A 57,671-nucleotide genomic window follows, 5' to 3' on the forward strand; every position below is an offset into this window, starting at 1 on the left:
TTTGCTACCATTGTTATTTTTCTGATTTTAATAATCACCAAAAAACTATCGGTTATTACTGCGCTGGTAGTAGTACCTATTGTTTTTGGCCTATTGGCAGGTTTTAATCCTAAAGAGTTAGGCGATATGATGCTGGCCGGAATCAAACAGGTAGCACCTACGGGTATTTTGTTGATGTTTGCCGTGCTGTATTTTGCCACCATGCTCGATGCAGGTCTGTTCGACCCCGTTATTGCTTTCATTATTCGTTCAGTAAAAGGCGACCCAATGAAAGTTATCATCGGCACGGCTATCCTGACTATGATTGTACATTTGGATGGCGACGGTACGGCTACATTCATGATTGTATTGTCGGCGTTTTTGCCAATCTATAAGCAACTCAAAATCAATCGCCTCATATTGTCGGGTATTGTGGCGCTTAGTGTTGGTCCTTTGCATCTGGTGCCTTGGTCGGGTACTTCGGCCAGAGCTATTTCAACGCTTAAATCAGATGCTGTGCATATTTTTAATCCTAATATTCCGGCTATTCTGGGCGGTATTGCTTGGGTGCTTTTTGTGGCATATATCTTCGGTAAAAGAGAACGTAAACGCTTGGGCGTGCTAGATTTTCAGTACAATCATCAGGAAAACCTAAGTGAAGCGCAACGAGAGCTAAGAAGACCTAAACTAATTTGGGTGAACGCCATTATGACTGTTACCTTGATTGTAATCTTGATGATGGGTTGGATTCCGGCTCCGGCACTATTTGTCGTTGCCAGTATGATAGCCCTATTGGTGAATTATTTTAAGCTGGCCGACCAGCAAAAGGTGCTTAAAAGTCATGGGACAAATATCTTTATGGTATCAAGTATGATATTTGCTGCCGGAATTTTCTCTGGAATCCTGACAGGCTCAAAAATGATAGAGGCAATGGCTACCACGCTGGTTTCGCTGATTCCTGAGCATCATGCAGGTTGGTTGCCAACGCTTACGGCGCTTACAAGTATGCCTGCCAGTATGTTGTTTACACCCGATGCTTATTACTTTGGCGTTGTGCCCATTCTGAGCCAGACCGCCACCGAATTTGGCATCGACCCGCTCGAAATTGGCCGTGCGGCATTGTTGGGACAAATGACTGTGGGCTTTCCCTTAAGTCCGCTAACAGCCTCAACTTTCTTGTTGATAGGCTTATGTGAGGTTGATTTGGGCGAACATCAGAAATTTGTATTCAAATGGGCATTAGGAACAACCATAGTTATGACAATAGTAGCCTTGCTCACGGGGTCTTTGCATTTATAAAAGAAAACTATGAAACAAAAAATAAGAATAGGTTGCGGTGCAGGGTTTTCGGGCGATAGGCTTGAACCTGCCGTGGTACTAGCCGAAAAAGGTGAATTAGACTATCTGGTTTTAGAATGTCTGGCCGAACGAACCATTGGTTTAGCCCAGAAACGCAAGCTACAAGACCCCACCAAAGGCTACGACCCGCTGCTCGAACGCCGAATCGAAAGCCTTTTGCCATTACTGGTACAGAATAACATACGCCTTATTACAAACATGGGGGCGGCCAATCCGGTGGCAGGAGCGAAGAAGATAGTTGAAATAGCACAAGCGCAAGGTTTAGCCGTAAAAGTAGCCGCCGTTTATGGCGATGATGTTTTTGCACATATTTCGCCTGAAACATTGGCTACTGAAACAAACCAGCCGCTTAGTAATAGTGGTGAGTTAGTATCTGCCAATGCTTACATGGGTGTTGAAGGTATTTTGAATGCATTAGAAGCCGATGCACAGATTATTATTACTGGTAGGGTAGCCGACCCGTCGCTCTTTCTTGCGCCGATGATACATGAATTTGGCTGGCAAACCGATAATTATGATTTAATGGGCAAAGGCACTGTTATCGGCCATTTGCTCGAATGCGCAGGGCATATCACAGGCGGTTACTACGCCGACCCAATCAAAAAGCCAGTAGCCGATATGGATAAACTCGGTCATCCTTTTGCCGATGTAAGTGCCGACGGTTCGGCCATTATCAGCAAGGTAGCAGGCACGGGTGGAGTAGTAAACTTGCAAACCGCCAAAGAGCAATTATTATATGAAGTAATTAACCCTTACGAATATTATACGCCTGATGTAATAGCTGATTTTACAACGGTATATCTGAAAGAAATAGGCGAAAATCAGGTACAAGTAACAGGCGGAACGGGTAAAGCCAAACCACAAACCTACAAAGTAAGTGTAGGCTATAAAGCCTTTTACTTAGGCGAGGGCGAAATAGCCTACGCAGGTGCATCAGCCTTAGAAAGAGCACACCTGGCAGGCGATACGCTAGAGAAACGCCTAAGCCCCAGATTCTCAGATTTACGGATTGATTACCTCGGCAATAACGCCGTTCACAGAACCAATTTCGGGCATACCGAAACGCCTTATGAAATACGCTTGCGAGTAGCCGCAAAAGCCAGTAATCCTGCCGATGCAGCCCTGATTGGCGAAGAAGTAGAAGCCCTCTACACCAACGGCCCAGCCGGAGGCGGAGGCGTAAGAAAATACGTAAACGAAGTAATAGGCATAGTGTCGACCTTGATAGATAGAAAAGATTTAAAACCGCAGGTGAGTATTTTCTAATGTTGAATTGTGAATGGCGAATTAGCGAATATTGTTGTGAAACATTGTGCCTTAGTGTACATAGTGGCAATAAATTCGTTGATATTGGCCACTTGCAGTTCGTTATATACTAATTCACCATTCGCTAATTCGCAATTAAACATGAAGCTCTACGAAATAGCCCATAGCCGTGCCGGAGACAAAGGCAATACTCTCACCCTCTCGCTGATTCCGTATAAAGAATCAGACTACCAAATGCTTTGCACTACTGTAACTGCCGATAGCGTAAAAAAGCACCTATCTGCAGTAGTATCCGGCGAAATCATCAGGTACGAATTACCCAATATTCATTCACTATTATTCGTCTGCCAGAATGCGCTTTTGGGCGGAGTAACCACCTCACTAGCTATCGATACCCATGGCAAGGCTTTGAGCTATGCTTTGTTGGAGATGGAGGTTTAGCCCTCACTCATCCCAAAGATTCTCCACGGTATAATCACTACCCTCAAGGCACCAGAAATCGCCTTTTATGTAGCGGTAATGCTTGTCTAGTTCATTCATTCTATCCATTTGTCCGGCTGATAGCGTAATGTCTGCCGCTGCCAGATTTTCTTTCAGACGCTCAGGATTAACCGATTTCGGAATCACAGATGTGCCTCTGTTTATAGCCCAGGCCAGCATTACCTGTGCTGCTGTGCAGCCCTTTTCTTGTGCAATATTCAATATAGTTTTATTCTCAAATAGCTTAGGTTCATTTGCTGAAACCCGACTTGCAGGGCGGTCAGCCGAACCCAGCGGACAAAAGCCTGTGATAGCAATGTTATTCTGCTTGCCAAAATCTACCAGTGCTTTTTGTTGGTTAAATGGCTGTAATTCTATTTGCAGCGCTTCGGGCAATACGCCTGTTGCATCATGTACCTCGTTTATTTTCTTGATACTGAAATTGGAAACGCCAATGTGTTTTGTTAAACCTTTCTCTTTCAGCACTATCATTGCCCGCCATGTTTCACTAAGCGGCAGCTCGCTCAGGCTTATCATCTCTTCAGCATTTTTCGGATAATCAACATCATAAGCCAGCGCAATAGGCCAATGAATAAGGTATAAGTCGAGATAATCTAATTGCAGATTTTTCAAGGTCTCTTCAATAGCCGGAAGCGCATCTTGCGGCCGGTGTCGGTTATTCCAGAGTTTAGAGGTTATCCAGAGGTCTTCACGTTTCACCTCATTGTTTTTGATAGCGTCAGCAAAAGCCTGTCCGATTTCACTCTCGTTGCCGTAAATGTGGGCACAGTCAAAATGCCTGTAACCAATTTCAATAGCCGTTCTGATGGTCTGATAAATTTCCCCCTTGGTCGACTTCCACGTTCCAAGCCCCAAAGCAGGCATTAAATCGCCGTTACTAAATGTCAGATATTTCATACAATATGATTAGGTAATAGAATACGTGCGAAAATACAGAAATGCCCCAATAAAAAAAATTAAGCACCTAAGTTACTATCGTTATTAAGATTTTATTTAATTTTGACTCATAAAATCTCGCATAGAGCCAATCATGGTAACAGTAGCATAAGTTTGTCGACACAGACAAATCATCACAAATCTTCATTTTTCAAAAGCGCAAAGAGGCACATAGCTTCTTTATGGCTTAATTAATCATTTATTTTAAACAAAAAATCTCCCTAAGTAGCACTAGGCGTAGACTCTTTTTTGCAAAAGCATATCTAAGAGATGAATGTTATGTAAAGAATTAGTTAATCACTAACTCACACAATCACTCATTCACTCAATAAAAACGTAGCAAAAGAGTCCCCCTTCAGGGGCTAGGGGTGTCTTTATCTTATGAGAAAAATAGTGTATTACGTAGCGGTGTCGGTAGATGGCTTTATCTCCGGCCCCAATGATGATATTTCAGGGTTTGTGCAAGAAGGCACAGGTGTAACCCAGTATTTTCAGGATTTACAAACTTTTGATACCGTAATTATGGGCCGAAACACCTACGAATACGGTTATAAATTTGGTGTACAACCCGGCCAGCCGGCGTATCCGAATATGAAACACTACATATTTTCAGACTCAGTGGTTTTCGAAAATCCGCACCCTGATGTTAAAGTACTGAATCGTGATGTAGCGCACATCAAAGCCTTGAAGTCCGAACCAGGCACAGATATTTATCTATGTGGCGGTGGAGAATTTGCAGGCTGGTTGCTCGATAATCAGTTGATTGACGTTCTGAAAATCAAAGCCAATCCATTAATTCAAGGCGAAGGTGTAAGGCTGTTTGGTTCGTCAAGCACCAAAGTAAAACTCAAGCGAATCGATTTACAAGAGCATGACAATAGCTTACAGATTGTTTCGTATGAGATTGGGTATTTGAAGTAATTCTTGTTTTACCACGGAGTATCACCGAGTTATCGCACGGAGTAACACTGAGTTTAAATCCTCTGTGAAACTCCGTGTAAAACTTAGTGAAACTCCGTGGTTATAAATTTTTTAAAATAATTTCACAAACACAATCGTCTTATTATCAATAAATTACATTAATTTCAAAAAAGATTTTATATTTTTTTGAAATTTCTCTGTAACCTTCTTTCAGTATCACGGTTTCCACTTCGAATTTGATAAACAACATACATCCGTAAACGTGTGAAGACACAAGATAATCTACTAATGCTACAAGTAAAAGCAGGCGACCTCGACAAAATGGGGCTTCTGTTTGAGCGATATAATCGCCCATTGTTTGGGTTTCTGTATCACATGACAGGAGACTCTCAGACAAGCGAAGACCTTGTGCAGAATGTATTTTATCGGATGTTGAAATACAGGCATACTTTTACGGCCGAAGGAGAGTTCCATACCTGGATGTATCATCTGGCCCGCAATGTGATTAACGATTCTTATAGACAGAATAAACAGGCATCGCAGCACTATGATGTAGAAAACTACGCCGAACGCATAGGAGGAGGAACCACCGCCGACGAAGAACTGGAAAAAAGCCAGGAAACAGAAATGTTGCAAAAGGCTATGGACAAGCTAAGCCCTGAGCACAAAGAGGTGCTTGTTATGAGCCGCTATCAGGAACTAAAGTACGAAGAGATAGCCAGCATTCTGAACACCACCGAAGGCGCCATAAAAGTAAGAGTACACCGTGCCATGAACGAATTGAAAAAACACTTTTTAAAAATAACAAATGGAAGCAAAGCTCATGAATTGTGAACACGCAGGTGAAATGATGGTAGACTGGCTTAATAACCAGATGCCCGCATCAGAGAGGGCGGCTTTTGAACTCCACCTGAATACCTGTGCCGATTGTCAGAAAGAATTACAGGCTACCCGCCAGCTTTGGGAAGTGATGGGCAACGTAGCTGTGCCTAAACCGAGCGATAATCTGCCGATTCAGTTTTATACAATGCTTGAAACCTTTAAAGGAGCCGAGAATAAAAAAGTAAACAAAACGGCATTCTGGGAAGACCTCAGAAATAAAATTGAAGGGCTTTTTACACCAAGAATGTTGTTGAGGCTCACTTATAGTATGTTTCTGCTTATGATAGGCTTAGGAACAGGCTACTGGCTCAACGACCGCCGTACACCTGATTATCAGGGACAGATTCAGGTCTTATCAGACCAGGTGCAGGACATGAATCAGAAAATGATGCTTACCCTGCTCGAAAACTCTTCGGCCACCGAGCGACTTCGTGCCGTGAGTTACACCAAAGAAATAAACGAGGTAGACGGGCAAGTGGTTGAGGCGCTGCTAAGTACCCTCAATAACGACTCAAACGTAAACGTACGTTTAGTAACGCTGGAAGCACTCGTACAACTGGCCGACAACCCAAAAGTAAGAGAGGGCCTGGTGCAATCTATCTTAAAGCAAGATACCCCGCTTGTGCAAGCAGCGTTGGCCGATGTGATGGTTCAACTTGAAGAAAAACGCTCGATTCGCCCACTGCAACGATTATTGGAACAAGATAATGTTGATGTTATCGTGAAAACCAAAATCAAAGAGACTATTAAGGCACTGTCTTAAACAAGAACAAAAATACAAAATTATGAAATCGTTTTTAATCCTACTTTTAGCAGGTGTGGTACTTTCTTGTGCCCCTGCTACGGCGCAGAAGCCAGAATTTAAAGAGCACATAAGTAAGCAATTTGATTTAAAAAAGCCTGCTAACCAAACCGTGCTGGGTGTTTACAATATCGATGGAAACATCAAGGTTGAAAGCTATTCGGGTAGCAAAGTAATGATAGAAATAGACAAAACTATTTCAGGCAAAACACAAGAGATCGTCAACGAAGGCAAGGCAGAGTTTCAAATGGAATATGCAGAAACAGGCGATAGTATTCTGGTTTACATAAAAGAGCCCTATTATTCAAGGCCTCATTCGGGTTCACGAAACCGTGAATGGCAACGAAGAATAGAGTACCGTGTTAACCTTAATTTTACAATAAAAGTCCCGGCCGACATCAACCTGCATGTATCAACTGTAAACAATGGCGAAATTGATGTGAAAAATGTAACAGGGGCTATTAACGCCAAAAACATTAACGGAGGTATTGCATTGCTTAATGCCAAAGGCGCAACCGATGTGCATACAATCAATGGCGATGTAACGATTAATTACCTGACGAGCCCTCCTGAAAAATCATCGTATTATACGCTGAACGGAAACATCAGAGTAACGTATCCGGCATCGTTTTCGGGCGACTTACAATTCAAAAGTTTTAATGGCCAGTTCTTTACCGATTTCCCGACCGAAGTACTGGCGCCGGAAGTAACTAAAAATACTGAGCATAAAGGCGATAGAACCGTCTATAAGCTCGATAAAAACACCTCAATCCGCATCGGAAACGGGGGCAGAAAATTCAAATTCGAAACGTTCAACGGAAACATTTATATTAAAAAACAATCGTAACAATGAAAAAGAGTAAAATAATTATCGCTGGCTTAGTATTGATGTCGATTATTGGAATCAGACCCTTATTTGCACAAGGAGAAATAAAAGAACAATTGGTTGTGCCACTAAGCGACCCATCAAAACCAGGCTCATTAAGAGTAGAATTAATACACGGTTCTATCAAAATAGCAGGCTATGCAGGTAAAGAGGTAGTGATTGATGCCGAAACTACGCCTGTCAATAATAAAAGAGAAAGAGTAGACGAGTCGGCTAGCGGAATGAAGCGCATCACACCTCGTGGTGGTCTTGATTTAACAGCCGAAGAAAGAAACAATAAAGTAACCGTATCTTCTCACTCTGTTCGTCAACCCGTGAATCTGACAATAAAAGTGCCTCAACAATTTTCGTTAAAAGTCAGCACAGTTAATAACGGCGACATTGTGATTGAAAACGTATCGGGCGAGTTGGAAATCAACAACGTAAACGGAGCAATTACTATGAACAACATTTCGGGGTCGGCCGTAGCCAATACAGTAAACGGTGTGCTGAAAGCCAATTTCAAGAGCGTAACCGATTCGCCGATGGCCTTCACAACCCTAAACGGGAACGTTGATGTTACTTTTCCGGCAAATGCCAAGATGAATATAAAAGTAAAATCAGACCGTGGCGAAGTGTATAGCGACTTCGATATGGATATTGATAAATCGGCCCCTAAGGGTGTGCGTAGCAACCAGAATGGTATGTATAAAGTGAGTGTCGATGAGTGGGTTCAAGGTAAAGTAAATGGCGGTGGCAGCGAGATAATGATGAAAAACATGCACGGCAATATTTACATCCGCAAAGCAAAATAAGAGTATCTTAAACTGCATTTAACAAAATTATGAAAAGCAAGCAATCCGGCCGAGCATCTGCCGGATTGCACAATTAAAAAGATCTTTATTGGTTTATGTCTGCACAACTTGTTTTTTTTATAAAATATTGCTTATCTGAGTAACCATTTTCTTTCTCCATAGAATTAATGAAAAAATTAAAATTGGAGAAAAATGAAGAAAACTTTTCTAATCCTTCTTTTATCAGTTTTACTGACAAACATTCTGACACGCTCATTTGCAAAAGCCTATTTACCTGAAACTGATTCTACGAGCATAAGGTTAAGCATTCTGCAAAATATTAATGCTTATAGAGCTGCAAAAAACCTTAAACCTGTAATTCTTTTATCAGTTCTCAATGAAATAGCACATGAGCACAGTAAAGACATGAGCTTGGGTAAAGTTGCTTTTGGACATGATGGATTCAGAAATCGTATAGATAAAATTAAACATTCGATGGGAAGTTTACGACCATGTGCTGAAAATGTTGCTTACGGACCCTTATCAGAGAGCCAGGTTGTAGAGCAATGGATAAAAAGTGAAAAGCATAGAGAGATTTTAGAAGGCGATTACAAACTGGCTGGTATAGGAATAGCAACAGATAAAATGGGATACCCTTATTTTACCCTTATTTTCGTTAACTGATGCACATTGCTTATAATTGAAATTTTTACAACCTTGCAGGGTAAATACGTATATGGTCGTTTTGTGATGGAAAAGTAGTTTAAAATCTGGCCATACTGATACGAACGATGCTTTAACTTTACCCCTAACCAATGAGAAAATTCCTTTTAAGCCTTAGCGCAGTTCTTTGTGTATGTTTGTCGGTTTATGCCCAAAGAGTAAAAAAGCCTAAACTTCCGCCAAGCAAAAGCAAGCAGATTCATACGTTCATTTCTAATATTCACCAAGACGGACAATTTTCCGGTGCCTTATTAGTGGCCGAACAAGGGCGGCTTATCTACAAAAAAGCTTTTGGCTATGCCAACCGCCAAACCGAAGAGCTTTTTACGAACCAAACCCCGTGTTACATTGGCTCTATCAGCAAGCAGTTTACCGCAATGGGTATTATGGTGCTACAAGAATGCGGCAAACTCAACTACAATCAATCAATCCGCAGTTTTTTTCCTGAGTTACCTCCATGCATGCAGCCTGTTACGGTTTTGCATTTGTTGCGCCACACAGGCGGCCTCGCCTTGTTTGGCGATTATCCAGACATGAACGAGCAAGATGTGTTTAATATGCTCGCAAAACAAGAAAGTCTACGCTTTAGCCCCGGTGATAAATTTGAGTATTGCAATGCCGGATACACGCTGCTGGGCATGATTATAGAAAAAGTATCGGGCGAGAGTCTTAACGATTTTCTTACTACAAATATCTTTGCGCCCATAGGTATGAAAAACACCTATGTAAACAGCATGGCTTTAAGAGACCGCAAAAGAGCAACAGGCTATTATGTGTTTGGCGACGAAAACAACTACGATACTTTTGTAGGTGGCTCGGCCTCGGTGGTATCAACCATTGAAGATATGTATCTGTGGGATAAAGCCTTAGCCAACCCGACTATTGTTTCGAAGAAAACCCTTGCGAAAGCCTTTGAGGCCGATAAACTCACCAATCAGGACGAAATGTATGGAACAAAAGGCTATGGTTTCGGCTGGTTTGTGTCTCAGAAAAACGCAAAAAAAATAGTACAGCACGATGGTGGCTTTGGCGGATTCCGTTCTTACATAGAGCGCCAGCCTGAGCAGCAGAACACCATTATTTTTATTAGCAATGTTCGCCATTCAATCACGGGGCAGATACGTGAGGGTATCAACAATATTCTGGAAGGCAAACCCTATACAATTCCGAAAAGCTCATGGGCTAATAAACTCATTGAGCGTGCCAACAGCATAGGCATGGCCAATGCAATAGCCGAATATAAACGCACAAAAAACACCGACGAAGGCCGCAGCTATTATTTCAACGAAAGCGAATTTAATTCGCTGGGCTATTACCTGATGCGCAACAAACGCATAGAAGATGCCATTAAGTTTTTTGTACTGAATACCGAAGAAAACCCAACATCGGCCAATGCTTTTGATAGCCTCGGCGAAGCCTACCTGAATGCCGGAATGAAAGAACTGTCGGAGCAAAGCTATAAAAAATCACGGGAGTTGAGCGAGGCTCGAAGTAGTACTCAGAAAACCTCTGAGAAAATTACTAAACAATAGGGGAGATAATGGAGCAGGCAAACAATAATTTGGCCGACAAGAAACGTTAATGGAAAGAATTAATAAAACATAACGTGAAACGTATTATTGTAATCAAATTATTGAGCTTTTTGCTGATAGGCTGCCTGACACCCGCTTGTGCACAAACCAATCCTGCTAGTGAAGACTTCACGGCTATGGAGCAATCTATTCTGGACGAAGTAAATGCTTATAGAGCCACCAAACGCCTGAAACCTTTGCAAATGGTGTCGCTTATTTCGGAAGCTGCGCTGAAACATAGTAAAGATATGGGCAGTAAAAAAGTTGCCTTCGGGCACGATGGTTTCGACAGCCGAATGGATAAAGTAATGGGCAAAATAGAAAACGCCAATGCCTGTGCCGAAAATGTAGCCTTCGGGAAATTTACAGCGCAAGAAGTAGTAAAAAGATGGATACAAAGCCCCGGCCACCGAAAAAATATTGAAGGCACTTACAACCTGACGGGCATAGGGGTAGCCCGAGGCAAAGATGGCTACCCGTATTTCACGCAGATATTCATTAATCAGCGAACGAAATAGTAGCTCTGTAAATTATAGACTAATGCATGAATCCCATAAGGTATATCCTTGTGGGGTTTTGTTTTTTAGTAATGTAGTCTTATTAGAATTTAATGAGTAAACATTATTTAGGAAATGCCGTATTGGGTAGAGACAAGGCAGTGCCTTGTCTCTACGTAGACGATTGAGAATACTTATTATTTTATTTATTTAGTCTAATCAACAATGATATTATTTTGAAATTTTTCAGCCAATAAATTGTACTTCTATCAGAATTATTTTACTAATTTTAAGCATGGACAGACGACATTTTATAGGCACAGCCATAACTGGTAGTATTTTAGCAAAAAGTAATATAGTTTTTGCAAAACCAGCCAATGACATGAAAATCAGCGTATTTTCAAAAACACTTCATTGGATTTCTGATTATAACAAACTGGCCGAAACCGTAGCCGAAATCGGTTTCGACGGCATTGATTTAACCGTTCGCCCCGACGGACACGTAACACCTGAGCGTGTTGCCGAAGACCTTCCGAAAGTAGTTGAAGCCTGCAAAAAAGCCAATATCAGCGTGCCCATGATTGTAACCAATATACTTGAGGCTAATCCGCTGACAGAGCACGTTTTGCGCACGGCTTCGTCGTTGGGTATTAAGCATTACCGCATGGGTTGGTATGGTTTCGATGTCAAAAAGGATATTCTTTCGCAGGTGGCCACCTTTGAAGAAAAGATGCGGGGCGTTGCTGCTTTAAACAAGAAATACAACATTTCGGGCGAATACCAGAACCATGCAGGTTTGTTTTTAGGTGCTACTATCTGGGACGTTGAGCCTATCCTTAAACGCATTAATTCGCCATTATTAGGCTGCCAGTATGATGTGCATCATGCTACGCACGAGAGCGAAACCTCATGGGAATTAGGTTTCCGAATCATAGAACCATATATTAAATCAATAGCCATAAAAGATTTCAGAAGAGTACTAAAAGGCGATAAGTTACAGAAAGAGGGCTGTCCGCTAGGGCAGGGTGTGGTTAATTACGCCAAGTATCTGGGCTTATTGAAGCAATACAATATTTCGGTGCCTGTTACTATGCACTTTGAGTACAAACTCGGTGGAGCCGAAAACGGTGCCAAAACCATCAGCATAGCACCATCAGAAGTTACCTCAGCCATGAAGAAAGATTTAGCCGTATTTAAAGACTGGCTGAAAGATACTGGTTTGTAGAGGAAATCACCCCACCCTGACCCTCCCCAACTGTGGGGAGGGAACTAAGGTTTCCTTTTTGGAATGCTGAAAACTTCATGGTTAGGCTTTTGATTTCTCTAATTCTGACAAAAAACTTGAGATAAAATTTTAATATAACCTTCCTTCTAATTCCCTCCCCATTGTTGGGGAGGGTTAGGGTGGGGTTAAAATATTCAACCCCAAAAAACACCTGTTTATGAATAAACTACTTTATTCTGTATTGTTGCTTATTGCCAGTATTAGCCCCTTAGTGGCTCAGAAAGGGAAACAGATTTTTCCTGATAAACCCGGTATGGTATCTTATACCTATCGCAAAAGTCTGGCAAAAGATGCCGCCGCTACGCTCGATACCATCAAAGCGCTTGGTATTACCGATATGGAGTTTTCGAGCCTGTTTGGCAAAACTGCCGAAGAAATGCGTAAACTGCTAGATGACAGGGGCATCAAATGCTCTTCCTTTGGTGTAAGCTACGACGACCTCACCAACAAAATTGAAACCGTAGCACAAAATGCCAAAACCCTCGGCGCTAAGTTTGTGCGGGTAGCATGGATTCCGCATAAAGGCGATTTTACGCTTGAAATGACGCAAAAAACGGTTGAAGATTTCAATAAGTTTGGTAAAACCCTCAAAGACAATCACGGCCTTACCTTCTGCTACCATAATCATGGCTATGAGTTTCAGCCATACGAAGGCGGTACGCTGTTCGACTACATTGTACAGAAAACTGACCCAAAATATGTGAGCTTCGAAATGGATATTCTCTGGACTTTCTTCCCGGGGCAAGACCCAGCCGCTTTGCTCAATAAATATGGTAATCGTTTCAAATTGATGCACCTTAAAGATCTGAAAAAAGGAGTTGAAGGCAACATGTCAGGCGGAACATCGCCCGAAAACGATGTAGCCCTTGGCACAGGCCAGCTAGACATTCCGGCTATTCTGATAGCCGCCCGCAAAGCTGGAGTTGAACATTATTACATAGAAGACGAAAGCTCAAACATTGCCACACAAGTACCCCAGACCATTGCCTATTTAAAAAATCTGAAAAAATAAAATCCATCTCTGATGATTCGTATTAATTACAACCTCAAACCTGCCGACTTATCTGAAAAATTAAAAAGATTCTGGGAGCTTTCTGGCGAGAAAATCACAGCAATCGAACATGAATACGATGTTGCCAAAGGCTCACCCGTTTTTACTGCCGCCGGAAAATATACCACCCGAGGCTGGACAGAATGGACACAGGGTTTTCAGTTTGGTTCGGCAATTTTACAATTCGATGCCACCGGCGATACTAAGTTTCTGGAAATGGGGCGTAATAAAACCGTTGAGGTAATGGCGCCGCATATCAGCCATATTGGCGTGCACGACCACGGCTTCAACAATGTAAGTACTTACGGCAACCTCTTGAGACTAATGCAGGAAGGTAAAATTGAAGTGAATAAATGGGAGAAAAATTTCTACGAATTAGCCCTTAAAATATCTGGTGCGGTGCAAGCCAGCCGCTGGACACCCATCAAAACAGGCGGTTTTATCCACTCGTTCAATGGCGCACACTCGCTTTTTGTTGATACCATTCGTTCGTGCCGTGCCCTGATGCTCAGTTATAAAATGGGTCATGTTTTTCAGGGTGAGGGCGATGTAAAAATCAGCTTGCTCGAAAGAGCCTTGGCACATATAAAAGCCACCGCCGATTATTCGGTGTTTTATGGCGAAGGTCGTGACTCTTACGACATCTGGGGGCGCACCGCACACGAAAGCGTGTTTAATACCAAAGACGGCAATTTCCGTTGCCCGAATTCTCAACAAGGTTATACAGGTTTCACGACCTGGACTCGTGGTTTGGCATGGGCCATGTGTGGTTTTGCCGAAGAGTTGGAGTTCTTGACAACCCTAAGTGATGACGAGTTAACAGCCTTTGGCGGAAGAGCCGTAATAGAAAACTATATGCTGAGAGCCGCCCGTGCTACCTGCGATTTTTATATTGAACATACCCCAATAGATGGCGTTCCTTACTGGGATACAGGCGCACCAAACCTGCATAAATTAGGCGATTACCTGAGTAAACCAGCCAATCCGTTCAACGACTTTGAGCCTGTTGATAGTTCGGCCGCAGCTATTGGCGCACAGGGGCTTTTGCGTTTGGGGCGTTACCTGATAAGCAAAGGCGAAACCGAAGCAGGAGAAAAATACTGGCAAACAGGCTTAACCGTGTTGGATACCATTTTACAAGAGCCATATCTGAGCACCGACCATAACCATCAGGGAATTTTATTGCATTCTATTTATCACCAACCAAATGGCTGGGACTATGTGCCTGAGGGTAGCAACATAGCCTACGGCGAATCGAGTATGTGGGGCGACTACCACGCCCGTGAGCTTGCGCTATATGTGCAAAAAATAATTGACAACGACACCTATTATACTTTTTACAACTGTTTGAACAGATAAATTACGACTTAAAACATGAGTACCAAGTTTAAACCAAAATATACAAGAGTAGCGCAACTAAAAACGGCCGCCGATTTACGGAAATATCTGGAAGATGGGCAGGTTGATTTGAATTTTGATGATGAGTTGGTAGATGCCTCCGAATCGCCATTTGCCGAGGCTATCACGCTTAAATCGGGCAAAGTAATAGGTAACCGTTTCTGTATTCTTCCGATGGAAGGCTGGGACGGAACCGAAGACGGCAAACCTAGTGAATACACTAAACGTCGTTGGGAGAATTTCGCCATTAGCGGTGCTAAATTATTATGGGGCTGCGAAGCCGTAGCGGTGCGCCACGAAGGGCGTGCAAACCCAAACCAATTGTTGATGAACGAAGAAAATTTTCAGGATTTTGTAGACCTCTACCAATTGGTAATGAACAAGCACGCCGAGAAATTTGGCAATACCGACGATTTGGTGGTAGGCTTGCAACTCACCCATTCAGGCCGATTCTGCAAACCTAATAGCCATAAGAAATTCGAGTCGAAAATACTTTATAATCATCCGCTTTTAGATAAAAAATTCCATATCGAAGAAGGGCATCCACTTATGACCGACGACGATATTGATGCATTGGTGGAAGACTTCGTAAAAGCGGCTGTAATGGCCCAGAAAGCAGGTTTTCATTTTGTAGACTTAAAACATTGTCATGGCTATCTGGCGCACGAGTTTCTGAGTTCTTTTAGCCGTGAGGGTAAATACGGCGGTAGTTTCGAAAACCGCACCCGATTCCTGCGAAACATTGTTGAAGGCATAAAAAGAGAAGCACCGGGGCTTGAAATGGGCGTTCGCCTGAGTGCTTTTGATTGGGTTCCATTCAAAAAAGCCGAAGACGGACAAGGCGAGCCTGATTTTTCGGCAGGAGAAAAATACGAATACGCTTTTGGCGGCACAGGCAATGGCACAACCATAGATTTAGAAGAGCCCAAGAAGTTTTTGGCGCTGGCCGAAGAACTAGGCATTCAGTTGATATGTATTACTGTTGGAAGTCCTTACTATAATCCGCATCTGACACGTCCGGCTACATTCCCGCCGTCTGATGGGTATTATCCACCCGAAGAGCCGTTCTTAGGTGTAGCAAGACAAATCAATGTAACAAATGAGTTGAAAAAGGCTTTCCCTGACCTCGTAATTGTGGGTTCGGCCTACTCTTATATGCAAGACTGGCTGCCTAATGTGGGGCAATACGTATTACGCAACAACATGGCCGATTTAGTAGGCTTGGGGCGTATGGTGCTATCTTACCCAACATTGCCTGATGATGTGCTGAACAACCGCCCGATGCAGCGTAAGCTAATTTGCCGTACTTTCTCCGACTGTACAACAGCGCCACGCAATGGCTTAATCTCAGGCTGTTTCCCGCTCGACCCATTGTATAAGAATTTAGACATTGCAGACGAATTAAAAGCATTTAAAGAGAAACAGTGAAAAAAGTAGCATTTATAACAGGCGGTAGCAGGGGTATAGGCTTGGGTATAGCCGAGCATCTGGCAAAGGCAGGGTTCAATCTGGCTATAAATGGTATGCGCCCCGAAGAAGCCGTGCAAGGCGTATTAGCAGAACTAACCGAGCTAGGGGCAGAGGTGATTTATTGCCAAGGCGATATTGCTTCTGCTGACGACCGCAAAGCAATGCTCGCTAAAATAAAGGCGCATTTTGGGAGTTTACACGTATTGGTAAACAATGCCGGCGTAGCGCCCAAACAACGCAACGATATTCTGGAAGCCACAGAAGAGAGTTTCGATTATGTGATTTCAACCAACCTGAAAGGAACGTATTTTCTGACACAGGCCGTAGCCAACTGGCTGATAGAGCAACGAGCAGAAGATTTGTCATTCAGTAGTTGTATCATCAACGTATCGTCCATTTCGGCCACTGTGGCATCTGTCAATAGGGGAGAATATTGCCTCTCAAAAGCAGGGTTAAGTATGGCAACGCAATTGTTTGCCGTCCGTCTGGGCGAATACAACATTCCGGTTTATGAAGTTCGCCCGGGCGTAATAAAAACCGATATGACAGCAGGCGTAACTGCCAAATATGACCAATTAATAGAAAATGGCTTATGTGTTCAAAAACGCTGGGGTTTCCCCGACGACGTAGGCAAAGCCGTAACAGCCCTAGCCAAAGGCGATTTCCCATACTCGACAGGACAGGTAATAATGGTAGACGGCGGCATGACGCTGGCGAGGCTTTAGGTAATCATCTTGAACTTTGCCGCGACGGCGGACCGTTTTACCTGATTTTATGATTTACCTGATTTGCTGACGCTTGGCTATCCATTTACTCTATATGATTTTTCAATAAATCAAAATACATGACCTTTATGATTCGCTATAGATTATCAATATCTGAAAATATATCAATCTCATTATCATATTTTCAGGTAAATCATAAAATCAGGTAAAACGGTCCGCCGTCGCGGCAAAGTTCAAGACCAATAAATTTCAACCTTTTAACTTTTATTATACTATGAAAAAATTCTCCAGACGAGACATACTCAAAACGGCACTTCCCGGGTCGTTGGCGGTTATGTCTATTCCTACCATTATTCCGTCTACGGCTTTTGGGGCAAACGATAGGCTGCGGGTGGCAGTAATCGGGGTGAATGGTCGAGGTAAAGACCATATTTCAGGCTTTATGAAGCACGAAAACGTAGAAGTAGCTACCCTTTGCGATGTCGATAAAGTGGTGTTGCAGGAAAGAGCGACCGATTTTGAAAAAAAATACGGAAAAAAGGTGCAAACCGAGCAAGACCTCAGAAAAGTGTATGAAGATAAAACCATAGATGCTGTAAGCATTGCCACGCCAAACCACTGGCATGCATTGGCCGCAATATGGGCTTGTCAGGCTGGAAAAGACGTGTATGTAGAAAAACCAGCCTGCCATAACCTGTACGAAGGCCGCAAACTGGTTGAAGCAGCTACAAAATACAACCGTATTGTGCAGCACGGCGTGCAGTTGAGAAGCTCGGCGGCTATACAAGAAGCCATCAAACATTTGAGAGATGGGCTTATCGGAAAGGTTTACATGGCTCGTGGGACTGTCTATAAATGGCGACCTGATATTGGTAACTTAGGGCCATCGGCCGTGCCAGAGGGTTTAGACTGGGATTTATGGCAAGGCCCTGCCAAAGCCAGAGAATTCAGCAAAAACTATGTGCATTACAATTGGCATTGGTTCTGGGATTATGGTAATGGCGACATCGGCAACCAAGGTGTACACGAAACTGATCTTTGTATGTGGGGGCTGGATGTGGGCTTACCGGAAGTGATTACGTCAACAGGTGGCAAATACTTGTGGAACGATTGCAAAGAAACGCCGGAAGTACTTACATCGACCTATCAGTATCCGAAAGAAGGAAAAGTGATACAGTTTGAAGTACGACCTTGGATGACCAACAAAGAAGATGGCATTGAAGTAGGCAATATATTTTATGGCGACAAAGGCTATATGGTAATAAACGGGTATAACGACTATAAGACTTTCTTAGGCCGAAACCGTGAGCCAGGCCCTGCCAGAAATGCAGGCGGCGACCACTACAAAAACTTTGTTGATGCAGTAAGAGCTAAAAACAAAGCCTTACTTAACGGGCCAATCGAGACAGGGCATCTGTCGGCAAGTATTGCGCACTTGGGTAACATCTCGTATCGTTTAGGCCGAACATTGAAGTTTGACCCTAAAACCGAAACATTCCCGGGCGACAAAGAAGCGAACGCTATGCTAAGTCGTAAATACCGTGCGCCTTATGTTGTGCCTGAGAAGGTGTAATTGTATGCTTAAAAACGTTTTAAGAAAGTAAAAATATCCAGATTCTATTTGGTATAAGCAAGACCATTCTCTAATATCTCTACATTAGTATCAGCTCTTTAACCATCAGGAACTGATGTATCATAGTGGAGTTTTTACTGAGGCTGTCTCAAAAGTTTTTTATACCAAATAATATTTGGAAAAGACCCCACCCTAACCCTCCCCAACAATGGGGAGGGGACAAAAAAGCCCCTCTCCCCACAGTTGGGGAGAGGGGTTGGGGAGTGGGGTCAGTGTCTTGCCAAATAATATTTTGTGCTATTTTCTTTTGAGACGGCCTCTTGGGGATGGGGTCAAGTCTAATTCAACCCCTATAAAAAACCTATTCATGACCGATTCTACGACTAATCAGCAAAGTACACTTAAACAACTCTTACAATTGCCTGTGCTGGTGGCCGCCCTGGGCTATCTGGTAGATATGTACGACCTTTTCCTTTTTAATGTGGTGCGTGTTCCCAGCCTGAGAGAATTAGGTTTTGAAGGCGAACAATTATTTGAAGAAGGCGCCAAACTACTCAATATCCAAATGGCTGGTATGCTCATTGGGGGCATTGTGTGGGGCGTAATGGGCGACAAACGAGGCCGTTTGTCTGTACTCTTTGGTTCAATTATTATTTATTCATTAGCCAATATTGCCAATGGTTTTGTAAACTCTGTTCCACAATATGCCATTTGCCGATTCATTGCCGGTGTTGGTTTAGCTGGTGAACTAGGGGCAGGGGTAACGCTGGTAGCCGAAATATTGCCAAAGCAAATACGTGGGTATGGTACTACTATTGTGGCAACGTTAGGCTTAGTAGGGGCAATAGCCGCCTATTTTGTAGCCGAGCTATTCGCATGGCGTGTATCTTATTATGTAGGCGGTGGTATGGGCTTGTTGTTATTGATTTTGCGCATAAACATCTTCGAATCGAAAATATTTGTTGATGCCAAAAACAAGCATATTGAGCGAGGTAACCTACTGATGCTTTTCAATAATAGAAAGCGTTTTGTTAAATACCTGATGTCGATACTGGTAGGTTTGCCAATCTGGTTTGTGGTAGGCATTCTTATCACTTTTTCACCCGAATTTGCCAAAGCTGCCGGAATCCTCGAGCCTATCAACGCAGGCAAAGCCGTGATGCTTACCTTTACCGGGCAAGTATTTGGCGATGTAGCCAGCGGATTTTTAAGCCAGTACCTGCAAAGCCGCAAAAAAGTGATTCTACTCTTTATTTTGCTTTCATTGAGCTTTATACTGGTTTACCTGTTAGTGCCTGTAAGCAGCCCATACAGTTTCTATCTGATATGCGCATTTTTAGGTTTTTGTAATGGTTACTGGACACTCTTCATCACCATTGCAGCCGAATTATTTGGCACTAACCTACGTGCAACAGTGGCAACTACGGTTCCAAACTTTGTTCGTGGCGCAACTATTCCATTGTTGGCTGTTTTCAAACTATTAAAACCTGACATGGGCATTATGTATGCCGCCTTGATAATAGGCGTTTTCACGGTAGCTATATCGCTGATAGCCCTCTGGAATATAGAAGAAACCTTCACGAAAGACATGGATTATGTAGAGTAAATCCTGTGGATTCAAACATATTAACTACCGACCGTAGAGACAAGGCTTTTGCCTTGTCTCTGTTGTTGTATTTGTAAAGAAAAATTCAATAACAACTAAAATTGTAACCATAAATCATCATTTCCTGTTTGAGTACGATTAAAAACCGAGAGAGAATCAATAGAAAGATGAAAAGATGTAGCAGGTTTTTAATTGCACGAGTTTAAATGATGCCTGCTTTTTTGCGTTACTTTTTTTCAGGTAAAAAAAGTAACAACCCTCCAAATAAGAATTATTGACAAAACTAAATTTGGGGAAAGGACATTTTTTAGATTAATGGTATTCTAATTTATACTCTAACTAATTCCTTCAAAAAAATCTAACAACCTTTAGCTTTGTGCTATATCTTTGCAGCAAAATGTAAGATTCGTGAGAAAAGCAATTGCCATATTACTCCTGTTTTCAGTAATGGTTCGCCCTTTTACTCAGGCTTACTATCTTATCGATTATCAACTCCGTCAGGGTTTTATTACCAAAACCTTTTGTATTAACAAAGCGAGACCCCAGCTTAATTGTAATGGCAAATGTTATCTGGCACAGCGTTTAAAAGCCGCCGAAGAACGAGAAACCAAAGCACAGCATAATATCTTTGAAAAGTACGAAATCCCGACCATGATTTGTGAAGAACTCACAAATTTGAGTTTCCGGTCATGCAGTTTCGAGACAAGTACTACTTTAGATACCTACACCAATCACTACACTGGCGCATACACCGCACATATTTTCCAACCTCCCTGTTTAGCTTAATTTTTAATTATGTTGATGCCAGAAACTTCTGAATAGCTCAGTAGTTGTTTTGTGCTTGCGTTTTGTATCACCGAGTTTATTCGCTGGCACTCTAAATAAAACCATTATTAATTTTGCAGAAAATCAGTGAAATACATACCTTAATCACTAATTTTCTAAATCGCACATTCACTCAATAATTTTAAATAATAGATGAAAAAAATACTCATTCTTTTATTCTGTGCCATATCAGTAGCGCAGGCACAACAAGGCGGTACAGTAAATATCCGTTTCGACCATTTTGTAGGTAGCGAGGTGCTGAACCTCGACACCCATACATATAAAAATGCCGCAGGCAATGAATTTAAGGTATCCTTGTTTCAATATTTTGTGAGCAACATCAAGTTGTTAAAAAAAGATGGCTCGGCCTATACTGTGCCGCAAGATAAATCATATTTTCTTATCAAAGAGAGCAACGAAGACAGCAAAACCATTACCCTGACTGATATTCCGAAAGGAGTATATACCGGCGTTAGTTTTCTGATAGGGGTCGATAGTGCTAGAAGTGCCTCAGATATTAGCCAACGTAAAGGCAGCCTAGATGTAGCCGGCGAGGCACAAGATATGTATTGGGCCTGGAACTCAGGCTATATTTTTGTAAAGATGGAAGGTGTTTCAGCGCAAGCGTCATCTTCAAACAATGTCTTTATGTATCATATTGGCTTGTTTGGGGGTATCGGTGTTAAGAAAACCCTTAATAATATTAAATATGCAAATGTGTCATTTGGCAAAGAGCCGCTCAAGGTGCAATCGGGCAAGAATGCTCCTGTAATTGTGCTGATAGCTGATGCCATGAAACTATTGAATGGCCCGAATAAAATTGATATGGCCGAGAACCCATCTATAATGGGTGGCCCGTTTTCAACCAAAGTTGCCGAAAACTACCAATCAATGTTCTCGTTTAGTGGATTTTTACCGCCAATTAAAGCCGCAAAATAAGGTATATATATGTTAGTAAGCCTATGCCTGCAAAGAATAAAATCATCATACTATCAGCCTTTGTGCTGATAGTATGTTTGTCATTTAAGAATACACAAGATACTGCGCTGTTTACTGTTCCTGGCAATTTCCCGAAGCCTGCTTATCAGTTTGCACGCAATCCGCTCTCGGCCGATGGAATTGAGCTTGGTAAAACCTTGTTTTACGATGCCATTGTTTCGAGCGATAATACTGTGAGTTGTGGCAGTTGCCACCAGCAATCGGCGGGTTTTACGCAGCATGGGCACGCTTTGAGCCACGGTGTAGACGACAGGCTAACTAAGCGCAACTCAATGCCCTTGTTTAATATGGCTTGGGCTACTAGTTTTGGCTGGGATGGCGGCGTGCACGACCTCGATTTTTTTGCGGTTTCGCCCATTACCAACCCTGCCGAAATGAACGAATCTTTGGGTAATGTGCTTGAAAAACTACGCAAAAGCGAGCAATATCCTGCCATGTTTAAAAGGGCATTCGGTACCGAAGAAATCAACTCCGAGCGTTTTCTGAAAGCCCTTTCGCAATTTATGCTCACAATGGTATCGGCCAATGCCAAATACGATAAGTATATGCGTTATGAGGGAGTTGAGCTAAACGAAACCGAACTGGCCGGAATGGCGCTTTTCAAACAAAAATGTGCTTCGTGCCATTCGGGTGAATTGTTTACCGATTTTTCGTTTCGGAACAATGGGCTCGGTGGCATGACCGACGATGATAAAGGGAGATTTGAGGTAAACCAGAATGAGGGCGACCAATTTAAATTTAAAGTACCGAGCCTCAGAAATCTGTCCTATACAACGCCTTATATGCACGATGGACGTTTTAAAACGCTTGAAGAAGTACTGGCGCATTATGCTTCAACGGTAGAAAAAAATGATTTTCTCGACCCACTATTAAGCCAGAACGGGCAATTGGGGATTGCACTTACGGCCGATGAGCAAAAAAAAATTATTAGTTTTCTGAAAACGCTTGACGACGAAGACTTTATCAATAACCCAAAGTTTGCTGAAACCACATTGGCGCTTTCTATACCTAAGCGAAACGTGGAACTCGATGTGATGCCTTTTAAAACCAAATCGGTTAAGGTAAAAGAGGTACTGAACCAGGGCATAGAGGTTTACCTAAAAATGAAAGAGGCCATTAAAACCCAGAATACGGGTTCTGCCGCAGCTTTATCAGAAAGATTACCCAAAGTGCTCCGTAAAATTGATGTTTCAAAATTAGGCAAAAAAGAAAAAGTGTTTTTTATCAGCTACCTCGAAAAAGTAACTTTCAACGCTGACCATATTATTGAAGGAGAATACTCAGCCGAGCATCAGGCCGACCATTTCAACGAGTTATCAAAGTATTTCTATGTACTGATAGCTTCCTTTAAGCCAAATAGTACAGATTTATATTACCACAGATGCGAAACATCAGACCAGAACTGGCTGAGCAATAAAGCGCAAGAGGTACTTGCACCAGCTAATTGTAGTACCATAAAAACAATAAAATTATGAAACACACCATCATTAGTTTATTTGTATGTATGAGTTTTGCCACTGCACTCTGGCAGGAGCCTAAACAGACCAAAGAGCAAAAAGACCCTGTTTGTGGCATGAAGGTTACCCCAAAAGCACCTTACAGCTCAACACATAAAGAAAAAGAACACAAGTTTTGTAGCAAATCATGCAAGGCAAAATTTGATGCCAACCCCGAAAAATATGTAAAGAAATAAGCAATGAAGCCCATTTACCGACAATTTATGCGTTTTGCCGCTCATACGATTTTTCAAAAAAAACATCATTTATTTTTTTGGATATGCAATCAGCAGGGTTATTTTTGTTATAAATTCAAACACAGTGGGCCTCAGACGTAACACAATTTTCTTTGATATAGAACAAAACCCCACTCCCTGAATCCCTCTCCCCAACAGTGGAGAGAGGGACTTCCAACTCCCTTCCCCACTGTTGGGGAAGGGTCGGGGATGAGGTCTTTTAAAGTTTATATTTGAGATAAGAAAAGAAATACCCTGTTGTTTGTTAAGGAGTAATTATATCTAAGTCCGGAAATTTATAATGAAAAAGCTTACTTTACTGATAATGTTGATGCTGGTTGGCGGGGCATTAAGTGCGCAAGAAAAAAAGAAGAAATTCTTTGTGGCCGAAAAAATAGATTATGACGCCAAAAGCGAAAAAGAGATTAAACAAACAGATGCTGAACTGAAAGACGAAATGACTACTTTTCTGGGTTTTGGTTTACGATTCTCAATTACGAATGTCGACGAGAGTCTGACACCGGGCGATAAAGAAGACAAAAAGAAAACGGGTTTACGCTTTCAGGTAGGTTTTCAGATGCCTAAATTTATTAAAACAAAGCCTCCACAAAAAATCTTCAAGGCCGGAATGGATGTTGGGGTTGTGAGATAGGAGCATTAGAAATTAAAATCCCGTATAATGGAATATCTTAAGCGATACTCCATTCATACGGGATTTTATCATTGTAGACTATTCATATTGCAATTCCCTACGCCCGTTTCTTTAATTTCTTTATCTGCAAATAATCCAGAAAATAGATTACTTTGAGCGAGAAATTGTTGTTTTGTTCGGTTTGAAGGGTATTTTGCAAGTTATCTAAATAATTGTTGTTAGCAATATCAGAATCCATCACACTAGCTTCTTTCCATACCACATTCAAGAAACTGCCCGGGGCAAACTGCCAGGTGTACACCATATCAATATTAAAGAAATTAACATTCCGGTTCAGATTTTCGGTGATACCGCTTTTAGGCATGAGTGTGCCGTTATCAGTAAGTGTAAAAAACGATTTTGGTTTTACAACACTGGCGTAGTGCCGGGCTCTGAATGTAAGCCCCATTTTATTGGTAAAGTTATATTTCAGAAACAAAATGTGGTCGACCGAATTTACGTTTCTAAGCGCAAATAGGGGAGTGCCATCGGTCAGAATAGTGGCAAAACCAAGCCCGGTAGGGCGCAACTGATAATTGACCGAGTGCCTGATTGAAAACTTACTGTTGAAACGGTAGGTTTGTGCAAAAAACAAATCGGTGCCGCTCAGGTCGTAAAAATTCAGAAAAACTCTTTCGGCTACCTCAGCATTTACCGAGTATTTCTTGGCATAATTACTTTCTATCCATGCTCCGGCCATTACACTATTGCCTCGTTTGAAAACTTTTCCTGATATACGAGGCTCATAGAAATCATTCTGTTTGGGCGTAAATTGCGCAAATACACCAAACCAATGCAGTTTTTTGTTTTGGGCATTGATATTTAAAGCAAAATTAGACTGCTGGTATTTGGACTCAATATTGCCAATTGGCGAAAACAAAGAACTAAGCGTAGCATTGAAATTATAAAACAAGCGGTTGTACCATTTCTTTGGCTCGGTGTATCGGTAGCCCAGGTACAAGGCATGGTTAATAAAGTTATTGTTAGTAAAATAGCCTAAATCGTTACTCGTAAATTTGGTATCTGTCAATTGCTGAGAAAGGCTGAAATTGAAGCGTCCGCTGGTTTTGGCAAAGCCAAAAGAATGGCTGTATCCGGTTGAATGCTTTTTGTCAGGTACTTTATAAGTCAGGTTGCTAATGGCTACGCTGCCCGTCCAATTATACGTATTTTTCTTGTCGAAAAAGCTAAACATACCCGAGCTTACATTGGCATTATAATTATTGTTGCCACGCAGCACACTGGTATTAATAAAACTCACACTCGAATTATGTTTCAGGGTTTGGTCAAGCACCAGAATATTGTAATTGGTGGTAGGGTCGGTTTCAACCTTTCTGGTTTCGCCCGTTTCGGTGTTTTCAATAATGGCATATTGCGGTCGGGTAACGGCATTCAGAATCCCGATACCTAGGCCGCCTTTCATACGTCCTGATACTTTAGAGGCATTAATCAACTTCGATTCCGTCGGGTTCGTCAAAACTTGTTCATAAGGTTTTAAACCACTGTAGGCTTCTCCAAAATTGATTGGTGCACCACCAATACGCCTCGAATAAAAGAGATTTCCTTTATTAAATAGTTCTGTACCCTCGGTAAAGAAACTACGGTTTTCGTTAAATTTTACCTCAAATGGTGTAAGGTTTAGCACCCGATTATCGCTTTGCACCTGCCCAAAGTCAGGAATCAACGTGGCATCAAGTGTAAAAGCCTGGCTCAAACCCAATTTTAAATCCAAACCACCCGAAACCTGATTCGTCCAGTTTTTCTGGTCGGCTTGGTTAGTCGGGAAATGATTGGCATATACTGAAAAGTAGGGCGATAATTGTAAGCGAATCGGCGGTTTTATATCAGCAATGCCCGTCCACAAGCCCTCTTGGGTCAGAAAACCATTTACATTAGGGTCGATTGCACTCCAAGTATTCTGCTGCTCGGTTTTACGGCGGCGACGTGTGATATTCAAACCCCAATCCTGCAATTTATCTTTGCTGAACCTGATAGCTGCGTAAGGTAGAAATATTTCAAACGACCAACCTTTATCGTGTATGATTACGGCACTTTCCCAAACAGCATTCCAACTGAAATCTTCACCACCATTATCGTCGTTTGTGTTTGGAGTCATTTTGGCGTCCCATTGCTCGCCTAATGGCGTAACAAAATACTCAAAGCCATTCAGTTTATCGTTGTAAGTGTCAAAGATAATCCCGATGTAATCGTTTGCACCGAAACCGTCTCGGCCTACCAGTTCTTTCGAAATATTCTTGATGTCTTTTTCATAGCAAGTGCCACCAAAATAGATACCGGCATCGGTGTACATCAAAAAAGTTTCAGTACGGTTTTCTAATTCTTCTTTCCTGCCTACTACCGGACGAAACTCTGTGTAATCGTCAAGCAATGAAGCATCTTGCCAGGCAGCTTCGTTTAGTCGGCCGTCAATTACCACGGGTTTGTTAGTACGTCGGGCTTCAATTCGCTTGGGTGTTATCTGGGCATAGAGGGGAGAATAGCCAATAAAGGCTAAGGGTAAAGTTAACAGTAATAGCTTTTTCATAAAGATTAATCATACGTAATTATACGGTGCAAATTTATAGCAATCTGCTAGCTTCCCGCTATTAAAATATGTTAAATAGCGGTTTTTTATAATTATCAAGCGAAGTAATAGCGATGAAAAGACAAGAGAAATTCAGAGATGTTGCATGGTGAGGGGATTTTTTTGAAAATATTTTTTTGATGAATAGGGGAGGAAGATGAAAGTTTGTAGAGAATTGTATTTTAGTAGAGCCGTACGGTCGCCGCGCGATTGCGATACGGCTCAAGGGCTTATTTAAATGTTTGAACTAAATGTAGTCAAAAAACCTTGAAATATTATGTATTTTGCCTCAAATTGTAGCAAAAAGCAGATTCTACGAAAGAGGCCGTCTCAAAAGAAAATAGCACAAAATATTATTTGGCAAGACACTGACCCCACTCCCCAACCCCTCTCCCCAACTGTGGGGAGAGGGGCTTTTTTGTCCCCTCCCCATTGTTGGGGAGGGTTAGGGTGGGGTCTTTTCCAAATATTATTTGGTACAAAAAACTTTTGAGACAGCCTCACCAATTGGTTTCGTTTATGTTATAAAAGTTTATTTTTCATCTTACTTCCCTCTCAACTTATCTTCCAATACTTTCATAAAATACCCACCAACTACGCTACGGGCTTGGAAGCCTACCATTTTGCCGGTAGTAGTTTCGTGCCAATCGCTGATAGGTACACGTGAGCTTGTTTGAGTGGCATATTTGTACATAGGCTCAACAAGTGCATCAAAATCTTGTTTTTTATCAGCCAATACCGCAGTCCAGATTACCCAGTCTGATTTTGTGTAGGTTTTGCGGCTATCAAGAGGCAAGCCGAACGCATTTTGTTTGGTCAGGTAATACGCAATTTCTTTCTCGTAGACCTCTTTCGGGAATAAATTCATTTTCAGCAATTTATCCCAAATCAGGTTATATTTCTGGCTCCAGGTGCCTTTATCGTTGAAAGTCAATGCGTAGTGGTCGCCATCGGCAGCCATTTCCATCCATTTGCTTACCATCTCCTTCGTTAGCTTGCGGTACTTTTCCGCCGTTTGTTTTTCGCCTAGTTGTTCGGCCAATTGCGCATAACCACCCAAAGCTACAATGGCTTTTACCGAGAGGTTTGCATTGCGGGCAAGGTGTCCGGCAAAATCATCAGTACATAGTTGCAAGGCAGGGTCTAACCCTTCTTTGCTTAGGTAATCGGCCCAGATAGAGAGCGTTTTCCAATGTTTTTTGGCATAAAGTGCATTGCCTTCAACTTTGGCAATAGCAGCCACCAGGCTAATCATGTTGCCACATTCTTCAACAGGCATATCTTCGCCGTAGGTCTGGCCATTGGCTATCGGATAAGTGCCTAAATCGTGTGCAGCAAAAGGTTTTCCCCATTTGCCGCTTTCACTATAGTAAAAAATTCCGTTTAGCATACCTTTCAGCAATGCAGGATTATAAGCCAGAAATAACGGTGCAGACGGATAAGTTACATCAACGGTATTGATAGAACCATTGCTGAAATTCTCTTTCGACATAAACAACAAATCACCTGTTGGACTTTTTACAAGTTTATGTGCCGAGATACTCTGGCGATAAGCCAGTTCGCACAAACGGGCGTATTCTTCGCCGCCTGCCTTTACTGCATCTTTATAAATCATGCGGTTTAATGCCTCACATTTCTTTATTATGGCTGCATAGTTTGTGTGTGCCTTTGCTAATTCGCCTTCAATAGTTGCGCCTTTCGTCAATTTCCACCAAGGCAAAAGATTTGTGTTGAAGTATTGTATCGACTGTATGTCGTCATAGCCAAGCATAAACACCTGTTCTTTGCCGCTGCTGCCTACTTTACCTGCATTTAAAAGGGTATTGAGCAATAAATGCTTACCCCCCAGATTGGTGTTAGCTGTTGGGTTAAATGCCTGAGCTACATCGGCACCACTACCGATAGACTGCACTACACCGCTTGTTTTAGGCACAGCTACATACATATACCCCCAGTCGATGCGCACATCGTCGCCTTTTAGTTTCAGTATGTTTTGTGAGGTTGTACCAGCTTTCAGTATCGCCAGACCATTGGCAGTGTATTGGTTTGCCTTTACTTCCTGCGCAGGCGTATTAACCGCAATGTCGGTAGAAGCACCCAGATACAGGCGCACATCGTGCAGAAGATTATCAGTAGCTTTCATTTTAGCACTGATATATGAAACAGGGCGCGACAGAAGTGTCAAATCATTAATCAATAACGGAGACGTGAAGGTTAGCGTTAAATCAACCTTTCCACACGTAAAATCATAAATGGTTTGGGTGGCGTTCAACGTTACTTTGTTTTGCACCGCCGTTTGGAGTTTCGGGTTTGGCTTTTCTACAATTTTCTCAACAATGCCAGCATCAAGAATCGCACCGCCAACGTTGTTTATTACGTGTATTGCCAGCAGGTTTTCTCCGGCTTTTAGTTTGCTTTTGGCTGCTTCGGGTATTGGTACATAAATATATTTGTTTGTCCAGCCCTTAACTTTATATACTACCTCACCGTTTAGGTACACCTCTACGTCGTCGTCATGATTCAGTTTCAGGTAAAGTGCCTCGGCGTTCAGGTCTTTTACTACAAATTTTCTACGCACCCATATATCTTTGGTATTCCATTCGGTTTTCGACATTGTCGGATTATTACCAAAGGGTGCAATGCCTTTTTTCCACTTGCTATCGTCAAGGTCAGGGTTCATCCAGTTTTCGCCCGGATTCGTTTCTGTATAGGCAGCTTCATAATTCACCTCATCACCAGCCGGAACGATAGTTTTGTAGTTATCGCCATTTTTACCCATAAAACGATAAGCAATGCCATCAACTTCAATCATACCAATCAACGAATGCTCGGCGCCTGTCCAATGTTTGGTTGGCGATTCTGTAAGCTCATCAGTATTTGACCAGATACTAAAATAGGTATCGTGCGTAATAAGCGGGTAAGCAGGGGCTTTGCTGCTTTGCCCAAAAAGAAGGGTATAGTTTAAGAAAAGAAGTACTCCAATAAATGTGGCTTTCATGATTTGGGGTTTAAATATCAGATGAATAGGATGAGCCAGCAATTTACTAAAAATTTAGGGCTTGGGCAATTAGAATAGCTTGATAAAATGATTAATAAACCGATTTACTAAAAGGAATATTACCACAAAACGATTATATAGAAAATCAACTCAATTAATTGTAAGCCATCGCAGATTCTGAAACAGATAAGGAGTAGTTTTCTTAAAAAGATACCCTTATTTTTCAAGGGTATAAATACTTGATTTTGATTTTCTGAATTAGTTGATTTGTTTTACCATTGCCTCAATTTATACGAAAACCCTTGCTAACATATAAATTTTTTAACTAATTTTGGTGTAATTATTTTCCGGTTCATTTTTTCCGGCTTTGTTTTCGGTATTTTCTTAATTGCTTTCTTTCTGCACTAGCAAATAGTATCTGTTGAGGGTCAAACTGCAGATACGTACTGTTAAGTGTGCTCACTTTAAGGTCAGGTAAACCCTTTTTAAAACTATAATCATCACCAGAAGTCCATCATATGTCTTCTGCAATGTATGACATTGCCAAACTGCGTTTTTTAACCGATTTTCCTTAATTTTTTATCTGTTATACCTTTACATCGTTAGGTAAAGGGAAACTTATATATGCCATTATTAAACCTAACGTAGCCTGGCTTATGAAAAACATCTATCTACCACCTTATCAAAAAATACTGCTTTTTTGTGTCTTGCTTCTTAGTGGTCATTTAATTTTTGCTCAATCCTTGCCCATCCCCACTAATGTTACACCCAATCAGGTATATTGCACAAGTGTATCGCTTACTTTACAAGCAACTTGTTCGCAAGGTGTGCCTGTTTGGTATGATGAAAATGACATAGAAATTTATGACCTTGATGTGAATGTTAGTTCGCCGACTCTTTATTATGTAATGTGCGAAGAAGTTTGTTCGTGTGTTAGTAGCGACCCGGTTTTTGTGACTTTCGAACATCTGGAACCGCTTGTAGCAACACGAAGCCAAGTTGCCTGTGCCGGAGACCAAGTAAAGCTAATCGCTTTTTGCCCGGCGGGTGTGGTAGAATGGTTTAAAAATGATACTTCAACGCCCGTAGCCCCTGAAGACCTTATTCAAACAATAACTGCTCCTGTTGATTACCTGGTACGTTGTAATAACCCTGATGAACCTTGTATAAGCGATACCAAAACGGTTTCAATTACCTTAGGTACTACGCCTTTAGATGCTCCGACAGCATACACCCCCGACCAGACCATTTGCAGAGGAACACCCGTAACTCTTTCAGCCACTTGCCCGACAGGCGTGGGTCATTTTTTTGAAGATGACGGATTAACAGAAATAAACGCCTCGGCGGTTTTCGCTGAGTCTACAAGTTCATATAAAGTAAGGTGTGAAGATAACTTTGAGTGCCCGAGCCCTTTTGCGTCGTTCACCATCACAGTTACAATTCCGCCACCACCTACAGGTGTTACAAACCCAACTGTATGCAAGGGCGAAATGGTAACACTAACGGCCAATTGTAGCTCAGGCGAAAATGTAGCATGGTATCTTAACAACGAATCTACGCCTTTAGCCGATACAAGCTTTATTGCAAGCACAAATGCTACTTATAAAGTTCGTTGCGAAACTATTGCAGACCCAACTTGTGTGAGCGATTTTGCCAGCAGTGTGCTTACCGTTACAACCAATATTACCTCTGAGCCTGTTTCAACTCAGGTTTGCATGGGCGATGTGGCCACTTTTACAGTAGGCGTTAATAGTGCCTCTACCTACCAATGGCAAAAAAGACAACGCAATGGCGCTTACGCAAATATTCCTTTGGCTACAAGTGCTACACTTACTATTCCGAACACAACATTGGCCAACAAAGGCTTTTATCGGTGTGCTGTTACAAGTACCTGTACTGTTTATACCGAAGAGGTTTTGCTCACTTTTAAAGATGCCATAGTTGATAATGGTAAAATGGTGCCTAACGATGTTAGTTTCCTAGACCAATTTGCTAGTGCTACCGCCATTTCTGATAGCCTTGGCCTAGTGAGTGCCTGGTCTAAAAACAATGGAGAGGGGGCGGTTTATATATATAAACTTAATAATAACGGCAAATGGTCGGGAGTTGGAGAACTTTCTCCTTCCGACCTTTCGTCCGACGATTCGTTTGGTTCTGCGCTAGCCATCTCTGGCGATACCCTTTTTATAAGCGCACCTTACCAGGACGGCGACATGGGTTCTGTATATATTTTTGCAAAGCAAGCCAACAATACCTGGACACAGATAGATAAAATAAGACACCCAGACATAAATCATGGCGATAATTTTGGTGAATCTATTGGTGTTGACAATGGCACAATGGTGATAAGCGCTGTTGGAAGCGAGGCAATTTATATATATGAAAGAAATAATTCGACAGGTGTTTGGGAATTTAAACAAAACATAACAGGCAACTCGGCTACTGACTTTGGTTATGCAGTTGGCGTGTCTGGTAAAACACTCGTGGCTGGTGCACCGGCAGAAGGCGCAGACGGAGCCATTTATATTTTTGAAAGAAATAATTTAGGCGTATGGCAAGAGAGTCTGAGGTCTGCACCTGTTATTAGTCTGCTTAGCGGGTCTCGATTTGGTAGCTCGGTGGCTATTAGTGGCAGCAATATTATTGCTGCGGGTATTGAACCTCTGTCTGTTCACAACAAAAGTACGATACACAGCTACCAGCAGAATAGTGTAGGAACTTGGGCACTGAAAGGTATAATTAACTCGCCTGATATAGCTACCGATGGGCAAAATGCTTCGGTAGTAGCTATTTATGATAACATGGCAATAGTTGGCTATGCTCTCAATCAGATAAATAAAGGTGCTGCCGTAGTTTTTGAACTCAACACAGCAGGCAACTGGGTACAGAAAAGATTGCTGATACCCGCCGATATTAAAACCGGAGATAATTTTGGGGCAGCAGTAGCTATTGGTAAAAACGGTGCTATTGTTGGAGCGCCATTTCTGCCTTTACTGCCAATAGAGCTACGCTCGGGTTCAGCATATTTTTATCGTCTTCATACCTATCCCAAACCTGTGGTAAATACTGTGGCTCAAGCCGCAAGCGTTTGTCCGGCAGAAACTGCCACATTTAACCTTACGGGTTTGCCAAGCACCGATGCTTATACTATTACCTATAAAATTGATGTTGCCGGAACCGAAAAATCTATTGTTGTAACACCCGACAGCACAGGTAAAGCCTCATTTACTGAAACCCTTATATTGGCCAATAATACCAAAAGTATTTTTATTACCAAGATAAAAAACAACGTGAGTACCTGTGAACAACCACTTAGTGTATCGTCGGTATTAACGGTTAAAGCGCCAACGCAAATTATTGAGCATCCTGCACCAATGACAGTGTGCTTTGGTGAGACTGCATATTTTATGAGCGAAGCAACAGGCGAAGGCTTGCTGTCTTTCCAATGGCAAAGGCAGGCACCCACTTTAAGTGGTTTCGACCAAGTGCTGAACAATAGTTTCTCTGATGTTTCGATGCTTACCCTGCCTGACAGAACCCTTGCAGATAATGGGGCAAGATACCGGGTAAAAGTATTTGGCGAATGCGGCGTGGCTACTTCAAACGATGCCATGCTTACCGTGTTGCCTAAAGCAAGTGTTTCGGCAACTACCACAGGGCCAATTTGCCCGGGGTCTACGGCCCAGATAAACTTTACAGGTACACCCAATGCAGAGGTTTTTTATACTGTAAACAATGTGCCAGCATCTGTTACGCTCAATGCTATGGGCACAGCTACTGTAAATACTGCGGTGCTTACGCACGATGTCGACTACCATCTTACGAGTATGCACGTGTTGGGTAATTGTAATCAGCAATTATCTGACATTGTGCGGGTACAGGTACGCACGCTGGGTTCAAATCCGCCACTTGTGCTCACAAGCCCCTTGCACGACGTACTACCTAATGGCACTCAAAGCTATGCTGCCGAAACAATTCAGACTACCAACAAAATCAATACATCGGCTACCGCATCTCATATAGGTAATAAATTTGTGATACTAGAGCCGGGTTTTGAAGCCAAATCGGGTAGTGTTTACACAGCCAGAGTTACCGCTGCTTGCCCGTAAGATAATTTAATTGTGAGGTACAGAAAACAGGCTTTTTCTGTACACATCGTACAAAGTAAATAAGCATTTGTTTTACCAATTTTATTGCCTTGTTTATGAAAAATTTATACCATATATATTTCCAGAGAGTCCTGATTTTTTGTGCATTGCTGTTAAGCAGCCAATTGAGTTTTGCTCAGGTGATAGACGCTCCAACTGACGTTACAAACAACCAGACGTTTTGTTCGAGTCTTTCAGTTACTTTACAAGCCACCTGTGCCGAAGGTAATGCAACATGGCTTGACAAAAACAATATTTATGTAACCGACCTGAACATAAGCCTTACCGACTCGGCCGTGTATCAGGTTTATTGTAAGGCTATTTCTGGTCTTGACTCAAGTGCTTCGGTTTTAGTAACATTTGATGAGCTCTTGCCTGTTGTAACTATCCGTAACCGTATAGCGTGTCCAGGGGAAAAAGTAAGGCTATCAGCAACTTGCAGTGTCGGAGAGGTATTCTGGTATGGAAGTGATACAACACAACCCGCTTTGGGCACAGGAGACATAGACCTAACGCTGACATCAGACAAAACTTTCAATGTTCAATGTTCAACATCTTCAGGTACACCTTGTATAACTGATTTTGTAGAATTTTCGTTTGCCGACCCTACTGCTGCAAACATTCTGTCGGAGCCAGACCCGAGCTCAACTATATTTGTTTGTGAGGGCGAATCATTTTCATTAAGTGCCTCATGCCAACGTGGTATGCCATTTATTTTTAAAAACAATGAGGTAGAAGAACTTTCCAATCCGATAACACCAGCATCAACGGGTACAAGTATCTATAAAGTAAGATGCGAAGATGGCAATAATTGTCCTTCAACATTTACGTCTTATACCGTTCAGGTTATTGCCCGTTCGCCGGCTACTGTTAGCACACCTGTATCTGTTTTTGCGGGCGAGTATGTATCTCTTGGGGCTACATGTACAGGTACTTTTACCCCAAAATGGTATCTGAATGATGAGGTTACCCCATTGGCATCTACAACAATTATTGCCCCTAACCAAACAACTACTTATAAAGTTCGTTGTGAGATGCCTAGTCTTCCGAGTTGCAACGGTGGGTTTAGTAGTTATACAGTTACAATACTTGATTATATTGATTCTCAACCAGTTTCAACTTTGATTTGTCTTGGCGATGCGGCCACCTTTAATGTAAGCATTGTCGACATCGCCAATGTACTAAATTACCAGTGGCAGAAAAGACAACCGAGCGGCGTTTTTGCTGATATTCCGGGTGCTATGGATTCTACATTTACTATTTTGAATACTACCTTAGCCGATAAAGGATATTATCGTTGTAGAATACAATTAAATATGCCCGATACAACGCTTTATTCAAACGAGGCATTCCTGAGCTTTCCGCAAACAATACGAGATAATGGGCAAGTTACGCCAAGCAGCATTACACTTGGTGACGATTTCGGCAATGCTATTGCTATTTCTGACAGCCTGGCAGTGATAGGAGCGGTGTCAAAAGACCTCGGAACAGGTTCGGTGTTTATCTATAAACTTAATCCAAATGGTAAATGGACACAAGTAACAGAACTAATGCCTGCCGATTTGATAAGGTGCGACCAATTTGGCTCTTCTATCGCTATTTCAGGCGATACTATTTTTGTAAGTGCTCCGTGTAAAAATGATGCGGGCGTAGTATATGTATTTGCCAGACAAGCAGGCGATACTTGGGTAGAGATTAACAAAATGCAACCTACTGCGGGTGCAATCAATGACTATTATGGTATCTCAATGGGTATTAGTCAGAACACCTTGGTTATAGGTGCCGATGGTCGGTCGAGCGTATTTGTTTACCAGAAGAATAACTCTGGCGAGTGGGACTTAGAGCAAGAAATAGTTAGCAATGGCGGGCCTAATACACGATTTGGCACCGCTGTAGGAATTTCGGGCCAGACCATTGTAGTGGGTGCGCCAGACGATGGTACGCTGGGCGCAATCTATGCTTACGAAAAAGACGAAACCAATACATGGGTAGAAAAATTATATTCGGTTCCGGATTCTCTCAGCATTAACTCTTTTTATGGCGACGATGTAGCCATTAGTGGCAACACAATTATTGCCTCAAGCTATAATCCGCTATTGAATTCGAATAAAATATATTACTACGAAAGAAGTGTAAACGGAAACTGGCAGCTAATAGGCACGCTTAATACTGATACACTAACGTATCATGCAAATGCTGGCTACTCATTGGCCATTCGTGATAACACCATAGTAGTAGGTGCCCCAAATAATAATGATGACAGAGGTGCCGTAATTGTTTTCGAAAAAGATGCAGCAAATATCTGGCAGCACAAAAAAGTAATTATCCCTGACAACTTAGCCAACGGAGACTATTATGGAGCTTCGGTTGCGCTCGGCAAAAATGCCATAATTGTTGGTGCACCTTTCTACGTTTCAATATCACCTACTGTAATAAAAAATAATTCGGCTTATTTTTACAGTCTCAATACTTCTCCAAAACCAGGTATAAGTACCGTAGCTCAGGTAGCAAGCGTTTGTGCGGGGCAAACGGCCACATTCAGGCTAACGGGCTTACCAAGCACCGATGCGTATACTATCACCTATAAAATTGATATATCAGGGGCACTTAAAACAAGAATTATAAACCCTGATAGCACGGGCAGGGCAACATTTACCGATACCTTGGCATGGGTAAATAACGCACAGAGTATATATATAACGAAGGTGAAAAATAACGTAAGCAATTGTGAACAAGCAATTAGCTTACAGGCGGTAGTGGCAGTTAAAACCCCAACCCAGATAATAACAAACCCTTCACCGCAGACGGTTTGTTTGTACGAAACGGCACTATTCACCGCCGAGGCCACAGGCGAGGGTTTACTTACTTATCAATGGCAGCGCCAAGGTCCGATTGCTGGCAGTGCCAACGCACCATTAAACAATAACTTTGCCGACCTTACTATGTTAAGTTTGCCTTACCGCACTTTTGCCGATAGCGGGGCTACCTACAAGGTGCGTGTAACAGGCGAATGCGGCGTGGTAACCTCAACTGCTGCCATGCTTAGAGTAGTGCCCAAAGCCGTAGTAACCGGTAGTTCTCCGGGCCCAATTTGTCCGGGTACATTCGGAACCATAAATTTTGTAGGCACATCCAATGCAGATGTTTATTATAAAGTAAATACGCCGGGCTCAACAACGCATTCAATAAGGCTGGATGTAAACGGCAGAGGTTTTATTACTACCAGTATTCTGACACAAGACACCGATTACATGATAGTAAGTGTAAGCCTGAACGGCAAATGCCAGCAGCAATTATCAACCATTGTGAAAGTAGAAGTAAAACCTTCAGGCATGAATCCGCCGATTACACTCACAAGCCCAAGTGACGATGTATTGCCTAGTGGTGTACAAAACCGTTTGGCACAGTCTGTTCAGGCACTCAATAAAATTGATAATACAGGCCGGGCCACGCATACGGGCAACAAATATGTATTATTATCGCCCGGCTTCGAAGCCAAATCTGGTAGTACATATATCGCAAGTATCTCCGCTGCGTGTCCGTGATACGAGTGGCTTAGTGCTTGAGTGATTAGAATTGAATATGACTACTCGGTTAGTTGTTGAAGGAATGAATGTTTTAAACATTTATTCCTTCAAATCAATGTTTTTGAAGAATCCCATCTCTAGTTCTTACCGGATGCTTATCTGCTTTAGAAGAAGGAAAGGGCTGGGATTCTTTATTTTTTCCTAACTCCTTTCATCTCCATCAATTCTCCCACAATCACTTGCTATTTAGGTTGTTTTCTCTAATCTTTGTTAAACAGGGCATTTCAGCCTAATTCACTTCTCAAAAACCTTAAAACGATTCGTTTCTTATGAAGAAACCCGGACTATCCTCTTTGACATTATTCTTTTTATTGTGCTTTATAGGTAGCATCCAAGCGCAAGTTATTACCTCTGCCGAAATCGATAATCTGGTAGAGCGTACCCTCAAAACTTTCGATGTGCCCGGCATTGCCGTTGCCGTAGTGAAAGATGGTAAGGTGATTCATGCCAAGGGTTATGGTGTGCGCTCGCTCAATACAAAACAAAAGGTAGATGAAAACACGCTCTTCGGTATTGCTTCCAACAGTAAGGCTTTTACAGCGGCTGCTTTGGGTATGCTTGTTGATGAAAAGAAATTGAAATGGGACGATAAAGTGCGTGATTTTATACCGGAATTTAAAATGTACGACCCCTTCGTAACAGAAGAGTTTACCATAAAAGACTTGCTCACGCACCGCAGTGGTTTGGGTCTTGGCGCAGGAGATTTGATGTTCTGGCCTGACTCTAATAATTTCAGCAAACAGGATATTATTCATAATCTACGATACCTGAAGCCTGTTTCAAGTTTCCGTACAAAATACGATTACGATAATCTGCTATACATTGTAGCCGGAGAAGTTGTAAAACGAGCCTCAGGCATTGAGTGGGAAGATTTTATTGAGCAACGAATCTTGCAACCGCTGGGCATGACCCAAACGGCCGCATCTTTCCGCCGATTAAAAAATAAATCGAACGTAATAGACCCGCACGCCCCTGTTGACGGAACTGTAAAAGTGATTCGCCGTGATTGGAGCGAAGTAGCCAATTCGGCAGGCGGGCTTTACAGCAATATTACCGACATGAGCAAATGGATTATTGCCCAGATGGACAATGGTAAGTATGGCAACGGCAAGCAATTATTCAGCGAAGAGGTACACGCCGAAATGTGGACACCGCAAACCATTATTCCGGTACGGGGTACAAACTCATACAATACCCATTTTGTAAGCTATGGCTTGGGCTGGAATCTGAGCGATGTAAAAGGTTACAAACAAGCTACGCACACGGGCGGTCTGGCCGGTATTGTAACACAGGTAACCCTGATACCTGAGCAAAAACTAGGTATTATTGTCTTTACTAACCAACAACAAGGCGCAGCTTTTGTAACTATTACCAACACCATTAAAGACAGTTATCTGGGTGTAAAAGGCATTGACCGCCTAAAAGAAAACCACGACAGAGTACTACAAGGCCAAGCCAATGCCAAGAAAATTACTGACGAAATCTGGAAAGATATTGAAACCCAACAAAAAAGCGCAGTAAAATTAGATAACAATCTGTTTACAGGTACATACCACGACAAATGGTTTGGCGATGTTGAAATTGCCATGAAAAACGGTAAATTGTGGTTTACCTCTAAGCGTTCGTTTTTGTTGAATGGTGAAATGTTCCCATACAAAGGCAATACTTTTATCGTGAAGTGGGGCGACCGTAGCCTTGATGCCGATGCCTATGTGATGTTTGACTTAGACAGCCAGGGCAAAGGTTCAGGCTTCAGAATGAGTGCTATTTCGCCACTAACCGATTTTAGCTTCGATTTTCAGGATTTAGAATTTAAGAGATAATTAGAATATTTGAAGGGGTTCAGAATTTTGAATCCCTTTTTTTTAATACATCTACAAGGTATGACGCCACTAAAACCAATTATTATAACCGACTTATTTTATAAATTAGACGCAAAACTGATTGAGGTCTTAGAGTCACTATCAGACGATGACTGGCACAAACCTACCATTGCACCGCTGTGGAATGTAAAAGACATTGCTGCTCATTTATTAGATACCAATATTCGTGCGATTGCAGGCGGGCGAGATAATTATGCAGGTATTCAAGCCGAAAACATTAACTCATATCAGGATTTAGTCGCCTTTCTTAATAAACTCAATGCCGATTGGGTGAATGCCTGCAAGAGAATGAGCCCAAAGCTATTAATCGAGTTTTTGGCTACTACCGGAAAACAGTTTTGCGATTATATAACACAGTTGAATCCTGACGATAAAGCTAAGTTTTCGGTGGCTTGGGCAGGTGAAGAAGAATCGAAGATGTGGTTTCATATAGCCAGAGAGTACACCGAAAAGTTTCATCATCAACAGCAAATCAGATTGGCAGTTGGGAAAGACGATGAATTATACACAAAAGAGTTTTACTGGCCTCACCTCGAAACTTCTATGCGGGCGCTGCCACACCATTATCGTGCTGTATCAGCCAACGATGGCGATGCGATTACGTTTGTGATAACATGTGAGGGTGGAGGAACATGGAATTTGTATTATACCAATAATCAGTGGATGTTGGTGCAGGAAAATGCTGCTCAACCCATAAGCAAAATAACTATTGATGGCACAATTGCCTGGCGATTATTTACCAAGGGTATCTCGAAAAACGCCGCACAGAATCACGTTACAATAGAAGGCAAGCAGGCAATTGGCGAGAAAATATTTGATATGTTGGCCGTGATGGCTTGAAAACGTTTTGTGTATATCAACCCTTAAGCCCGATTAATCGCTTCTTAATACAGCTTTATCTCAATATTTTGGAAGCAAGTCTATGAATTTATACCTTTAGCTAACCAAAGTTAATTTTTACTACATCTAAACAAACTAGATATCTACTCATGAAAAGATTACTTACCGTAATTATTCTTGTATCTATTTCTTTCGGGCTAAAGGCTCAGGAAGAAAAAATTGACCTTGAAATGGTGAAGAAAATTCGCCAGGAAGGGCTAAACAATTCAAAAGTAATGGACATCGCCTTTAACATTACCGATGTGAGCGGTCCAAGGTTACAAGGTTCTCCGGGTTTTATGCGTGCTGCCAATTATGCAAAAGGCAAACTAACTGAGTGGGGCGCAGCAGACGCAAGATTGGAAGCATGGGGTGAGTTTGGCAAAGGCTGGGAATTGCAAAAAAGCTACCTTGCCATGAAAACACCTTACTACCGCCCCTTGATTGCTTATCCAAAAACATGGACAGCCGGAACAAAAGGTAAATTGAAAGAAGCAGAAATCTTCTTGATTGACGAAACAGATACAACAGCCCTTGAAAACTACAAAGGCAAGCTGAAAGATAAAATCATTTTGTTATACAAAAGCGATAAAATCACGCCATCGTTCAAAGCTGATGCTACCCGTTATACCGACGAAGAACTAGAGAAAATGGCTAACGATGCCCCAACTGCTAACCGTGCACAACCTGATACGGCTTTCAGAGCCATGATGCAGGCTATGCGCAGAAGCACTTTGCTTTCGACCAAAACTAAAGAAATGGCGAAGAAAGAAGGCGCTATTGGTTTGTTAAGCATGAGCCCAAGAGGCAAAGATGGTACTTTGTTTGTTTCAGGTGGTGGTTCTTATAAAGCCTCAGACCCTGAAAACTTACTTGATATTATGATTGCTGCCGAAGATTACCTTTCTCTTTGCCGTTTGGCTAAAGCCGGAATCCAGATTAAAATGGAGGTTGATGTAAAGACTAAATTTTTTACACAAGATTTGCAAGGATACAACGTATTGGCCGAAATCAAAGGAACTGACCCTGTGTTGAAAGATGAAGTGGTAATGATGGGCGCACACCTGGATTCATGGCAAAGTGCTACCGGAGCCACTGACAACGCAGCAGGTTCGGCAGTAATGCTTGAAGCAATGAGAATCCTGAAAGCATTGAATGTTCAACCTCGCAGAACCATCCGTATTGCGCTTTGGAGTGCAGAAGAGCAAGGTTTACATGGCTCAAGAAACTACGTAAAAAATCACCTGACAGACCCAGCTACCAAAAAAAGCAATGCTGAAGGCGATAAAATTGCTGCGTATTTCAACATCGACAACGGTACGGGTAAAGTAAGAGGTATTTATTTACAAGGCAACGAAGAGTGTCGTCCGATATTTACAAAATGGTTCGAGCCTTTCCACGATTTAGGCGCTAAAACCGTTACAATCCGTAACACAGGCGGTACCGACCACCTTGCATTTGTTGGCGTGGGTATTCCGGGCTTCCAGTTCATTCAGGACGAAATCGAATACAGTACCCGTACGCACCATACAAACATGGACTCATACGACCACCTACAAGCAGACGACTTGAAACAAATTTCTACCATTGTAGCATCATTTGTTTACAACGCCGCTATGCGTGACCAAAAATTACCAAGAAAGAAATAATTTAGATAGAGATAAACGAATCCCTGTTGGTTTTACCAGCAGGGATTTTTTGTTTGGGTGAATTTGGAGATAACGGCGAAAGGAATATTTATTCCTCAAATCCCAATCATTCTATGAAACCTATCATACCTTCTTCACAAACAACAACTTCAATAATTTCTCGGCCTCAACGGCTACAAATACAAGGGCAGACATTGCTAAACAGATACCCACTTCTTCCAACGATAGCGGTTGTGTCTTGAAGATTGCATTCATAAATGGCAAATACACAACACCTAATTGCAAAAGCAAAGTAAGTATAACCGCCCCGATAAGTGACAGGTTAGAAAACAAACCTTTTTGCTGAAACACCGACCTGTCGCTTCTGATACCGATTACATGGCCTAGCTGGCAAAGGCTCAGTACAGTAAACACCATTGTTTGCCAGTGTTCAAGTTTATTGGCAGTTGCCCATGCCTCTGTGCCTAATGTAATGGCCGCCATCAATATTCCCATCCAGACGATATGATAACCCACGCCATCGGCAAAAAGGCTTTGGTTAGGTTCTCTTGGCGGGCGTTTCATCACATTGGCTTCCGCTTTTTCGTTGGCTAATGCTAAGGCAGGCAAACCATCGGTAACAAGGTTAATCCACAAAATATGAATCGGCAATAATGGGTTCGGCAGCCCTAAGAACGGGGCTACCGCTATAACAAGTATTTCGGCCCCATTACAGGTCATTATATACTTCACAAACTTACGGATATTATCAAATATGCGGCGGCCTTCTCTAACAGCTTTTACTATGGTAGCAAAGTTGTCATCAAGCAATATCATGTGTGCCGCTTCTTTGCTCACATCGGTGCCGTTTATACCCATAGCAATGCCAATGTTGGCCGCTCTTAGAGACGGCGCATCATTCACCCCGTCGCCAGTCATGGCTGCAAAATGCCCCTTCGATTGCAGGGCTTTTACGATACGCAATTTCTGGTCGGGCGATACCCGGGCATACACAGCCGTTTCTTCAACCTGCGATAAGAATTTTTTGTCTGATAATTTCTCTAATTCTACACCCGTGAGGGCAAATTCACCTTCATCTAAAATGCCAAGCTCTCTTGCAATGGCTTGCGCAGTGGCTGGGTGGTCGCCGGTTATCATTACTGGTCTTATACCCGCCGTTTTACATTCGGCAATTGCAGCTTTGGCTTCTTCACGTGGGGGGTCTACTAATCCGGCTAAACCAGCAAAAATCAGGTTTTTTTCTACTGTTTGTGGCGTGATTTTCTCGGGTAATTTGTCAATAATATGATAAGCATAAGCCAATACTCTTATGCCTCGTTTTGCCCATTCTTCCGAAATATCTTTGAGTACCTTCTCATCTTTTTTCTGATGTATAATGTCTGTAATAGCCTCACTTGCGCCCTTGCTTATAACCAGAAATTTATCTTCATATTTATGAATGGTAGTCATGCACTTGCGGTCAGAATCGAACGGAATCACACCTACACGCTTATATTTTTTTAGGAGTGAATTATAGGTTTTATATGATAATTCTTCGACAATATACCTAGTCAAGGCTAGTTCGGTAGCTTCACCGATAGGCTTATCGGGTGTTTCAAACTTTACTTCATGGTTGAGCAACATCCCAAGTTTCAGCATCGAAAGCCCTTCTTCCGGTGTTTCAATCTCCTGCTCATGTTTCTCTACCAGATGCATTTTGTTTTGGGTGAGCGTACCAGTTTTATCGCTGCATATATAAGTAACCGAGCCAAGCGTTTCAACGGCAGGCAGTTTACGCACAAGCACATTTTGTTTGGCAAGCCGAGATGCACCTCTCGACAAAGCCACTGTAATAAGCGCAGGCAGCGCCTCAGGAATAGCCGCCACGGCCAGACTTACCGACAAAAGCAGGATTGAAAATGGTTCTTCGCCCCGAATCAAACCCGAAATAAAAAGTACTACACATATACCCAGAATAATGTAAGAAAGATTTTTACCGAATTTAGTCATGCGGGCTTGTAGCGGCGTAACGGCCTCTTTTTCTTGCAGAAGCCCTGCAATTTTGCCCAGCTCGGTGTTCATGCCTGTGCGCACCACTATGCCCTCGGCTTTGCCGTTGGCTATAAGTGTACCCTTAAATGCCATATTCAGTTGGTCGCCGAGCGGAATATTACTTTCTTTAAGCTCATTTGCTTCTTTATCTACCGGAACCGACTCGCCCGTGAGTGATGATTCATCTATACGTAGGGCATTTACTTCATAAAGACGTATATCGGCAGGCACAACGTTGCCCGCTTCAAGTACCACAATATCGCCGGGTACTAATTCTCTCGACTCAATTTCATGGGGTTTATCGCCTCTTATTACCTGCGTTTTGGTGATGCTCATTTTTTTGAGTGCCTCCATTGCTTTTTCGGCCCTGAACTCCTGAATAAAACCTACAACGGCATTCAGAATAATAATTACAAAAATGATGATGGTATCGGTCAAATCACCAAAGATGCCTGATAAAATAGCTGCACCTGCAAGTATGATTATCATGAAGTCTTTGAACTGATGTAGAAACAAGACCCACGGCGGTGTCTTCTTTTTTTCTTCCAGCTCGTTGTAGCCATCAGTTTGTAAACGATTACTTGCCTCTGCGTCAGATAACCCTGTCTGTGATGTGTTAAATTGTTTGAATAGAGAATCGATGTTCGATTGATAGAACAGAACGTCATTCGTTTTTTTCATAAAAGTTAATTGTGCTTAATATTGGATTTATAATTGACAGCAGTATTCAGGTGTGGTGATTGTGTGGCTAAATATACCTGAAATTAAAATAAAATTAATAAAGGAGAGGAGGAATTATTAATTGGGTGCTTGAAGAGGGTGGGGTGGGTAATTGTAGATTTGAAATGTTAGGGCTAAGAATTAGATGAAATTTAGTAAAAATACTAAAGATACCGTTTTGGTAGAGACGACATGTTGGCGTCTCCAAGGGTCTATAATTGTCCGAAAACTATCAAATAAAGGAGAAAATAGCTCATCAATTTGAATATAATGGTTAAGACAGACCAGTGGAGACGCCAGCATGTCGTCTCTACCAAAAAACAGATTAATTGTATATTTGATTTTTATTTTACCTCACCTCAAACCCATAAGCACCCGCAGATAATATAAATACTACGGTTTTTTTATTGCCTTCCTCATGCTTTATTACAGTGCCTTTTAGCTGTTTGCCGTTTTCATAAACCTGTTGGTCGGCGGCTATATTTAAGCGTAGCGTAGCTGTGGCATTGGCTGGAATCGTAAAATTATAGTTAATCACATTGTCGTCTGTTCTTTTCCATGATGATACAATTGTGCCATAAGGGCTATCGTGTTTTGCCTCAAAGCCTGCTAAGTCTTTTACGAAATGCGGCTCTAGCAGCACATTTTTAAAGCCCGGTAGATTTTCGTCTGGTTTTATGCCGCCTAATGCTTTATAAAGCCATGCACCAATTTCGCCAAACATAATATGGTTCATCGAAATATCAGACTTTGCATCAATTGGCCAGTTTTCGTAAAGCGTAGTTGCACCATTCTTAATCCACCAACCCCACGACGGGAACGTCTCTTGCGATGCCACCGTGTAAGCCAAATCAGCATAGCCATTTTCGCTTAGGGCATTCAGAATAGCTTTTGTGCCAAGCAAGCCCACGTCAATATGGTTATTGTCGGCTTGTACACGCTGTGCAAGGCTGGCAGCCACTTTGGTTTTCATATCGTCAGGCACAATACCCCATTGTAAAGGCACGCTCAACTCAGTCTGTACGCCGCTACCGTAGCTACCTTTTTCTCTGTCGAGATATTTCTGGTTGATAGCGTGTTTGATTTTCTGCGATAGGCTCGCATAGTATTCTGCATCGGCAGTTTTACCTAATAATTTGGCCGTTTTTGACACAATACTTGCATCAACAAAATAATAAACCGACGATGTAAACTCAACAGGCGTTTTCGATTTTACAGGTACCCAGTCGCCCAGCCCCCAGGTTGTGAGGTTGTTTGGTGCTATGGTTTGTATGTAATCTACATAGCGCTTCATGTTGTCGTAATTATCGGCCAATATCTTGGTATCGCCATAAAACAGATACACATTCCACGGAATAATAGCAATTGTGCTTGTCCAGTCGGGCCCGTTGCCCCATTCATAGCCCCAACCGCTGGTTGGAATAATAGATGGTAAAACACCGTTGGCTTGTTGCTCGTCACGGTGGTCGGCGAGCCATTTTTCATAAACCGTAATGGCATCAAAATTATATAAACCTGTTTCGCTGGCTATGTGAGCATCACCTGTCCAGCCGTTTTTCTCACGTTGCGGACAGTCGGTAGGGTAACCAAAAAGATTCGACAGATAGGCGTTATTGGTAGCCCACCATATTTGATTCATGGTTGGGTTTGAAGTATTTACCTGCCCGATAGGCGTAACATCACTATGCATAAAATAACCTGTCAGACTCTCTTGCGATAGCTCAATAGGTTGCTGCGAGCTTAGTTCTACATACTGAAAACCCTTGTAGTTGAAGTGCGGCATAAAAACTTCTTCGCCTTTGCCGCTAAGGGTATAAATATCAACCTGAAAAGGGTCTTGATTATCAGTAGGGCGGTAATGAATATCGATGTTCGACATATCAGCAAAACCATTCGGATACAATCGCTCGGCGTGTTTCAATCGAACCACCGTTCCTGCTGCTCCTTTAATTTTTAAGCGACTAACACCCGAAATGTTTCTGCCTAAATCAAACAAATAGGTAGTGTCATTTAGTTTTTTCAGGCTCTTTGCCGGAATCTCCTCTACGTTTCTGACAGGTGCCATTGCTTGCGCCACAATGTTTTGCGATGGTGCAGCTCTGAAAATTACCTCTTTCCATTCCTTGTCGTCAAACTCAGGTGTGTTCCAGCCTTCCTGTGCCAAGCGTGCATCATGATGCTCGGCCGTATAAATACTATTAAATATTACAGGGCTAAGGTCTGTTTTCCAGTTTTTGCCACTTGCAATTACTTCTTTTGAGCCATCTTCGTATGTAATCCGTAAATCAAGGCAGAATGTCGGACGGTTTCTCCACGGTGCTTCATGGAAATACCAAACTGCTGTTGACTGATGATTATACCAGCCATTACCCAGCAATACGCCAATAGCATTTTTGCCGTCTTGTAATGCCGCAGTTACATCGTGTGTAACATATAAAGTTCGGCGGTCAAAGCGTGTGTACATAGGGTCAAGGCGATGATTGCCTATTTTTTGCCCATTTATATAAAGTTCATACAAACCACCAACGGCCACATAAGCCCTTGCCGATTTGATTTTCTTGGTCGTAGAAAAACTCTTTCTGAAATAAGGTGCAGGCTTCTGGTTTACATCACGGCTGTCGCTTATCCAGGCACCTTTCCAGTTTTTCATATCCATCATACCCATCTCAAAACTACTTACAGCGGCCTTTGTAGCTTTTACGCCGTCTTTATCCCATACAATCACTGTCCAGTAGTATTTCGTAAAAGGCTGCAAGGCTTTGCCCTTGTACACCGCCAGATTACTACCCGAATTTACCCTGCCCGTATTCCATACAGAAGAGGCTTCGTTTACTACTTTCATCGAATCAGTATCTACCAATAGCTGATACGCCACTTGTTTAGCCCCTTGGCGGGTATCTCTTATCTGCCACGTAAACCGAGGTGAGGGATTATCGATACCTAATGGATTTTTGAGGTATTCACACTTTAAACCATCTGCCTGAATAGGAGGGGCCGCAAAAGAATGAATACTGCAAATTGATAATAGAAACACTAAGCAAGCAAATTGTATAGGATATTTCATAGAGGTTGATTGAATGAAAGTCTGCGGCGTAAAAATAAAGAATATAGGGGTATAATGGGCGATTTTATTGTGAAAATATAGGCAGTCCACAATTGACTCAAGAAAATCAAAGCCAGATTTATTTACGAGCCGCCCAGAAAATAGCATTCCGAAACAGAGTAGTATAAGCGGCATTATCAAACAATTCCGGCGAATGCCCCATGAAAATATACACATTCCGGGCTTTCATTTTTTCATTAGTCCACACCACGGGGTGGTCGCCCATTTTTATTTTAGTATCAGGCGTGTAGGTGTTTTCGTCGACGCTTGCCAGTACTTTTACATTAGGTCTTGGGCTTTTATTATAGGTGTACCACTCTTCTTTATTTACTTTGAATACTGGCGGCACACCCTTCATAATCGGGTGCTGCTTGTCTTCTACATTTACCGAGGCAGCTACAAAAGTGGCAATATAATTGGTGTATCTGATACCTCCCATAAAATCAGAAAACCACTGCCATATCGGAAAACCATCAAACTCGCCCAATAGAGTGGCATGATGAAAACCTATCCAGCCGCCTTTACCCTGCTCAATATACTTGATAAAGGCTTGTGATGCTTTTTCTTTCCAGCCATAGGGTGGGTAATCAAGCTGAATAAAAAGCTGATATTTGTTGAGCATGGCTTCGCTAAGAGTATCGGTGTTGTGTATATAGTCAATGGCAAAACTGCTATCAGAGGCTAGCTGATTCAGCCATATTTTAGCCCGGGTTGAATACTGAATATGATGCCCACCGCTCTCGGCAATAGCTAATACCCTGAACTTGGATTGTGCAAAAATGCTCGTGCATATGATTGTGAAGAGGTAGGTTAGGAGAGTGGTTTTCATTGATTTTTTGTTTAATTTAGGGCTGTAATATTACGCCTGAATGCGGTCTGATTGAGACTTATAGCACAAGTACCAATAGCCACAAATAACCCGTAATAGAAGATATAAAAAAACACAATTTTAACAGACTTTTGTTTGGTTTTTTGCTTGAAAAACCTTATTTTATACCAGAATACAGGGTTTGTTTGGCAATTTTTAAGGAATTATTAATTGCCAAATTCTCGGAAAAATTCTTGAAAAATAGTATTTTCGCTTTTACCCACAAATTATAAAACTATATGCGAAAAGAAAAAGAAAACATTTTCCTACGACTTCCTAAAATTGTTCTCAACTTACTACTTAGTCTATTTGTTGAAGTAGACGATAAAAACAGCGACCGCTCTAAGTACCAACACGCCAAAGAAATACGTGAAGCCAAAGTTACAATAAAACGGCTTTTCAAAGATTTTTTCTTAATATCTTTTGGGGTTCTGTCTGCCGGTTTTGGTTTAGACGGATTTCTGTTACCCAATGATTTTATTGATGGAGGGGCCGTTGGTATCTCGCTACTCATCAGAGCCGTAACAGGCTTCCCGCTTTCAGTTATATTGATTATTGTTAATATCCCTTTCATTCTACTGGGTTTTCGCATTGTAAGTAAAGAATTTGCCATTAAAACTGCCATCGGTATTGTAGCCTTGTCGTTAGCGGTTGCCATAGTGCCATATCCTGAAATTACACACGACAAATTGCTTACCTCTGTATTTGGTGGTTTTTTCCTTGGGTTAGGTATAGGTATGGCCATGAGAGGCGGTGGCGTAATTGATGGTACAGAGGTACTGGCCATTACACTAAGCCGTAGAACAAGCCTTACCATTGGTGACGTGATTTTGCTTATCAACGTGATTATATTCTCGGTAGCAGCTTATGTATTGTCTATCGAAACAGCACTTTACTCAATGCTTACATACCTTGCTGCCTCAAAAACTGTCGATTTTGTGATTGAGGGTATCGAAGAATACACCGGCGTTACGATTGTGTCGCTCAAGCCTATGGAAATCAAGAAAATGATAATTGAAGAAATGGGCCGAGGGGTAACCGTTTACAAAGGCGAAAGAGGCTTTGGAAAAACAGGTTATACCGAGGGCGAAGTAAAAATTGTTTATACGGTTATCACACGTTTGGAGGTCAGCAAACTTAATCTTGAGATTGAAAAGATTGACCCCAATGCCTTTGTAATCATGACCAGCATAAAAGATACCAAAGGGGGTATGATTAAGAAACGCTCAGTGCCACATTAAGATAATGAGAGTTTAGCTGATAAGAGCCTGCTCAGATTTTGTTTTTCATGCTTGAAAGATAATGTTTGAGCAGGCTTTTGTTGTTCTGATTGGTTTTCACCGAATGATTAGCATTCAAGAAATAAACGTTCTTTAATTTTTTAGAATATGATTTTCCAAGGTGTGCAAAGTAGAAACAGGGCAATGCGGGGACGCCTAGTTCCTGTCTCTACAAAACCATGCATTCCAGATAACGTTTATTTTATGAAACATAATCATGTCTAAAAAACAAAGGCGACCACTGCGTGGAATATATACTAGTGTAATGCGCGGACTTAAGTCCGCTACTAAAATAAACAACCTTTGTTAAATTAGGCGGCGAATTCATTCGCCGATACTCAAATTTCCTTATTTTTGCCCCAGTTAAATTCAAGCACCAAATCCATAATCAATACACATGGCTCTGATATTACCTGTTAAAGGAATTAGCCCTACCTTGGGCGATAATTGTTGGCTTGCACCCAATTCCACCGTTGTTGGCGATGTAACAATGGGCAAAGATTGTACAGTCTGGTTTAACGCCGTTGTACGTGGCGATGTAAACGCAATTATTATGGGCGATAGGGTGAATATTCAGGATGGAGCCGTGATACACTGCACCTACCAGAAAACCAAAACAACCATTGGTAATAATGTGAGTATAGCGCACAATGCCATTGTACACGGTTGCACTATTGAAGACAAGGTTTTGGTAGGCATGGGCGCAATTATTATGGATGGTGCCCATATCGGTACAGGCTCTATTATTGCTGCCGGAGCTATTATTACGCAGAACACTGTTGTGCCGCCCAACTCTATTTATGCCGGAAACCCGGCCAAATTTCTGAAAAGTGTAACGCCCGAGCTAGAAGAAGTATTTATGCGCACAGCTAATAATTATGTAATGTATGCCGGTTGGTTTAAGGAATAATTGGCTTAATAGGTTGACTGTGCAAATTTTGACCTAAAATGATACAAAACTGGTGAGATTTGATAAACTCGCCTGTTTTTGTCCTATTTTTTTTAAAATAGACTATATTTGCATCTAAAAAACAGCTCAAATTGTGGAGTACGCAAGTTTAGGAGACGACATATTAGTGAAACTAATGAGTTTGGGTGACAAAGAGGCTTTTGGTGAAATTTACCGCCGATACTGGCGTAAACTTTTCCAGAAGGCTCAGCGAAAAGTCTATTCGAAAGAAATAGTTGAAGAACTGGTGCAAGACCTATTTGTGAGCCTTTGGGAAAAGCGTGCCTCCCAGAAAATACAAACCTTAGAGCCTTATTTGTTTACTGCCCTTAAGTACCAGATTATTACGCATATCAAGAAACAGGTACTTGAAGAAAAATTTGTTGCCTACACTACTACCGAGACCGACGAAGAAGAAAACAGCCTTGAAGAACACATTGCCTTTGCCGATTTGAGCCATTCTATCGAGCAGGCTATCGGGCAATTACCCGAAAAAACGCAGCATATTTTCCGCCTCAACCGCCTTGAAGGCAAAAGCACCAAAGAAATCGTTGAGATACTCAACATTCCTGAGCGTACTGTCGAATACCACATTTCCCAATCTCTCCGCTTCATGCGTGAGCACCTGAAAGAATTTCTTACGTGGGCTTTGCTTGTATTTTTAAGATAAGTAATTGTCGAATTTCGACGGTCCGTCGCACGGTGCAGAATGTCGAATTGCCCTATGTGCTATCCTAGAAATGCAATCTGATTGTACATCTTGTATATATGGTGGCTAATTGTTTGTTGCCTAAAACATAATGCTAGACAAACAACGTAGTCGACCTGCGTTTCCAATTCGACAATCTGCAATCGAAATTTGACAATCCTCTACCTTTGCACTTTTCAAAGAACTTTTTATAAAAAGCCCTCTTTTTTGGTAATATTCAAAGAAATTACAAAACTATTTGCGGTTTTTTACGGCTTTAGCAGACATAGTATATAAAGACAAGAAAAACACTATCTGATGAAAAGCCGTAAAGCATTTGGTAAACTTCTCCAAAAATACCTGGAAGGGAAATGTAGCGAGTCGGAAAGGCAGTTGGTTGAGCAGTGGTACGAACTGATTGACGAAGCCCCAAGACAAGACTACACCGAAAAGGAATGGGAAGCGCTCGAATATAAATTATGGCGCAAAATAGAGAGTGAGTCTTTTGAAACAGCCGACGAATCTATTGAATCTTCAAAACTTGGTTTTTGGCGTACATACCGCACAGGTATTGCTGCATCGGTAGCTCTTTTAATAGGAGCTGGCGTGTGGTGGTATCTGGGCAATCAAGACACAAATCCTGCTACTATAGCTACACAACCAACACAAAGCGAAATCGCTATCCAGGACAACACGTCTTCTAAACCTATCAAAATAGATTTGGAAGACGGAAGTACCGTAACACTGAGTCCACACAGCCAACTTCAATACCCCAACCATTTTGCTGCGAACAAAAGAGAGGTTCAACTCAGAGGCGAAGCCCTATTTGAAGTGAGTAAAGACCCCGAAAAACCATTTTATGTAATCACCAACGAAGTAGTTACCAAAGTATTAGGCACCAGTTTTTATGTGCGCTCTGTTGATGCCACAAAAAAAATAGAAGTAGAAGTTATAACAGGTAAAGTATCAGTCTATGAAAAAGAGAAAGTAAATAATGAAAACCCCGGTGTAGTACTTACACCGAATCATAAAGTTACTTTTTTTACTGTTGAAAAACATTTCATAACCGGACTAGTCGAAAAACCATTACCACAGATTAAATCAATAAGCAAAAAACCTGAGACCTTTGAGTTTGACGATGCACCTATCGGAGAAGTTTTAAACAAATTAGAAAGAGTGTACGGAATTGATATTGAACTCGAAAACGACAAACTAAGTACTTGTCCGCTTACGGCAGATATTACACAACAACCGCTTTACACCAAGCTAGATATTATATGTGCAACCATTAATGGCAAGTATGAAGTAAAAGGAACAACGATTCTGATTAGTGGGAAAGGATGTGAGTAATAACAGTAGCATTTTTTAAAGAGCATCTATTCAACCTTAATAAACTAACCATCTGTTCAACCTACGGGAGTATGTTTAAATTTCCTAACCAGCTATGCAACTTACTCCCGATTTTACCAAGCATTTATTCAACCATAACCATATACCAAGAGTACTTATTCAACCATAGCCAATTTATAAACAACGAGCGTATTTATTCAACCTTAACCAAATTTACAAAAACAGCGGGCATCTATTCAACCCCATACTAATTTATTTAGCGGCAAGCATCTATTTAACCTTAATAAATATATAAAACAGCCAAGCCTCTATTCAACGCTAACCCAATTGTATGTGTATGATTAAAAAATAGCTATTTCTTTAACGTAAACAAAAAAAGCTGACAATGGTACCAGCATTGTCAGCCCTACATGCCCCGAATATTTTCACTTATAGTGAAAACAGGGCTTCTTTTGTCAAATTCTTACCTCCAACAAAATTGTTCAAATGTATGAAAAAAAGATTACAAACAAGTAAAATCTTGCTACTTGCTATGAAAATTTCTGCTGTTCAGCTTGTATTGGCAATGATTTTCGCTGGTGTTTCGTATGCTTATGATTCAAAAGCCCAGGAGTTTTTGAACAAATCCGTTTCATTAAAAGCCGAAAATCAAAGTCTGAGAATGGTGTTGGGTATGATAGAAGAGCAGACAGATGTAAAATTTGTGTACAGCTCAAAAGCCATTCATGCCAATCGCAAAGTAAGCTTTATTGCTTCTGAACGAAAACTCTCTGATGTACTCGAAACATTATTAAAACCAATGCAGGTAAATTACCGTGTAATTGGTGGGCAGATTATTCTTAACTGGAATGAAGCTAATCAGCCTTTATTAGAAGATATTGAAGCTGCTGCTATGGAAGAAGACCAACAAACAGCAGCCGTGGTTGATAAACCCATAAAAGGACGAGTAACCGACAAAGACGGCGGCGATGGCCTGCCGGGTGTGAGTATTACCATAAAAGGTACAACCCGTGGCGTAACTACCGACGCACAAGGGAATTATAACATCAGCGTGCCTAACGATAAATCGGTACTTGTATTCAGCTTTTTGGGTTACGAAAAACAAGAAATACCTGTGGGTAGCCGCTCAACTATTAATGTGGTGCTGGGGTCTGACATGCAGTCGCTTGAAGAGGTTGTGGTAGTTGGATATGGTACTCAGAAAAAAGCTAACATGACAGGCGCAGTATCAAGCATTGATGCAGCGGCCATAGAAAACCGCCCTGCAAGTAACTTGGCTACTGCTATGCAAGGCATGAGTCCGGGGCTCATTATTACACGTACAAGCGGCCAACCGGGTGCTGAAGACATAGGTATTCAGATTCGTGGGGCTACTACGGCCAATGGTTCGGTAAGCCCATTGGTAGTGTTAGACGGGGTAGCTGTGCCAAGCAATACACTACAAACCATGAACCCGAACGACGTTGAGAGCATCAGCGTATTGAAAGATGCGGCTGCAGCAGCTATCTATGGTGCACAAGCAGCAGGTGGTGTTATTTTGGTTACAACCAAAAAAGGGAAAGCAGGCAAAGTAACTTTCGATTATCTGGCACAACAAGGTACCGACTGGTCTATAAACGTACCCGAAAGAATGACATTGCTCGAAGAAGCCGAGTTTGCTAACCTTGCCCGTAAAAACTCGGGTAGTGGGCCTGAGTATTCGGCTGATGATATTCAACGCATAAAAGATGGTATTCCTTACGTGATTAACCCTGTTGATACGAGTAACTACCTTTTTTATAACCAAGTACCACTGGCCGACCAGCTTTTAAGAAAATATTCATCGATGCGTACCCACAACCTTACTGTAAGAGGTGGAACAGATAAGCTAAACTTTTTGCTTTCGGGTGGCTATTATGGTAAAAGTGGGGTTTTCAAAGTAGGGCCTGATGGCTATAACCGTTACAACCTTCGCTTGAATCTGGGAGCGCAACTGAACCGATATTTCTCGATTGACACACGTCTGTCTTATACCAACGATAAAACAGAAGCATCATCAGCAGGTCTGAACGGTCAAGGGTTGATTTATCAGATTTACCGTTTACGTACACGCACCCCATTCTTTACGCCTGAGGGCCGCTACAATGGTGCAGGCTCTGCTGCTACGGCTTATGCATCGTTAGAGTCTGGCGGATACAACAATTATCGTCGCAATTATTTCGATGGTGTATTTACCCTGAAAGCAGCCGAACTAGTGAAAGGGCTTACGTTGAGGGCTGTTTTAGGTACACAATACCGCCGTGGTGATAGAGAAGTATTTGCCCGTACTGTGCCACTTTGGGGTAAATCAAAAATATTGAGCTACCTCAACCAGATAAATTCTTACCAGCTCACCAATCAGCTCACAACCAACTACAACTTACAGTTTTTAGCTAACTACGACAAAAAAATAGGTAAACATAACCTCGGCTTGTTTGCAGGGTATCAGTGGGAAGATTTCCGCTTTGCTGAATATGCTACTGGTGCAACCAACCTTGTTAGTAACGACCTGCCAACGCTTAATTTAGGAGACGACAGAACCAAAACCAATAGCCAGAACATCTATGCTTATGCGTTTCAGTCGGTATTTGGTAGAGTAAATTATAACTTTAACGACCGTTACTTGCTAGAAGGTACTTTACGTTCTGACGAAAGCTCAAGACTAGCACCGGGGTATCGTGTAAAAGTATTTCCATCAGCATCAGCAGGTTGGAATATTCACCGTGAATCATGGTTCTCCGACCGCTTGAAATTCGTTTCTGAACTAAAAGTAAGAGCTTCATGGGGGCGTTTAGGTGGTGCATTGGGTAGTACTTTAGGCTATTACGATTACCTGAACCAACTCAATAGAAGTGCAGGCCTTGTTTTGGGCGACACTCGTACGTCTTATATTTTTCAGGGTGCAATTCCATCAGCGCAATTATCGTGGGAAACCATCGAGACTTCAAACATTGGTGCTGACCTAGGTTTCTTGCAAAACAAATTACAGATTAGCGCCGACTATTACGTAAAATATAACCGTAATATGCTTACGCCGCAATTGTTACCGGCTGTAATCGGTATCAGCACACCACGTAAAAATAATGGTGAGCTTAAATCGTGGGGTTGGGAGTTAGAAGCCCGTTATCGTGGCACAATTGGTAGCAATTTCTCTTACAACATTGCCGCTAACTTGTCAGACAACCAGAATAAACTACTGAGCTTCTCGAATCGTAGAGTTATTGGTGCGGGTACCAATGGCATTATTGAGGGTTATCCTTTAAATACTATTTGGGGTTATGAAACAGCAGGTTATTTTACATCGGCCGATGAAGTAAAAGCCTGGGCATTTCAGGATAACCGTACAGGCGCAGGCGATATTAAATATATCGATAAAAACGGTGATGGCCGCCTGACAATCGGCAATGGTAATGTTGATAACCACGGCGACCTCGTGTTGCTAGGTACAACACAACCTCGTTATCTGTTTGGGGTTACACTTGGTTTCCAATGGAAAAACTTCGATTTTACAGCTTTTGTGCAAGGTGTGGGCAAGCGTAATTATCGCCCTACTACCGAAAACATTGCGCCGCTATTGGTTACATGGAAACAAGCTTTGGGTGTACACAGAGATTATTGGACACCAGAAAACCCTGATGCTTTGTACCCACGCCCATTCGTAGGTGCTACACATAACTATGTATCGTCAGATAAATGGGTGCTAAACGCAAGTTATGCACGTTTGAAAAACATTCAGTTGGGTTATACTTTACCTACTAAATGGACATCTAAAATCAATATTTCAAGAGCAAGATTATTCTTCTCGGGGCAAGATATACTCACTATATCAAGTCTGGGTAAATTCAAAGGTCTGTTTGACCCTGAAAGCCGTGACAACGTAGACAACGACTATCCGTTTTTTGCTACGGCCTCAGTGGGTTTAAATCTTTCTTTTTAATCAGAAATATCAGGTTCATTATTTAAAAGTACTTAATACATGAAATCATTCATAAAACATATAACCTTAGGTGTAGCTGTGTTGGTAGGTGTATCAGCTTGTGATGTAAACCGCTTGCCTGAAACAAATATCAGCGATGCAACTTTCTGGCGCTCAGAAGCCGACTTAAAGTCTGCTTCCAATTATCTATACACTTTTTTGCCTGTATTTAACCGTGACGATAATTGGTCTGACGATGCCTTTGGCTTAGCCTCAAACAATGTGAGCGACGGTTCAAGATTAGCTCCATCAACCGACAACGATAATTATAATATTCCTTATAATTTAATTAGAGCGGCCAATAATATTATTGAAAAAGCACCTCGTGCCGAAGCAGCAGGGCAAACAGCTATTGACCGCTATGTGGCTGAGGCTCGTTTTTTCAGAGCATGGGGGTATTTTCTTCTCGTACAGAAATACGGTAGTGTACCTTTAATTCTGAAAACCCTTGACGATGCTTCGCCTGAGTTGTATTCAGCAGCAGCACCTCGTGAAGAAATCTATCAGCA

The 57,671-nt window shown here is 41.9% G+C and carries 40 protein-coding genes (2 of these 40 cut by a window edge); 34 read left to right on the forward strand and 6 right to left on the reverse strand.

Translation table 11 applies throughout. The features are described from left to right. From WAE64_RS14295 to WAE64_RS14305, 3 genes are all read left to right on the forward strand, one after another. A protein-coding gene (locus WAE64_RS14295; protein WP_340237561.1) for a CitMHS family transporter crosses the window boundary here: on the forward strand, positions 1 to 1,278 show its 3' portion. Its footprint begins 18 nt before the window's first position; the window shows 1,278 of its 1,296 coding nt (coding positions 19-1,296); its start codon lies off the left edge, out of view; the stop codon is at positions 1,276 to 1,278. A 9-nt stretch (positions 1,279 to 1,287) separates the two neighbouring features. Continuing rightward, a complete protein-coding gene (locus WAE64_RS14300; protein WP_340237563.1) occupies positions 1,288 to 2,604 on the forward strand; it encodes an acyclic terpene utilization AtuA family protein in 1,317 nt (438 codons plus the stop codon). 141 nt (positions 2,605 to 2,745) lie between these two features. Next, positions 2,746 to 3,045 (forward strand): AtuA-related protein, encoded by a 300-nt coding sequence (locus WAE64_RS14305; RefSeq protein WP_340237564.1) that lies wholly within the window; start codon positions 2,746 to 2,748, stop codon positions 3,043 to 3,045. 3 nt (positions 3,046 to 3,048) lie between these two features. On the opposite strand, the gene WAE64_RS14310 is transcribed toward WAE64_RS14305, so the two are convergent. Further along, positions 3,049 to 4,002, reverse strand: coding sequence for an aldo/keto reductase (locus WAE64_RS14310; RefSeq protein ID WP_340237565.1), 954 nt, complete (start codon positions 4,000 to 4,002; stop codon positions 3,049 to 3,051). A gap of 420 nt (positions 4,003 to 4,422) precedes the next feature. Here WAE64_RS14310 and WAE64_RS14315 point away from each other — a divergent pair, with 420 nt between their 5' ends. The 20 genes from WAE64_RS14315 (at position 4,423) to WAE64_RS14410 (ending at position 24,412) form a co-directional block, all read left to right on the forward strand. Then, positions 4,423 to 4,962 (forward strand): dihydrofolate reductase family protein, encoded by a 540-nt coding sequence (locus tag WAE64_RS14315; protein WP_340237566.1) that lies wholly within the window; start codon positions 4,423 to 4,425, stop codon positions 4,960 to 4,962. 288 nt (positions 4,963 to 5,250) lie between these two features. Further along, a complete protein-coding gene (locus tag WAE64_RS14320; protein WP_340237912.1) occupies positions 5,251 to 5,796 on the forward strand; it encodes an RNA polymerase sigma factor in 546 nt (181 codons plus the stop codon). Beyond that, positions 5,771 to 6,607 carry a zf-HC2 domain-containing protein gene (locus WAE64_RS14325; protein WP_340237567.1) on the forward strand — a complete coding sequence of 279 codons (837 nt, stop codon included), beginning with the start codon at positions 5,771 to 5,773 and terminating at the stop codon, positions 6,605 to 6,607. Before WAE64_RS14320 ends, WAE64_RS14325 begins: the two co-directional genes overlap by 26 nt. Positions 6,608 to 6,629: 22 nt before the next feature. Further along, a complete protein-coding gene (locus WAE64_RS14330; protein ID WP_340237568.1) occupies positions 6,630 to 7,493 on the forward strand; it encodes a DUF4097 family beta strand repeat-containing protein in 864 nt (287 codons plus the stop codon). 2 nt (positions 7,494 to 7,495) lie between these two features. Further along, the gene (locus WAE64_RS14335; RefSeq protein WP_340237569.1) at positions 7,496 to 8,326 is read left to right on the forward strand and encodes a DUF4097 family beta strand repeat-containing protein; all 831 of its coding nucleotides are present in this window, start codon (positions 7,496 to 7,498) and stop codon (positions 8,324 to 8,326) included. 192 nt (positions 8,327 to 8,518) lie between these two features. Next, a complete protein-coding gene (locus WAE64_RS14340) occupies positions 8,519 to 8,989 on the forward strand; it encodes a CAP domain-containing protein (RefSeq protein ID WP_340237570.1) in 471 nt (156 codons plus the stop codon). 131 nt (positions 8,990 to 9,120) lie between these two features. Then, positions 9,121 to 10,560 carry a serine hydrolase gene (locus WAE64_RS14345; protein ID WP_340237571.1) on the forward strand — a complete coding sequence of 480 codons (1,440 nt, stop codon included), beginning with the start codon at positions 9,121 to 9,123 and terminating at the stop codon, positions 10,558 to 10,560. A 74-nt stretch (positions 10,561 to 10,634) separates the two neighbouring features. Continuing rightward, positions 10,635 to 11,117, forward strand: a complete 483-nt coding sequence (locus WAE64_RS14350; protein ID WP_340237572.1) for a CAP domain-containing protein — start codon at positions 10,635 to 10,637, stop codon at positions 11,115 to 11,117. Between the two features lie 274 nt (positions 11,118 to 11,391). Continuing rightward, a complete protein-coding gene (locus tag WAE64_RS14355; RefSeq protein WP_340237573.1) occupies positions 11,392 to 12,321 on the forward strand; it encodes a sugar phosphate isomerase/epimerase family protein in 930 nt (309 codons plus the stop codon). Positions 12,322 to 12,538: 217 nt separating this feature from the next. Further along, positions 12,539 to 13,393, forward strand: a complete 855-nt coding sequence (locus WAE64_RS14360) for a sugar phosphate isomerase/epimerase family protein (protein ID WP_340237576.1) — start codon at positions 12,539 to 12,541, stop codon at positions 13,391 to 13,393. A gap of 12 nt (positions 13,394 to 13,405) precedes the next feature. Next, complete coding sequence (locus WAE64_RS14365; RefSeq protein ID WP_340237578.1) at positions 13,406 to 14,791, forward strand: glycosyl hydrolase; 1,386 nt, start codon at positions 13,406 to 13,408, stop codon at positions 14,789 to 14,791. 15 nt (positions 14,792 to 14,806) lie between these two features. Then, positions 14,807 to 16,258, forward strand: coding sequence for an oxidoreductase (locus tag WAE64_RS14370; RefSeq protein ID WP_340237581.1), 1,452 nt, complete (start codon positions 14,807 to 14,809; stop codon positions 16,256 to 16,258). After that, entirely contained in the window at positions 16,255 to 17,025 is a 771-nt protein-coding gene (locus tag WAE64_RS14375) for a 3-ketoacyl-ACP reductase (RefSeq protein ID WP_340237582.1), read from the forward strand. The genes WAE64_RS14370 and WAE64_RS14375 overlap by 4 nt, the downstream gene beginning before the upstream one ends. A gap of 274 nt (positions 17,026 to 17,299) precedes the next feature. Continuing rightward, on the forward strand, positions 17,300 to 18,598 hold the full coding sequence (locus tag WAE64_RS14380; RefSeq protein WP_340237583.1) for a Gfo/Idh/MocA family protein: 1,299 nt from the start codon (positions 17,300 to 17,302) through the stop codon (positions 18,596 to 18,598). A 367-nt stretch (positions 18,599 to 18,965) separates the two neighbouring features. Beyond that, complete coding sequence (locus tag WAE64_RS14385; RefSeq protein ID WP_340237585.1) at positions 18,966 to 20,204, forward strand: MFS transporter; 1,239 nt, start codon at positions 18,966 to 18,968, stop codon at positions 20,202 to 20,204. Between the two features lie 408 nt (positions 20,205 to 20,612). After that, complete coding sequence (locus WAE64_RS14390) at positions 20,613 to 20,990, forward strand: hypothetical protein (RefSeq protein WP_340237587.1); 378 nt, start codon at positions 20,613 to 20,615, stop codon at positions 20,988 to 20,990. A 192-nt stretch (positions 20,991 to 21,182) separates the two neighbouring features. Beyond that, a complete protein-coding gene (locus WAE64_RS14395) occupies positions 21,183 to 21,968 on the forward strand; it encodes an MbnP family protein (RefSeq protein WP_340237588.1) in 786 nt (261 codons plus the stop codon). Between the two features lie 23 nt (positions 21,969 to 21,991). Beyond that, positions 21,992 to 23,503, forward strand: a complete 1,512-nt coding sequence (locus WAE64_RS14400; protein ID WP_340237590.1) for a cytochrome c peroxidase — start codon at positions 21,992 to 21,994, stop codon at positions 23,501 to 23,503. Continuing rightward, positions 23,500 to 23,721: a YHS domain-containing protein gene (locus WAE64_RS14405; protein ID WP_340237592.1), complete on the forward strand. Its 222-nt coding sequence runs from the start codon at positions 23,500 to 23,502 to the stop codon at positions 23,719 to 23,721. The genes WAE64_RS14400 and WAE64_RS14405 overlap by 4 nt, the downstream gene beginning before the upstream one ends. Positions 23,722 to 24,061: 340 nt before the next feature. Next, a complete protein-coding gene (locus tag WAE64_RS14410; protein ID WP_340237593.1) occupies positions 24,062 to 24,412 on the forward strand; it encodes a hypothetical protein in 351 nt (116 codons plus the stop codon). A gap of 97 nt (positions 24,413 to 24,509) precedes the next feature. On the opposite strand, the gene WAE64_RS14415 is transcribed toward WAE64_RS14410, so the two are convergent. Together WAE64_RS14415 and WAE64_RS14420 are read right to left on the reverse strand one after the other, a co-directional pair. Further along, positions 24,510 to 26,996, reverse strand: a complete 2,487-nt coding sequence (locus tag WAE64_RS14415; protein WP_340237595.1) for a DUF5916 domain-containing protein — start codon at positions 26,994 to 26,996, stop codon at positions 24,510 to 24,512. Positions 26,997 to 27,579: 583 nt separating this feature from the next. Beyond that, positions 27,580 to 30,033, reverse strand: a complete 2,454-nt coding sequence (locus tag WAE64_RS14420) for a glutaminase family protein (RefSeq protein WP_340237597.1) — start codon at positions 30,031 to 30,033, stop codon at positions 27,580 to 27,582. A gap of 656 nt (positions 30,034 to 30,689) precedes the next feature. On the opposite strand from WAE64_RS14420, the gene WAE64_RS14425 reads away from it, so the two are divergent. The 5 genes from WAE64_RS14425 to WAE64_RS14445 all read left to right on the forward strand — a co-directional run bounded on the left by WAE64_RS14425 (position 30,690) and on the right by WAE64_RS14445 (position 42,179). Further along, positions 30,690 to 34,142 carry a 3-coathanger stack domain-containing protein gene (locus tag WAE64_RS14425; protein ID WP_340237599.1) on the forward strand — a complete coding sequence of 1,151 codons (3,453 nt, stop codon included), beginning with the start codon at positions 30,690 to 30,692 and terminating at the stop codon, positions 34,140 to 34,142. Between the two features lie 95 nt (positions 34,143 to 34,237). After that, positions 34,238 to 37,726, forward strand: a complete 3,489-nt coding sequence (locus tag WAE64_RS14430) for a 3-coathanger stack domain-containing protein (RefSeq protein ID WP_340237600.1) — start codon at positions 34,238 to 34,240, stop codon at positions 37,724 to 37,726. A gap of 311 nt (positions 37,727 to 38,037) precedes the next feature. After that, positions 38,038 to 39,591 carry a serine hydrolase gene (locus WAE64_RS14435; protein ID WP_340237601.1) on the forward strand — a complete coding sequence of 518 codons (1,554 nt, stop codon included), beginning with the start codon at positions 38,038 to 38,040 and terminating at the stop codon, positions 39,589 to 39,591. Positions 39,592 to 39,651: 60 nt separating this feature from the next. After that, positions 39,652 to 40,491, forward strand: coding sequence for a maleylpyruvate isomerase N-terminal domain-containing protein (locus tag WAE64_RS14440; protein ID WP_340237602.1), 840 nt, complete (start codon positions 39,652 to 39,654; stop codon positions 40,489 to 40,491). A 149-nt stretch (positions 40,492 to 40,640) separates the two neighbouring features. Further along, positions 40,641 to 42,179, forward strand: coding sequence for a M28 family metallopeptidase (locus WAE64_RS14445; protein WP_340237603.1), 1,539 nt, complete (start codon positions 40,641 to 40,643; stop codon positions 42,177 to 42,179). A 123-nt stretch (positions 42,180 to 42,302) separates the two neighbouring features. On the opposite strand, the gene WAE64_RS14450 is transcribed toward WAE64_RS14445, so the two are convergent. The 3 genes from WAE64_RS14450 to WAE64_RS14460 all read right to left on the reverse strand — a co-directional run bounded on the left by WAE64_RS14450 (position 42,303) and on the right by WAE64_RS14460 (position 48,862). Beyond that, positions 42,303 to 44,891 (reverse strand): cation-translocating P-type ATPase, encoded by a 2,589-nt coding sequence (locus WAE64_RS14450; protein WP_340237604.1) that lies wholly within the window; start codon positions 44,889 to 44,891, stop codon positions 42,303 to 42,305. A 388-nt stretch (positions 44,892 to 45,279) separates the two neighbouring features. Next, complete coding sequence (locus WAE64_RS14455; protein WP_340237605.1) at positions 45,280 to 47,994, reverse strand: alpha-L-rhamnosidase; 2,715 nt, start codon at positions 47,992 to 47,994, stop codon at positions 45,280 to 45,282. Positions 47,995 to 48,112: 118 nt separating this feature from the next. Further along, the gene (locus WAE64_RS14460) at positions 48,113 to 48,862 is read right to left on the reverse strand and encodes a ThuA domain-containing protein (RefSeq protein ID WP_340237606.1); all 750 of its coding nucleotides are present in this window, start codon (positions 48,860 to 48,862) and stop codon (positions 48,113 to 48,115) included. Positions 48,863 to 49,140: 278 nt separating this feature from the next. Between WAE64_RS14460 and WAE64_RS14465 the strand changes: the two genes are divergently transcribed. From WAE64_RS14465 to WAE64_RS14490, 6 genes are all read left to right on the forward strand, one after another. Further along, a complete protein-coding gene (locus WAE64_RS14465; protein ID WP_340237607.1) occupies positions 49,141 to 50,142 on the forward strand; it encodes a YitT family protein in 1,002 nt (333 codons plus the stop codon). A 436-nt stretch (positions 50,143 to 50,578) separates the two neighbouring features. Continuing rightward, on the forward strand, positions 50,579 to 51,091 hold the full coding sequence (locus WAE64_RS14470; RefSeq protein WP_340237609.1) for a gamma carbonic anhydrase family protein: 513 nt from the start codon (positions 50,579 to 50,581) through the stop codon (positions 51,089 to 51,091). 133 nt (positions 51,092 to 51,224) lie between these two features. Continuing rightward, positions 51,225 to 51,800: an RNA polymerase sigma factor gene (locus WAE64_RS14475; RefSeq protein WP_340237611.1), complete on the forward strand. Its 576-nt coding sequence runs from the start codon at positions 51,225 to 51,227 to the stop codon at positions 51,798 to 51,800. A gap of 336 nt (positions 51,801 to 52,136) precedes the next feature. Then, entirely contained in the window at positions 52,137 to 53,168 is a 1,032-nt protein-coding gene (locus tag WAE64_RS14480) for a FecR family protein (RefSeq protein WP_340237613.1), read from the forward strand. Between the two features lie 490 nt (positions 53,169 to 53,658). After that, a complete protein-coding gene (locus tag WAE64_RS14485; protein ID WP_340237615.1) occupies positions 53,659 to 57,123 on the forward strand; it encodes a SusC/RagA family TonB-linked outer membrane protein in 3,465 nt (1,154 codons plus the stop codon). Between the two features lie 39 nt (positions 57,124 to 57,162). After that, positions 57,163 to 57,671: the 5' portion of a RagB/SusD family nutrient uptake outer membrane protein gene (locus WAE64_RS14490; RefSeq protein ID WP_340237617.1), read on the forward strand. 1,111 nt of this gene lie beyond the right edge of the window; only the first 509 of its 1,620 coding nucleotides appear in the window; it begins with the start codon at positions 57,163 to 57,165; its stop codon lies beyond the right edge, outside the window.

It is taken from the genome of Emticicia soli (assembly GCF_037860775.1).
GTDB classification, from domain to species: Bacteria; Bacteroidota; Bacteroidia; order Cytophagales; family Spirosomataceae; genus Emticicia; species Emticicia soli.

Coding starts and splice junctions, on each gene's coding strand:
- WAE64_RS14485 (WP_340237615.1), top strand. CDS start 53,659: ATGAAAAAAAGATTACAAACAAGTAAAATCTTGCTACTTGCTATGAAA.
- WAE64_RS14450 (WP_340237604.1), bottom strand. CDS start 44,891: ATGAAAAAAACGAATGACGTTCTGTTCTATCAATCGAACATCGATTCT.
- WAE64_RS14335 (WP_340237569.1), top strand. CDS start 7,496: ATGAAAAAGAGTAAAATAATTATCGCTGGCTTAGTATTGATGTCGATT.
- WAE64_RS14410 (WP_340237593.1), top strand. CDS start 24,062: ATGAAAAAGCTTACTTTACTGATAATGTTGATGCTGGTTGGCGGGGCA.
- WAE64_RS14340 (WP_340237570.1), top strand. CDS start 8,519: ATGAAGAAAACTTTTCTAATCCTTCTTTTATCAGTTTTACTGACAAAC.
- WAE64_RS14385 (WP_340237585.1), top strand. CDS start 18,966: ATGACCGATTCTACGACTAATCAGCAAAGTACACTTAAACAACTCTTA.
- WAE64_RS14425 (WP_340237599.1), top strand. CDS start 30,690: ATGAAAAACATCTATCTACCACCTTATCAAAAAATACTGCTTTTTTGT.
- WAE64_RS14320 (WP_340237912.1), top strand. CDS start 5,251: ATGCTACAAGTAAAAGCAGGCGACCTCGACAAAATGGGGCTTCTGTTT.
- WAE64_RS14430 (WP_340237600.1), top strand. CDS start 34,238: ATGAAAAATTTATACCATATATATTTCCAGAGAGTCCTGATTTTTTGT.
- WAE64_RS14460 (WP_340237606.1), bottom strand. CDS start 48,862: ATGAAAACCACTCTCCTAACCTACCTCTTCACAATCATATGCACGAGC.
- WAE64_RS14465 (WP_340237607.1), top strand. CDS start 49,141: ATGCGAAAAGAAAAAGAAAACATTTTCCTACGACTTCCTAAAATTGTT.
- WAE64_RS14395 (WP_340237588.1), top strand. CDS start 21,183: ATGAAAAAAATACTCATTCTTTTATTCTGTGCCATATCAGTAGCGCAG.
- WAE64_RS14455 (WP_340237605.1), bottom strand. CDS start 47,994: ATGAAATATCCTATACAATTTGCTTGCTTAGTGTTTCTATTATCAATT.
- WAE64_RS14405 (WP_340237592.1), top strand. CDS start 23,500: ATGAAACACACCATCATTAGTTTATTTGTATGTATGAGTTTTGCCACT.
- WAE64_RS14330 (WP_340237568.1), top strand. CDS start 6,630: ATGAAATCGTTTTTAATCCTACTTTTAGCAGGTGTGGTACTTTCTTGT.
- WAE64_RS14470 (WP_340237609.1), top strand. CDS start 50,579: ATGGCTCTGATATTACCTGTTAAAGGAATTAGCCCTACCTTGGGCGAT.
- WAE64_RS14365 (WP_340237578.1), top strand. CDS start 13,406: ATGATTCGTATTAATTACAACCTCAAACCTGCCGACTTATCTGAAAAA.
- WAE64_RS14445 (WP_340237603.1), top strand. CDS start 40,641: ATGAAAAGATTACTTACCGTAATTATTCTTGTATCTATTTCTTTCGGG.
- WAE64_RS14480 (WP_340237613.1), top strand. CDS start 52,137: ATGAAAAGCCGTAAAGCATTTGGTAAACTTCTCCAAAAATACCTGGAA.
- WAE64_RS14325 (WP_340237567.1), top strand. CDS start 5,771: ATGGAAGCAAAGCTCATGAATTGTGAACACGCAGGTGAAATGATGGTA.
- WAE64_RS14370 (WP_340237581.1), top strand. CDS start 14,807: ATGAGTACCAAGTTTAAACCAAAATATACAAGAGTAGCGCAACTAAAA.
- WAE64_RS14380 (WP_340237583.1), top strand. CDS start 17,300: ATGAAAAAATTCTCCAGACGAGACATACTCAAAACGGCACTTCCCGGG.
- WAE64_RS14440 (WP_340237602.1), top strand. CDS start 39,652: ATGACGCCACTAAAACCAATTATTATAACCGACTTATTTTATAAATTA.
- WAE64_RS14305 (WP_340237564.1), top strand. CDS start 2,746: ATGAAGCTCTACGAAATAGCCCATAGCCGTGCCGGAGACAAAGGCAAT.
- WAE64_RS14415 (WP_340237595.1), bottom strand. CDS start 26,996: ATGAAAAAGCTATTACTGTTAACTTTACCCTTAGCCTTTATTGGCTAT.
- WAE64_RS14420 (WP_340237597.1), bottom strand. CDS start 30,033: ATGAAAGCCACATTTATTGGAGTACTTCTTTTCTTAAACTATACCCTT.
- WAE64_RS14310 (WP_340237565.1), bottom strand. CDS start 4,002: ATGAAATATCTGACATTTAGTAACGGCGATTTAATGCCTGCTTTGGGG.
- WAE64_RS14400 (WP_340237590.1), top strand. CDS start 21,992: ATGCCTGCAAAGAATAAAATCATCATACTATCAGCCTTTGTGCTGATA.
- WAE64_RS14435 (WP_340237601.1), top strand. CDS start 38,038: ATGAAGAAACCCGGACTATCCTCTTTGACATTATTCTTTTTATTGTGC.
- WAE64_RS14355 (WP_340237573.1), top strand. CDS start 11,392: ATGGACAGACGACATTTTATAGGCACAGCCATAACTGGTAGTATTTTA.
- WAE64_RS14360 (WP_340237576.1), top strand. CDS start 12,539: ATGAATAAACTACTTTATTCTGTATTGTTGCTTATTGCCAGTATTAGC.
- WAE64_RS14345 (WP_340237571.1), top strand. CDS start 9,121: ATGAGAAAATTCCTTTTAAGCCTTAGCGCAGTTCTTTGTGTATGTTTG.
- WAE64_RS14300 (WP_340237563.1), top strand. CDS start 1,288: ATGAAACAAAAAATAAGAATAGGTTGCGGTGCAGGGTTTTCGGGCGAT.
- WAE64_RS14315 (WP_340237566.1), top strand. CDS start 4,423: ATGAGAAAAATAGTGTATTACGTAGCGGTGTCGGTAGATGGCTTTATC.